This window comes from Roseibium sp. Sym1 (genome assembly GCF_027359675.1).
GTDB lineage: Bacteria > Pseudomonadota > Alphaproteobacteria > Rhizobiales > Stappiaceae > Roseibium.
This window is the reverse complement of the sequence record NZ_CP114786.1, coordinates 1,826,795-1,884,465: the sequence shown is the minus strand read 5'-3', so window position 1 is coordinate 1,884,465 and position 57,671 is coordinate 1,826,795. Positions and strand designations below refer to the sequence as shown.

The window sequence follows — 57,671 nt, the reverse complement described above, 5'->3', positions numbered from 1 at the left end:
CGCTCGGCCTCGACCTGGCACTGCAGATGGTTTCGGATTTCGAGGTCGGTGCGCGGTCCAAGCTCCAGTGTCGCCAGATCCTGGGCGCGGGCGCGCATGCCTTCCTTGATATAGTCGCGGGAAATCACCAGGTCCTGGCCGTCATCAAGCTTTCCGCGCAGGATGATATGGACATGGGGATTGTCCGTATTCCAGTGATCGACGCCGACCCAGTCGAGGTCTATGCCGAGGTCCTTTTCCATCTGTCGCATCAAGTCCCGGCTGAAGGATTTCAGATCGGCGAGGTCTGAGGCGTCTTCCGGCGAGACAATGAAACGGAAATGATGCCGGTCATCCTGGCAACGCTCGGCAAACTCCTTCGGATCGACAGCATCGTCGCCGGGACCGAACACCCGAGCCTTTTCCCCGTCCCGCGTCACCCCTTCCCGGCCGAGATATTTGAGGTGTGCGGCAAGCGGTGCGGATCGTGCCGAATGGCGAACCACCCGGGTTTTGATGACGACGACACGGGATCTTCCGGTCAGCAAGCGATTGGCCAGAACACTTGCCCTCCGGCCACGTCCGAAATGCGAGTGCCTGCCGGTGCTGATCCGGCCCGAGCGCGACACATGTCCACCAGCCTTCTGGGCAGCCGCCAGTGCCTGGGCAATGAACGGGCGGGCCCGCTGCGCGCGCGATGATCGGACGCGCCCGGGCCGGATGCGGAAATCGTGCTCATCGGACATGTGACATCTCCGCAATGTGTAAAGATCCAAGCAAAGTCAGGGAGATAAGCAGTTGGCACACATTGCGGATTTTCACGGCACATTGCGCCACGAAGCAAAAAGACCAGCAAAAACAACCGACCGGCCCAAGCGCACCTTGCGCCCTTTTATCTCGCCATCCACCGGCCGCGTCACACGCCGCCGGCCCTAATCCGCTCTGTCCTGCGCGGGAGCACTCCAGAGTGCGGGCTCCGTCGACTGCGCTCATCGAAGACCCTCTCTGGAAGATCTGGAGACAAACAGCGTTCCAGCCGTCCCGGAGCGCGGGTACCTGCGGCCTGTTTCAGCTGCATTCGGCGCAGCACTGGACCTGCCATCGAGTTGCTGCCGATTTGCAGATGTGTTGGCGATCTTGAGACCCGCAAAGAGCGGTGCGTCACGCCAATCCTGGGAACACACGGATGCTCCGTCAGCGTCCGGGAGGGGTTGGTCGCCGAGTGTCGGGGCGAGCAGCGCGACATAGGTCCGCGTTTCGGATGGCAACGCTCGACAGGCTTTCAGATAGGCGTCGTAGCGCGTTGGGCCGGCATTGTAAGCAGCCAGCATGCCAGTGATATCGCCGTACCTATCGAACATCTCGTGGAGATACGCCGTGCCCGCGAGGATGTTGTCGCGCGGTTCATACGGATCGGCGCCAAGACCGTATCGACCGCGCATCTCCTCCCAGGTTCCGTGCATCAGCTGCATCAGTCCCATGGCGCCGGCGGCGGAGACGGCATTCGGATTGCCGTCGCTTTCCATGTCCAGGACCGCTCGGATCCAATGCGCCGGAACGCCAAAACGCTGCGAAGCTTCTGCGAAGTGAGCGGTATATGGATCGCCTGGTATCGGTTGCCCGGACGTTGCGGTTCCCGCCGACACCACATCTGCCGAAATGCAATCGAAGAACAGGCCGGTAAGGAGAAGGAAGGCAGCGTGACGCATGGCATTACTCCTACCCGCTCGATCGAGAAGTACTGCGACGGTTCTGGAATTGCGTGAGGCGAGCAGACTCCTCAGTCCAGACCGGCGTGAGCTTTGCGGAAATCACGGTGACCGGAAGCGGCCCGAAATATCGGCCGTCAAAACTGTCCGGCGCGTCCGGGTTCATGAGAAAGATTTCGCCCTCACCCAGCCCGCGGCAGCCCTGCCAGCGCGGCAGAGAACGGCCCAACCGGTCACGTTCCCGCGCCTGCCCATACGGCTTGCCCCCGACGAAGATCGTCGCCCCGTTGCGACAGACACCGGTTCCGGGCAGCACGAGCACGTACTTGATCAAAGGGATACCGCGCGGAAGGTATTCCCGCTCAGCGAGGAAGTCGGTGAGTGCCGTGGGCGGCGTAACGGCAACCAGGTCGCCGACCTTCAACTGACCTACGGGTTGCGCAAAATAGAGCCCGACCGGCACACTGGCCGACGCATTCCAGATCAGGCGTGGTTGCCAATCGAAGACCACCGGTGCCAGGGGGAGTGCCGCGGACAGGGCAGTCGCCGCGAAGATGAGCCAGCGTCTGCGCATCACTGTACCCGCCGCCGTTTGAGCCAGGCATGATGCTCGGGCCGCGTATAGGGATGGGCTTCCTCGCCGACGGTCAGGCGGTTGTGAAGATGACGCCAATAGTCCGGTGAGGCATCCGCGGGATCGATGGCGAGCGCCTCGATCGCATCGATCGCCTGCAGCACCCGCTCGACCTTCGGCCAGCCATGGATCTTCAAAAGCAATTCCCCACCGGGGCGCACGAAGGGCAATGTCTGGTAAGGGGCGCCGCGTCCGACTGCACTCAGGATATCGATGCGGGAGACCACCGTGCCGTAGCCGTTCGCCGCCCACCGGACAAAACAGAATATCGACCCGGGCGAGAAACCGACGATGCGGGAGCTGCCGTTGAGAATGTGCTCATAGGACTGGCAGCCGAAACGGATCCAGTGCTCGATCTTGCCTTTTTTCCAGGTGAGTTCGACCAAGGTCATCTCCGCGGTGACCTCGTCGGGGAGCGGATGGCCCATCCAACTACAGCGCGGTTTCTCGCTCATGGCATATCTCCGTCGGTGATTGGAAATTCACGCGAGAGCAACTCGCGCAGCATGTCGGCAACTGTGACCCCGCGCTGGAAGGCCACGATCTTGATCCGCGCGCGCTGATCGGGTGTCACGTCGATGGTGAGGCGCGCGGTAAATACGCTCGCATCGGCGGCGTCTGTTTTCCGTTCAGCAGCCTTTACCCAACGCTCCGGATCGGCTGGCCGTGATGCAAAGCCTTTGCGGGTGGACTGTTTGCTCATGAGCCGGACCTTTCAATCCCGAGCCTGTCAATCTCTGAGACCAAGGCTGCGATTTCCCTGGCACCCGGCGTCTCCTTGTCCAGTTCGCTGACGAGGCGTCCGGACTGCGCAGCGCTCGCAAAGGCAACACGCTGACCGACGGTTTGGAAAAGAACTGGAGGATCGTTGTCCGAAAGAGCTTCAGCCGTATCCCGGGCGATCAGAGTACGGGCAGCGCAACGATTGAGAACGAAGCGCGCCATCAGCTGTGGCCGGTAGATGCGCGCTTCGTTGACGAGGGCAAGCATCTCCGCCGACGCCCAACCGTCGAGCGGCGATGGCTGCACGGGGATCAGAACCAGATCGGCAGCCAGCAGCGCCGAGCGCATCAACCCGGCAACGCGGGGCGGTCCGTCGATGACGATATGGTCGGCGTTCTTGGCGAGATCCGGTGCTTCCCGGTGAAGGGTGTCGCGGGCAAGCCCGACCACTCCGAACAATCTCGGCAGGCCTTCCCGGCTGCGGGCTTCCGACCAGTCCAAAGCCGAACCTTGCGGATCGGCGTCAATGAGCGTCACACGCTTGCCGCACCGCGCCCATTCTCCCGCGAGATTAAGCGCCAACGTCGTCTTGCCGACACCGCCCTTCTGGTTGAGCAGCGCGACGATCATGACGCGACTCCACGGCGGTACAGGAACTTATCCGCAGGGCTTGAAAATCGCGCAGGCGTTAGAAGAATTCCGAAGGAATTCTGGTTAGGAAAGTTACGGGACGCGTAAGCTGTTGGCCTGGCATCGAAATTAAGCGTTTTCGGTCCCCGATAGCACGAGGTTCGGGTCCCCGATGGCACGATAGTTCGGGTCCCTGATAGCACGAGTGAATTCACAGCTTTCCCCCAGAGCGAGTGTTGGCGCGGCGTTGATGGGGCGCGCGGGAGACAGACGCCTCACCGGTCGGAGCGAAAGACAGGCGCGGTGGCGCATCGGGCGATCTGTCCAGTTCCAGGCGATAGCCAGGCAAGGGCTGGCGGTGGACAATGTCGCGCAGGTCGTAGGTGAAATGCTTGAGCGGCGAGAGGCTGCCTGACTTGGCGTGGAGGTGCTTGAGCGAGAAACTCCAGCCATGCTCCTGGCGGCCGCCATGTTTGCGCACGAGCCGGTAAAGCCAGCGCTCAAGACCGCCGGTCAGGCTGAAATAGGCGCGGTCGATGGTCAGCACGAGCGCATCTTCGAGGACCGTGGAGTAGAACCAGTCTGGCAGGATCAGTTCGAGGCCAAGAGGGCGCCCGCGATGGTCGGCCCTCTCCTTCCACTCGTTGATCCACGAAAATCGATGCATGCGCCGTTCGGTCGGCTGACGGATGGAAGTCGCAACGGTGGTGGATTGCAGCCGGTCGAGAGCGGACTTGAGCCGGTCGTAATCCCTCCGGCTGACACCCCGGCCGATGAAGGTCAGGATCTCGTAAGGAGTGGCCGACATCAGACGTGAGGTCCGAAGACCGGCGTCTCGTGCCTCGACGATCTGTGAGGCGGCCCAGATCAGGATATCCGCATCCCAAATTGTCGCCATGCCATGCTCGGCGACGGCCTCGACGCAGATGACGATCGGCCCCGCCTTGAAATCTATCGGTTTCAAGCGCCTGGACTTGGCGAGCGAAAAGAAGGGGTAGGCCATCAGATCCTGCGCGTCGCGCGGAGCAAGATCTCCGGGCAGTGCCCGAAAAAAGTCGAGCTGATCGTGAGGCGAATGCGCCTTGTGGTTCACCAAAGCACTCCTCATCGCACAGCGCGGCCCGAACCGCTTGCCTGCTGCGCATTATGACGCTTTGCCGGAAGCACCTGCCCGCTCGGATCAGACGTGGAGGTAACAGCACCCCGGTTGGCCCAGGCCTGCAGGTCCTCGAGCGAATAGACGACGCGGCCACCAAGCTTGCGGTATGCAGGTCCCGTTCCATAGGTGCGATGCTTTTCGAGCGTGCGCCCGGAAAGGCCGAGAAAACGGGCAGCTTCGGGGGTGCGCAGATAGCGCGGCGGCATTCCGGCGAGCGGATCGGGCATGGTCGAACCTCCAGGAAGTAGTGAGCACCGCTGGTCAGCAGCGGCCGATGGAGGTCACGATGGCGGAGTGGCGCGGCGAAGAGGGAGTGCGAAGATGAGGAGACGAAAATCGCACCCCTTCGAACTTTCGGGCTTTCTAGCGGCGGAGCAGGTCCAGATAGCCGCCGGCAACCATAGCGAGGCCGTCCCGCACAAGCCTTATGGTCGTGTCGCGAAGGGGAGAGGTTTTCCATGGCTCTGACGCCACCCGCCTGGCCCCGAAGAGACTTTCGGCAATCTCCCTGTAGGACGCACCGTTTGTGCGGCCATCGACCGCCCGCAGCATGGATTTGAACCGAAGGCGTTTCTGTGGGGTGAGCCGGCTGTCCGCGCCAATCTCTTTGCCTTCGAGGAAATCCAACAACCTCCCAATTGCCCTGTGACGGGCGCGAGCACCATCGTCCAATCGGGATATAATACAGAGCGGATATTCGGTAAAGCGAGCGTCCTGAAGCAGAAGATGGACGGATTTCAGCCCTTTTCCGAGGATGGCATGCATCCCATCAGGGCCCTGGCGGGTGATCCCGCTGCGGAGGGTTTGAATTGTGAGAAGGCTGGGTTCGTCCGATCCAAAGCCGGATTCCGCTTTTCTCAGGATGACCTTCGACTTATCGGCAGCCGGCTCCCAGTGAATGGGTTCATCCAGAGCCGTCAATTCCGGACTTGTTGCGAAACGAAATCCCCCAGCGAGCGCGGAGCAATGCGTCCATCTCGTCAGGAGACCTCCCTTCGGCTTTCAGGTCTGCGTACTCTCGCTGATAGTTGGGACTTCGTCTTAGGCCTTCCCAGCAAAGATCGGGGACACTCGAATCGTCAAAGTAATCGTACGCAGCGTCTGATCGCCACTGCGAGACATCCGGCACCATCGGCAACCTCCTGAAATGCAGGAAAAATGCAATTGGAGGCCGGAACCATCATAAGTTGTAGTGAGTATGGGAACCCCTTGGGTTGGGAGAACATGATGCGCGGAACGCATCGCCAAACACGGTCATTTCCTCTCGCCTTCCGCCAGCATGAGCCGGTAGCCGTGTTCTGTCATCCATTGCGCGCGCGCCAGATGGCTGTCGTGCATACGCCGTGCCCGCTCGGGGTCCCTATCCGGATCGAGACCGAACAAGACCTGGACGGCTTCTGTCCAATCCGCGCCGTCCGCCTTGGCGTCCAGAAGACGCATATAAAGCTTGAAGTGCTTTCGATCGTAGTCGGTGAGTTGATTTTTGTCCGGCGCCTGATCGAGAAATCCCGGCTCAGTCATCGCGCGTCCCCTCTTAAATTCGTGCCGCCGTGAAAGCAGTGGTGCCCAAGTCTTTTTAACAATTATTGAGATCGGTTGTAAGGTTCGCCCAACGCATCGCGTGATGCATGCAGCGCATTGGAACGGGTGAAAAACAACAAATTCGGCCCGCGATAACCACCGATTACACAGAGTTTTCTGCGCAGGCGTACGAGTGCAACCCGAGGATCAGTCCCGGCACAGCTCGTTTGTAGAGAATACTCCGTGGTGAAATACTCTTCAAGGCGTTGCTCTCGATTTTATGGAAATCCGAGAGGTGTTCGCGCAAAACCTGAGAGCATTGCGGCAGGCTAGAGGCCTGTCACAGGAGGAACTTGCGCATGAAGCAGGAATTGATCGGACCTACATCAGCGCCTTGGAACGCAACGTGTATAACGCCAGCATTGATGTCGTTGACAGATTGGCGCAAGTGCTCGGTGTAGAAGCCGCGCAATTGCTGAAACGACCCTCTGCCGACCTGGAAGAATCGAAACCCGACTTTGATATCTAGAGAAGTACGCAAACTGTGATTGATCGGCGCATTGGTATGCACCAGCTCGTCGGCCGGAACCTTGCCTGCCTGCGTTGGAAATAAAGCCGGACATAGGAGCGGCTTGAAGCGCGTTCGGGACTTTTTCAGCAATTTTTAAGCGGCATCGAACGCGGAAAACCTAATCCGACGGCCATTACGATTTACGAACTAGCTCTGGCGATGGGCGTATGCCACCTGGAATTGATGCGGGCAGTTGACGGGGACCAACCAACCTCAGACAGGGCAGCAAAGCGTCCCCATTTCAGTCGGTCGCGTCGTCGGACGCGCTTCTTAGGACCAGACATTACCAGAACAAGTTTGTATCAAATCGGAGGTTTTACTGGGAGCATGTCAGCTAATACCACGTCGACCAATCGATGCGATAATCTTCTCGTTGATTTTCCGTCTAGTGGCTAACTGCGCAGGGCTTAGGTTTCGTTTCCGCATCGTATTTTGCTGAAAGCCATATTCCCAATCATTAATAATACCGCTTTGATAAAAGAATGCCGTCGCATCACTTCCAACGCTCTTTGTAATATCTTTTCGTATGCGCTTCAAAGAAGCAAAGATAAGATCAGAACGAAAACCGAGGAACCTTTTCACACAAACGTTTCCAACATCCACAGTTCTTTCAGTGGTGTTATTTGAAATTGTGCAAAGCTCAACGATAGGAAAATGGCCGCATAGACATGTTTCGGGTTCACTTGCCTCCGAAATGCCTACCAACTTCCATTCTTTTTTGGCGACTTCCCAATCGGTCGCACGGCTCATAGCTAAGATCGCTTTTTTCAATTGTGCAAAGTTATATCCATCGCCCATTGGTTCACCTTTTGAGTATTTTTTTTAATAATCGCCTTGTCACACCATCATATTTAGCTCGCGGAAAATTAATGAAGCAAAAGTATTGGGAATTAGAAGGTAAAATCCGATGATAAATGATAGACCTAAGGCATTGCAAGATCGTCCTGAATACTTTTTGCTCCCAAAATCTCCTTTCGCTGTCTCTTGGGAATGGGTACCAGAACCGATAAATGTATCGCTAATGCCACTTGGGGGTATTCAGCCAATCACAGGTAAAATGGCTGATTTAACTAATGGCATATTGCATGATGAGCCGTCGGACGCTGAGGTCGAATATTTCTCTACTCTCAATGCTACATTTCAGCCAATTCTACTCGTACTGAGTTTAGCGCTGTTCTCGGATGATGATGGCACTTCAACCGGGGTGCCTTACGCGATCTCAAATCTTCCGATGTCAAAGCGTGGAACAGTCACCACTGTCAACATTCATTCGATCAAAGCGCATCGGGGTGGGGCTGCTTTTCAAGAGACAGATTGGGCCTATGCAGGTTTTGATCCGTTCGTTGGACAATGGGAAGCCTTTTCAGAGATTTCCACCATCCTCGGTCTGAAAGGCGGCAAGGGATACGTTGACGAACTTGGACTGGTAGTCGGAATGTACTACCTCCATACAGACTTTGATCGAAGTGAAGTATCTGAGTTCGACGGATTTCTGCCTGATGAGCGCTCGCGGATTCGGTTTCTTCGAAATAGATTAAAGACAATTTATCAACCATTCAAAAAGGTTGAAACGCGAAGAATTTGGGGCGCTCAAACTCCAATTGAACTATTCCTGTATCAGGAACTCCTCTACCGCGGGCTTCGACCAGAATTGCAGCGGCTTGTATTTCCTGATGGGCGAACATACCCGTCTCTCTACGACGCGTATGCGGATATCGAGCTTCGACATGATCTTCAGTTGGTTACCGAAATAGATATCTTTTTTCCCGATCAGCGTCTCGCTGTATTTTGTGACGGGACGCATCATTCTCGAAGAAGGCAACGCGAGAAAGATAAGAAAATCGACGAGCAGCTTGCAGCTCTCGACATAACTTCTCTACGCATATCTGGGACTCAGATAATTAACGACCTGAAGGCAGCTGCAGACATCGTTTGTTCTAAGCTCTGATGAAGAGCTGGTATATTCATAAATACGCTCTCTCGTCGAGCGCCCAAGCGTCGCTCAGCAAGTCTTTCATCATGACCGCTATTGCTATTCCGAATGTCAGAAGGCGCCAATCAACAGTCGGCCCCTTTCTTGTCGTTCTTTGTGGGAACTGCGAAAGGTGACTCTTTCACTTATTTGCACATTGAGTTGGACGACGACGCGCCACTGTGGATGCACAAAGAAGAGGGAATTAGCGGTCGTTTTCTGACTGAACTCCGGAGTTCAAGAGATGCCCGGCGGATTGCTCCGCCGGGCCGAAGATACCCGCCTCAAAACGGGATCTCGTCCTGGTCATCAGGTGTGCCGTCCTCGGTCTCGGTCTGCTTGGCGCGGCTCAGGAAATCGACCGTCTCGGCGATGATCTCGCAGCCGTAGCGGTCGACACCCGCCTGATCGGTCCACTTGGTGTAGTGGATGCGGCCCCGAACCAGGACCTTCATGCCCTTCTCGCAATACTCCTGAACCGTCTTGCCGAGGCCGTTGAAGCAGGTGATGCGGTGCCATTCGGTGTCCTGGACGCGATGCCCTTCTGCGTCGCGGATCACCTTGCCTTCGGAGTAGCGCGGGCGCGAGGTGGCAAGGGTGAAATGGGTGATGGAGGTGCCGCTCTGGGTGGTGCGGGTTTCCGGGGCCTGACCGATGTTGCCGGCGAGGATGACGATGTTCTGCATGTTTAGTCTCCGTTGCTTCAACCGGAGGGACCGTCCCTCCGATGATGCCCGGCCAAGACCGTCGGGAGCGGCCTGCACGGATGCTTCGGCATCCGCCCGACCCCCAAGGCGGGACGTGGTGCGGGCAGGCGCGGCAGGCGCCAACACGGGTCCGGCCGCGGGGGTTGCCGGCCGAGACCGAACGGGCTTAGGGGATCACAGAAGAGGAGGGACAGGTTTTTCGGGAAAGCGTCTTCGGAGACGCGGTGCGGAAACATCATTCTGGCGGGCAGAAAATCATCGGCAGCCTCGGCCACCCCAGTGCCAATTGCACTGACGGACGACTTCATTATCTGCCACCCGCGCCATGACATCCGCGGTCAGGAGCTATGGCGAGGACGGTTTCGGACTTGGGTACCAGGCTCTGCTCATGTTGCGGAAACGGTCGGAAAACGGGTCGGGGGTATGCGTGAAGGTTCGGTCCGGCGCTGAGGCAGTACCCACCAACCCGTTCCTGTGCGCGACACCCGCGGGTCGCCGCAGCGACTATCGCCTCATCGAATTCCACAGTCGACCAGGACCCGCCAGAACAAGGTGGTGGGACACAGACCGGTTGAAGCCGTATTGGAACGGCAGGTCCAAAGGTTCCGGCTAGGTGTCCGACGTCTCTGCCGTGCGAAGCAGCAGATGCCTGACCAGGCCTCTCCCTGTGCCCGTTCACCGTGACAACACATCCTCGCCGAGCGCGCTGAGATTGGTCATTGCAGCGACCGCCACGATCAACCCGCAAGTGCCGCAGAGAAGGTTGAGCGCAATCTCGGACTCGAGAGCGTTTTTCGCGAGCCCATGAGCAAGCGCATAACCGGCAACCGCCGCCGGTGCCGCGAACACCCCCAGCGCCACGAGACGCAGAAACGGGTTCCTCGCAAACCCCAGGATCGCGATCACCAGACCGACAGAGAATGCCGCGCCACCAAGCGCCGCGAGCGCCGACGGGCCGAAACCAGCGCCAGCGGCGTGGACAAATTGGAACGCCGAGATCCCGGCCATGACCGGCAGCGCATAGATCGCAAAGTTGAAGGCGAGCACGCAGAGCGTAACGGAAAGGGAGATGGCGAGCAGAATGAGCGTCATGACAGCCTCCGGCGTCGGTGATTATTAAGGGATCACGACAGGCTGCCGATGGATACGCTCCGCCTGCGACTATATAGCTTCGCCGGTTCTGCAAGTCTGGATATTTGACCCCGAGACGACTTCCTGGGTCAAGTCTGTCATGCAAGAAAAGGAGGCGCTTACGCGCCACCCTCGTATTTCAGGACCGGGATACCGAGCTTGCGGGCCTTGTCGGCGAGGTTTTCCTGGATGCCCGTGCCGGGGAAGACCAGGACTCCGATCGGAAGCGCGTCCAGCATTGCGTCGTTGCGCTTGAAGGGTGCTGCCTTAGCATGTTTGGCCCAGTCGGGGCGGAAGGCCACCTGCGGCACCTTGCGATGGTCCGCCCAACAGGAGGCAATGAGCTCAGCGCCTTTCGGCGATCCGCCATGCAGCAGCACCATGTCAGGGTGCTTGGCGTGGACCTGATCGAGCCTTGCCCAGATCAGGCGGTGGTCGTTGAAGTCAACACCGCCGGTGATGGCGACCTTCGGCCCCTGCGGCAGGAGCATCTCGGCTTCGGCCCGGCGTTTCGCGGCCAGGAAATCCCGGCTGTCGATCATCGCCGAGGTGAGGTTGCGATGACTGACACGCGAACCATTGCGGGGCTGCCAGGGCTTGCCCTGATGGCGCTCGAAGCCTTCGACGGCGAGGTCCCGGAAGAGCTCCAACGCGTTCCTGCGCTCGATCAGGCTCTGCCCCTCGGCCGTCAGGCGCTCCAGCTCGACGGACTTCACCTCCGAGCCGTCCTGTTCCCGCTGCAGCCGGCGCTGCGCCTGCTCGTTGTCATCGAGTGCCCGTTCGGTGCGCGTCGTGGCGCGGTGGAAGAGATTGACCGTGCCCCAGAGCAATTCGTCGAGTTCGGGTTCAAGACGTGTATCGCCGAGTGTCGCGATCAGGGCGTCGAAGATGTCGGTGACCGCGCTGGAGACCATACTGTCCTCAGGAAGCGGCCTCGGATCGGGTTCGTCTTCGAACGGACGCCAGCCGTAAAGCTGGAGTTCGGTGAGGGCGTGACCGGTCTGAGAGGAGCTGTGGACCGGCTCATTGGCTGCCGTATCGTTTGAAAAGGTCATTTCGGGGTTCCTCGTCGGGTGAGCCGCGCCCATCGCGGCCTTCGTGGCAGCGACCAGCCCACGGACGGGACGGCCGGGCAGCCCGAGAGAAGCGAGGGTCCCGATGGCCAAGTCCGGCTATTTTGCCTCGCGATGCAAAGCGCCTCCCTGGAGGCGCGGCGGAAAATAGCCGGGCGTGGCCATTGCCCGGCCGTCCCGTTTGTGGGCCGCCTGCCCTCTCAAGAAGGCCGTGGGCGGCGACGTGTCCGACGAGGAAGACCGGGAGGACCGGATATGACAGGAGGACGGCAACCGGTGTGCCACAGTCCTCATCTGCCGCTCCCTCACGCCGCCAGAAAGCGTGCCACGTCCTCGGGATGGAGCTGAAGCCGCAACCGTTCCCGGAGGGTGTCAATGCCGTCGCGCCTCAAATCGTCATTGAAGTCGCCTAGCCGCGGCGTCAGCGCCAGTGCCTCGATCCCGGCCTCGGCGGCTCTGGCCAAAAGAACCTTCCGCGCGCCCTCACCTGCCGGATCGCGGTCACGCAGGACATAGAGCCGCCGGAGACTCTTGGGGAACAGGATGGCGGCGAGATGGGCCGCCGAGAGCGCCGCCAGCACCGGCAGTTCGACACCGGCGGAGCGAGCCGACAGCACAGTCTCGATCCCCTCGCCGGCGGCGAGAACATCTTGCGCCACTCCAAACCGCACCCCGTGACCGAGCAAGTCTCCCATCGCCCGCCTCGGTGTCTCGATGTCCGCCTTGCAAGAGCCGTCCGCCGCGAGCCAGGTGCGATGCGCGCCGGTCTGACGCCCGCCGAGATCGGTGACGGTGGCAACCATCGCCGGAAGCTGTCTGGTCGAGCCGCCGCCTTCCAGCCGGTAGTAGCATGTTGGATGGAAGCGCAGGCTTGCGGTTGCGTGCAAAGCCGTAATGCCGCGATTACGGAGATACGTTTCCACGAGTGTTCCGGCGATCGGCTGCGACATGGCAAAGAGCCGCCTTGCGGCCGCGGCAGAACCGGATGGAACCGACGACAGTTGTCTGGACCGTTTCTCGGGCTCAGGACGAGGCAGGCTCAGAAACCGCCGCGCTTCCTCGGCGACATCGCGAAAGTCGGAGAACCCACAGCTTTCGCGGATGACATCGAGCAGATCGCCATGTTCGCCCGTCGCGGCATCTGTCCATTTTCCAGTAGCGCCCTTGCCACGATCCGGTCCCTTGAGCCGGACAAACATCGACCGGCCCGGCGAACCGTGTACATCCCCCACCAGCCAGTAGCGGCCGGATTTTTGGCCGGCTGGCAGGTAGTGGCGGCACACCGCTTCGGCCGCTCTCGCAAGACGCACCGCCAGATCGGAAGCCTCAACACGGGACATCAGGCCGCCCCACGGTCCAGGACGCGCTCGATCGGCCAGGCTTCCATCACTCTGCCGAGCACCTCCGCCCCACGTTCATCGGCGGGCACGAAGAAGCGCAGCTTCCAGGAGATGATCTCCGAAAAGAGCCCGAAGGCCTTGAGCCGATCGCGCATACCTTCCGAGAACCCGGTGAGCTCGATCCGGTTTGCCCCCATGACGCGGCCCCGCCGGAGCAGCAGACCTTCGGCCAGATCCAGGATCGTCTGGCCATCGATCAGTGCAGCATAGGCTTCATCGGGAGACAGCGTCACCGATCCCGTCGCGGTTGCATTGGCCGCCCAGGCGGGCGAGACGCGGCGGCCGATGATGCGCTCACCCTCGTCGGTCTGCAGCCGATAGACCCGTGTTGACTCGTTCGGCAGACGCTTCCAGACCGGCAGGAGCAGACCGCAGACCATTTGCAACGTGCTCTCGGTGAATTCCGGAATCTCGGACCGTTCGTGGTCCCAGGCCGAAGCGAACGCATCTCGATCCGCCACTTGCCAATGGCTGTCGGCCAGCACCTTGAGCGAGAGGTGGCTGTGCTCCATCGGCCGGATCAGCCGGACACGGCGCTCAATCTCGCCATCGTCGATCATCATCGACGGCGCCTGCACCTGAACGGCCGCCCGCCCCGACTTGCCGTTGACCAGCAGCCTGGCACCGGGCTCCGTTTCAGCACGGGCAATTGCATCCTCAAGCGGCATGGGCCTGTTGCGACGCTTCTCGGAGATGGTGAGCAGCCGGGTCCCCGCACCGGTCGCCGGATGGGTGTGGATCGTCCGGCGATCGGTGACCACAAAGCTCTCGGCCGTCAGTGTCTCCAACCCGAGATCATAAGTGCCGCTGGCGATCGCCCCCTCGATCCTGGCGTCCAGCAGTCGCTCGAAGGCGGCAAAGAGGATGGCTTGAAGCTCGATCGTCAGCGCCAGAAGCCGGTTGAGGAAGGTGGTAATCGGCGGCAGATCGTCCCTGATGCCGTTCGCATCTGTCAGCTTCAGGCCGGTGGCGGTCTCGAACCGTTCGAGCGGGCAGCCCTCGACCTTGCCGCGCACGATCATAAGATAGAGCTGGCGCAGCGCATCGCGGGCATAAAAACTTTCCAGATTGTCCTCGGGGCGAAAGAGCCCCTGCCCGCCGGTCTGGCGCTGGCCGCGAGTGATAGCGCCGAGCGTGTCGAGGCGGCGGGCGATGGTCGACAGGAACCGCTTTTCCGCCTTCACATCCGTGGAGATGGGCCGGAAGAGCGGCGGCTGCGCCTGATTGGTGCGATTCGTCCGCCCGAGGCCCTGGATCGCGGCATCCGCCTTCCAGCCGGGCTCGAGCAGGTAGTGGACCCGCAAGCGTTGGTTCTTTGCCGAGAGATCCGCATGATAGCTGCGCCCGGTGCCGCCGGCATCGGAGAAGATGAGGATGCGTTTGAGGTCATCCATGAAGGCGGACGTCTCGGAGAGATTGGCAGAGGCCGCGCGGCTCTCGACAGAGAGACGATCACCCTTTCTCACGATGCGCCGCGAACGGCCCGTCACCTCGGCAACCGTGTCTGTGCCGAAGCGTTGGACGATCTGATCGAGCGCACCGGGAACCGGCGGCAGCGCAGCGAGCCGCTCGATCAACTCGTCCCGCCGGGCGACCGCCTCGCGGCATTCCACCGGTTGACCGTCCCGGGTTACCGGGCGCGAGGAAAGATTGCCCTCGCTGTCGGTGAAGGGCTCATAGAGCTGCACCGGGAAGGAATGGGCGAGATAGTCGAGAACATATTCGCGTGGGGTGATGTCCACCCGGACGTCATTCCACTCCTCTGTGGGGATCTCGGCGAGCCGGCGCTCCATCAGCGCCTCGCCCGTCGAGACGATCTGAATGACAGCAGCATGCCCCGCCTCCAGATCGCGCTCGATCGACCGGATCAGCGTCGGTGTCTTCATCGATGTCAGCAGATGACCGAAGAAGCGTTGCTTGGCGCTCTCGAAAGCGGATCGCGCAGCGGATTTGGCCTGCCGGTTGAGCGTACCCTCACTTCCGGTGATGTTTGCAGCCTCCATCGCCGCGTCGAGATGGTTGTGAATGACAGTGAAGGCCCCGGCATACGCGTCGTAGATGCGGCGCTGCTCGGCCGTCAGCTGATGTTCGACAAGTTCGTATTCGACGCCGTCATAGGAGAGCGAACGGGCGGTGTAGAGCCCGAGTGACCTGAGGTCGCGGGCCAGCACCTCCATCGCCGCGACGCCGCCCTCCTCGATCGCCTCGACAAACTCGGCCCTTGTCACAAACGGAAAATCGTCGCTTCCCCAGAGACCGAGCCGCTGCGCATAGGCAAGATTGTGCACACTGGTGGCACCGGTCGCCGAGACATAGACGACGCGGGCATCGGGCAGCGCGTGCTGAAGGCGCAGTCCCGCGCGACCCTGCTGCGACGGCGCAACATCCCCGCGCTCGCCCTTGCCGCCACCGGCGTTCTGCATGGCATGGCTTTCGTCGAAAATGATCACTCCATTGAAATCCTTCTCGGCCTCGGCGCCGGGACCGGACTTCAACCATTCGACGATCTGCTTCACCCTGGAAACCTTGTCGCCACGGTCGTCGGAGCGCAGCGTGGCGTAGGTGGTAAAAAGGATGCCTTCGATGAGCGTGATCGGCTTGCCTTGAGGAAAGCGCGACAGAGGCGTGACCAGCAGCCGCTCCATACCGAGGGCAGACCAGTCGCGCTGCGCGTCCTCGATCAGCTTGCCGGATTTGGAGATCCAGACCGCTTTGCGGCGGCCGCGCAGCCAATTTTCAAGGATGATCGCGGCCGACTGGCGGCCCTTGCCCGCACCGGTGCCGTCGCCGAGCATGAAGCCCCGGCGGAAGCGGAAAGCGCCGGCAACCCCTTCGGGCGCTGCCTGGACGAGATCGAAGGTCTCGTCGACTGTCCAACTGCCGGCAAGATGACCAGAATGAGCCTCGCCCGCGTAGATCACCGTCTCGAGCTGCGCGTCCGACAGCACTCCCTCGGTGACGACGTTCGCCGGCAGAAACGGTCGGTAGCCTGGCTTGGGCGGGGCGACCGACGCCATCGCCGCCGACTGCACCAGTTTTGTGGGATGATCCTGACATCCGGGAATACGGATCGACTGCAATCCGTAAGCCTCATAGATTGCGTCGGTAAACCCGGCGCCCTCAGGCGGTGTCCAATCGACGGTTTCGTAGGATAGCTCAACGGCCTCGGGATCGGCAACGGCGGGCCTGGCCGGACGAGATTTTGCCGGGCACGCCGGACCGCCTCGCGCCGCTCGGCCAGCAGAGGGGACCGGTGATCGCGGACCCTCGGGAAGCGAAACCGGCAGCCGAGGTGGAACCGCGTTTTCGATCCAACCGAGAAGCGTGGCGACGTCCGGTGCCATACCAGGCGAGGACGGGAACAGGGTCGGTTCCACTGCGGGTACCTTGTCGATCACGGTGAGCCGCGTCGGGAAGGTCGTTCCGTGTTTCGCGTAAGCCGATCCGGTGATCGCTGCGGAGAACACGACGGTGCCGCGCTCCTGCAGGCGGACAAAGGCTTCGCGCCAGCCCGGTAGTTCCGGACCGACATTTGCCCCGGTGATCGTCACCAGCCGCCCGCCCGGGGCGAGGCGGTTCAGCGCCGAGGCGATGTGCCGGAAACCGGCATCGGCAATGCGCCCAGAAACATTCGCGAGCGCCGTGAAGGGCGGGTTCATGATGACGACGGAAGGCACCAGCCCCGGATCGAGGTGATCGTCGATCTGCGCGGCGTCGAACCGGGTAACGTCTTTTGCCGGAAAGAGAGAAGCGAGCAGGTCGGCGCGAGTTTCCGCAAGCTCGTTTAGGATCAGCGATCCACGGGCGATCTCGGCCAGAACCGCCATCAGGCCGGTACCGGCCGAGGGTTCCAGCACACGATCGTTTTCGGCAACATGAGCCGCCGTCAGCGCGGCAAGGCCAAGGGGAACAGGCGTGCTGAACTGCTGGAGCGTCTGGCTCTCTTCGGACCGGCGCGTCTGCGTTGGTAGCAGCGCCACGATCTTCTCCAGCACGGAAAGCCGTGCAGCTGGAATGGCGGCTTTACGGAAAACCGCCTTGCCGTATTTGCGCAGGAACAGAACTGTTGCCACCTCGCAAGCGTCATAGGCGTCCTTCCAGTTCCAGGCGCCGGATGTATCAGACGCGCCGAACGCAATTTCCATTGCGGCGCGCAACATGGCAGCGTCCACGCGCCGGCCTTGTTCAAGATGCTCAAGAAGATCATGGGCGACGGCCAGGATGGCGGGCGCAGGAGCGATCGGCGTGGCCGGGGCGGTCACGGGTGCGGTCATGTTCATGAGAGGAGATCCTCGAGAGCAGCAACGGGAAAGCCCGGCCAGCGCTCTCTCGACCGCCCGGGCTCACCACGTCCCGGCAGCCCTCTCCCTCTCAGGGCAAAAGAAATCGCGCCACGCAGGAAGGCGGGCGCGATCAAGCTGGAAGAAGGTCAAAGGTCGGTGGGAAGCAGGAAGCGAGCTTGGCTCCTCGAGCGCCCTTGAGCCCGCCACGGTCAAATGCGGCAAGTGATTTCGGGAACCGGGGCTCAACGACCTCGGCCGACCGTGAGGCGATCGCCTCACGAGAAAGGATCGATCTCAAACATCACAGCCACCTCGTCGCCGTCGATTTCGTCGGCGGTTACAGCACCGAAGGATCCGTCGCCAGCCCGGAAAACGACGATGGAAACCATCAGTGTGGCGGCGAGGCTGGAAGCGAAGGCGGTGGCGTCTTGAAGGGTCATTGTTCCGGCTCCTGTCGTTGGAGGCAGGGGACCATCCCCCGCGCGACAGGCGCCCGTAGTGTCTGATCGAGAACGGCAATCACCGCGCGCGTTCGGGCTCGTCCCGAATCCGCGAGGCGGCACGCGCGCGTAAGCCGACCCCATGCGGGTTGAATGACAAAGCCTCGTTCAGACCAAGGTCAGCGAATGGAAGCGGGGGATGGTTTCCGTGTCCGTCAGAAGCCGGAAACCCGGAAATGCGTTTGCACGACCACCTCTGTCCTCTGCCAGCCGATCGAGAGGGAATGCAACGATGGGCAGAAGCGAAGCCATAGGTCAGGCAACCGGCGGATCTCCATCGGAGCACAATTGACTTGATGGTGTTGGGTCCTTTGAACAGCCCTGTAATTGCTGCCCGACCAAGGCCACCATGAAAAAAGCCCGGAGCCTTGCAGCTCCGGGGCGGGATCGCGTTACTCGGCAGCTACAAGGGCGGCGTCATCCTCGTTAGCTTCCGCGTTCTCATCGTCGCCGTCATCATCGGTGAGGAACGCCGGAAGAGTCTCATCTGCTCCGCCCTCCTCGTTTTCCGCCTCGACCGGCGAGGCATCGCCAGCGTCCGTCATGCGCAGCGGCTCCGGCAGCCAGCTTGTGTCAGCCAGCAGCCGTTCGGCCTCCTTGGCCATATCGCCCTTCTTGAGATGGTTGATCAACTCGGCGGCGCGCTCGCCCGCCCCTTCGCGTACGGCTTCGAGGATGCGAGGCTTGGTGACGCGGCCGAGGTAGTTTTCGGCCGTTGGCCGCCAGCCTGCTTCCACCATGTCGAGACCGACAGCGCGGGCGAGACGATCGGCCTCGGCGAGACGCTGCTGGATGCCGTGCACGGTGACGGTGCCGCCGCCGTAGCGATCGGCCTTCTCGTAGAGAGCGTTGACGCCGAACGCCGCGCAATGAGCGAAGAGCTCCGCCTGCTCGGTGCCTTCGAGCGAGGCGAGCCAATCCCAGAGGGCGGCCTCGTCGTCCGGCATACGCGCCTCCCAGGCCTTGTGGCGTTCCTCGATGGCCTGTGCCGCCGGAATTTCCTTCAGGCCGGGCGCTTGCAGGGAGAAGCCGGTGTTGCGCACCGAGACTTCCATGGCCGGGCTATAGGTCATGTAGCGAGAGAAGACGTCCCGGCAGAACTTGTGCAACACAGCCAGGAACGCGACGGACGGATTGTTCGCCAGCCTGTCGCGCAGCGCCAACGTCCGTTCGGCCGTCAGCTCTGTAACAAGGCGTTCCGGAAGCGGCTTGATGACGTCGCCTTCGTCGTCATCTGCATCCATCGGCTGGCTGCCGATGGTGATGACAGCGCGCCGCGCCGAAGAACCGACACCAGCATCATCGTGATCGATGCTGGCGTCACCTCCGTTTCCAGAGCCACTGCCCTCGACGGCGGCGTCAAGCTCATCCTCGGGACGGACATAGCCATGATCGACGACGAATTCGCCATCCCGGCCGATGCTGAGGAAGACACCGGCGCGGGCAATCTCTTCCGGATCGAAGCTGACGGGACGGTTTTCGAAGGCCTCAAGCGCGGCCTCGATCTCCGCCAGACGCAGATCGACCTCGTCGGGCAGATCGCTGGCCTCCGTGTATTCCGCCTCGAGGTCGTCATGCTCCTTGCGGAGTGCTTCTCGGACCGCCCGTTCCTCTTCGGTAAGGTCCTGCATCGCACCGGTCAGTTTGCGCAGACCGTTGGCGTGGCCGTAGGGGAGTTCGACCGAAGCGTCGATCCATTTCCAGCCCTGGTCGGCAATCTCGTCCGCCATACCTTTTAGCTTCTGGTCAACCAGGCTATCGAGCAGGGAGACGTCCTGCAGCCAGCCGTCATTGTCGTGGGAGAAGAGATCGCGCAGGATTGCGCCGCCCGCCGCCTCATAAGCTTCAAGGCCGATGAAACGGGCGCGCTTATCGGATGCCGGCACCGTGGTTTCGGTGAGCATGCGCCGGATCTGCCACGGCTCCTTCTGCCAGGAGTTGCGAATGCTTTCCAAAACCTGTTCCTGACGGGCATGGTCCGGATTGACGGTGAAGGCCATCAACATCTCCAGCGTCATGCCGTCTGCGGCATAGACTTCGAGCAGCACGGGAGACACAGTGGCAAGGCGCAACCGCTGCCTGACGACCTGGACCGTGGTGAAGAAGGCCGCCGCGATCTCCTCCTCGCTCATGCCCTTGTTCCGCAATGCCAAGAAGGCACGGAACTGGTCGAGGGGATGCAGCGCGACGCGCTGGGTGTTTTCGGCGAGACTGTCATCCTCGGCGAGGATGCTGGTCGCCGGATCGCGGACAACGCAGGGCACGGGTGCGGTCTTGGCGAGACGCTTCTGTTTTACGAGGATTGCCAGGGCCTGATAGCGGCGTCCGCCGGCCGGCACCTCGAACATGCCGGTCTCGTTGCCGCCCTCATCGAGCACGGGGCGGACATTGAGGCTCTGGAGGAGTGTGCCGCGGCGGGCGATGTCCTCGGCCAGTTCCTCGACCGAGATGCCGGCCTTGATACGCCGGACGTTCGACTGGCTGAGGACGAGCTTGTTGAAGGGGATGTCACGCGAGGGCGACAGGGTGAGTTTCTGATTGGCAGGTGCCATTGGGATATTCTCCGCGACGGGCGCCGAGAGCCTCTCTCTCTGCACTCAACCCGTCGCGAAAGCCCCAGCCCTCCTCTCCCTCTCGATGGAGCGTGGCCTGCCCCCTGCGATCGGAAGCCACCGCTTCGGGACCGAAGGTCGAATGCAGCCGGGTTCCGTCAGCGCATTCTGCAATCCATCAGATCTCGCCGCGGGCGCGCAGACTGACCTCCCGGCCGATGCCGACGATGATATGGTCATGCAGCGTCAAGCCCAGAACCTGGCAGCCCTTTCTGATTTCCTTCGTCATCGTGATGTCGGCGCGCGAGGGCTCGGGATCGCCGGACGGATGATTGTGGACCAGGATCAGCGCGGTGGCGTTGAGTTCGAGACCGCGCTTCAGGACCTCCCTTGGATAGACCGGCACGTGATCGACGGTTCCGGTCGCCAGACACTCATCCGAAATGAGCCTGTTCTTCTTGTCCAGATAAAGCACATGAAACCGCTCGACCTCGCCGCGGATGGTAAGGGCGCAATAGTCGAGCACCGCCTGCCAGGACGACAGGACCGGGTTCTGGTTGAGGTGGCGCAGCAGAATCTGGCGCGCTTCGTAAATAACCACCCGCTCCTCAGCCGAGATTGGTGCGTGCTGCGTTTCCATGGCAAATGTCTTCTGATGCCGGGTCATGGTCTGGTCTCCCGACGGGCAGCAGGCCCCTTGCCAATGCTCACAACCCGTCACGAGGAACCGCGCCGCCCTCTTCCTCTGAGAGCGGCGCAGACCCGTAAAGCACTGCAGCCAGAATTCAGGCGTTCCGGTTTTCCGCATCCACGGAATTCCTGTTGCGCACATCATCGCTTCGATGCCGGGCATAAAGCATGCGCTCGGCCGCGCGGATGCTGCCGGCTTGACGGGCCGCTTCCGCCCAGACCGAGACCGGCACGTCGGTCTGAAACAGGATGTCGCGCTCGATCCCCATGCCGAAGGGCAGCCGGATGGATTCCAGGTCCCCCAGCGAGAAATGCCCAAGTTCCGGATAGCCGAGATCAGCAAGGCCGAACAGAATGTCGCCGTCAGGATCGAGCTCGGTTGCTAGCCAGACGCCTTGGCCGAAAGGATTGAAGAATTTGACGACCGGCACGTGGTCGGCGTCGCGCTCACGGCCGTTGGCAAGCAGGCGTTCACGGAGATCGGGAGTCAGGAGGATCATGCCGCCCTCTTGTCGCCAGTGCCGGCGTCGGCGGAACCAGTCTCATCCGAAAGGAAGGACTCGATCCAGTCGGCTGCCCGGCTGGCCTCCGGCTCGGCGATGATTTTGTCGGTGATTTCGGAGTAAAGGTTGGTCCGGTTGCTCCGGGCGCCGGATTTACGGTTCTGTTTGGACATCGCGGGTCTCCGCGACGGGCGCTGGAGGTTTCTCCTCCGGTCCTCATCCCGTCACGGCAAACCCGTCCGCACTCTCACTCTCAAAGGGGGCGTTGCGGGGGATTCCCCCGCTCGAAGGGGTCGGCCAAGACTACAGGCTCGGTCGCAGGGGAAGGCTTTCCCCTCCATCTTCTTCGAGCGGTCAGCTACTTGCGATTACCTTCAGCCGCATGGCACGCGTCTCAAGGAGATAGGTTTCCACGCTGGCTAGTAGATGCAGCCCTTCCTCTGTGACGGCCGCTCGCGACAGTCCAGGCTGAACAATGCGCACATCGAATTCGTAGCGATAGTCCTGCCAGCTCGCTTTCAGCTTCTTGAGGAAGGCGGCCGTTCCATGTTCGAAGCGGGAAGTCTGGCCCTTCTCGAGGCGCAACTTCTCCCGCTTCAGCATATGAATGAACATTCGATTGGGACGATCACGCCAGCGGGCGGATTTTTGGGCCTGCCCGCACACTTCATAGAGATCTTTCACCCGTGCACCAGGCGTGTCGGAACTGGAATATTTGCAATGGTGAAGCGTCACCTGCACCAGACCTTCAGTTATTCGAAGAGTGACCACATCCGCGATCTCGCCGGCGCCGTCATCGTCGAAAATGAGGTCATATGCGTCACGCTCTGCGAGCAATGTCTCGATGACGCGTCGCTGCACCGAGTCGGCACGCTTCTCAGGTCCCTGCGCCTCGGCGCGGATATTGGTTTTCGACCAATCCCAGGCCTCGATCCGGTCGTTGGGATAGGGTTCGACCACGACGCCTTCAGGCAGGGCATAGAGGTGGCTGTAGATCAGCAGTGAGCCATCTCCAAAGTCGATCTGCGGGGAATCCTCGCCGAAGGATTCCGACAGCGGTTTCACCTTGCCGCTGACCTTTATGGTTGTTTTCGGACCAGAGCGCTGCGGATAGCGGGCGACACCTTCGGCAAACACGATTTCGAATTCGGCGATATGGGTGTCGCTGCGCACAGCGAAGCGCAACGGACCCGTGCGTTCATGATCCAGCAGCTCGATGTCGCATTCGGCGAAGGCTACGGGCTCGGCGCCGAAACTGATTTCTATCCGGTCCTCGATTTGCGTCAGCAGCGATTCAGGCCAGTGGATCGCGACCGGCGGCACATTTGGGCGTTCGCTGATCTGGCGAGGTCGCATCGCGCTCTTGAAGACGCCATCGGTGGTGATCCCTGGATCGTTGACGGCCTTGCCGATATCCGCGCACCATTCGACCCAGTCAGTCAGATCACGAACCCGCGAAATCGACCAGAACTTGCCTTTGGCTGAACAGCCACGAGAGGCGGGAACGCCGTCGAGGAACCCGGTTGCGAACACGTTGTTCTTGATGCGCGACTGGGACTTCGCCGTGTCGAGTCCGTCGGCGACATCGACACCCATATACATGGAGTAGCGGACACCGCGTCCCTGATGGTGCGTCAGGCCAAGATTGCGCAGGATCAGGCGATTGAACCCGTGCAGGCTGCGGAACACCTCCTCGCCCTCGACCCGGCGTGTGGCCTCACCGCAGACCGCCTTGGCCAATCGGTCATACGGTCCCTTGATTGAGCTGCTGATATAGAGGAGCTGACTATCGGGATCCCAATGCATCATGTGCAGGTCCCAGGTGACATTGGTCGCGTGCTGGGCCGTGGTCCAGCCGGCCTGCTCTTCGGAGCGGGTGACGAAGATGGCGACACGCTGGTGTGGGTTAACCTTCATGCCGAGATAGACGCCGGGACTATACAAGTCCTCGGCCCGCAAAGGCTCCCAACCATTGCAATTGGTGCGATAGACGACGGCGTTCATCTTCGGTTCAAGCGTCTGCAGCGGAATGTCGCTCAAGTCGCCTACAAAGCCCTTGAACATCTCGGAACGGCGGACCTGCCGGTCGATCTTCGCGGTGCTGAGTGCCTCAACCAGTGCGTTCCAGTCGGCATCCTCCGCATAGAGCTTGGCCAGTGAACGATCAATGTCGTCAATGCCGGTGTTGGCGATGACGGTGGCGTCGCCGAGGCGCGGATCCTGGCGGGTGAAGCGGCCGACAAACTGGATGGTGACGGCTATGCTCTTGTGCGGATCGTGCAGGGCGGCGATCTTCAGTTCCGGCAGATCGAAACCTTCGCCAAGCATGTCCACGCAAACGATGATCCGGCTCTCGAAGCGCCGCAGAGCGGCAAGGTTTGCACGACGTTCACGGATCGACTGCTGGCTATGAACGATGACCGGACGAAGTTCCGGGTACATCTCGCTGTAAAGCTGGTGGAGGGTTCTGGCACGGTCGATGGTCTGACAGCGCGCCATGGCGAGATGGTTGAGGCCGGCGGCCAGATCACCCTGGAGGACTTCACCGAGCTTCTCCGCGACCGCGAGATCGGCGTCCGCCTGATCGAGCCCGAAAACAGCCTCGAAGCGGATCGGTTTGAAATAGCCTTCGGCCTGCGCCTTCTTGAGCGGATAGGTGTAGATGAACTCGCCGTCGACGCGCCGGCCGTCCTCACGGAACGGTGTGGCGGTGAACTGGACGATCGGAAGCGGCGGCTCGCGATCGGCGAAGAGACCCCGAAAGCGGGCCCAGGTCGGGGCACCGATGTGATGAGCCTCGTCGATAAACAGCGCAGAGGCACGTGCTGCCATCCGCTCCTGGACCGCTGCTTCGGCCCGGCCGGCGATCTGCATCGTCGTGACGATGACATTGGCGCTGTCGAAGATCTCATCCACCTCGGCTACCGTCGTCGGAATGTGCGAAAGGCGCATCACCACGGGAAATACTGCCTTGTCTTCCAGGCATTGCTGTTGCCTCAGCACGCCGAAGGTCTCGAATTTGCCCGCGATCTGCTCTCGCAGGGCGTCCGTCGGCACCACGACCAGTAGTCTCTCGAAGCGCTGGTGGGCGTTGAGCGCGAGCATGGTTTCCGTCTTGCCGGTGCCCGTCGGCATGACGATGGTGGCCGGATCGCTCGATCGCGTCGCATGGGCCAAAGCCGCGTGCAACGCGCCGATTTGAGGACGTCGCAGACCGGGCTGGGCTGGCTGCTCACTTTCGGCTGCTCGTCCCTCCCGGAGATGAAAGGCGCCTGACCAGGATGCCGAAACCGCTGCCAGCCGTTCGACCCGCGCTTGGCGCTTCAACGTGTCGATGCGGATGGGCAACGCAGTCATCCACCGGCCTTTGCCGGCATCGAGTGCTTTGGCGATCTGCGCAGGTTCACTTGCACCGGGGACCAGAAGAATGAGATCCGCCTCCAGCGAGGTGGCAGTCTTCGCATTGAGAATCTTCAGTGCCTCGCCGGTCGGCAGCGTGGTTTCATGACCCGTCGCACGGCGGATCGAAAAGGGTCGCAGCCGGCAGCGCACGCGCAGCGGCGGAACCGCCAACTGGCGTATCGGACTTCCCAGGACCTTGCCCTCGATCGCAAGCCGAGCCGGCAGCAGCAGTTCGACCTCGGGATTGAAGAGATCGTCCTGGGCGGGTTCGGGGCGTTTGCGGGAGGCCATGGTCGCGTCCCAGACTAAGCCGCAATCGTCTGGGGCGAAGGCGGGACGGTGATCACCGTTCCGCTCGTCATCAGAACGATCAGGCCCCGTTCAGCACCGGTCATGTCGAGATAGGCAAGCACTTGGGCCCGATAGTGATCGAGTGTCTCCTGGGCGGGATTCACGTCGCTCTTCCAGTCGATCACGACGGTTGGCCGACCTTCCGGATCAATTGTAAGCGCGTCCGCGATGCCGGCAGTCGCAACCAGCTCGGCATCCTCTTGCTGAAGGGCATAGACCGGAAATTCAGCGAGCAATGAGGGACGCAAGGCCGCCACCTCCGACAAGGCCAGCGTTCGCGTAACGCAACCGACCAGTTCCTCAGGCGAAAGCCCGTTCGCCGGCTCGGAGGCGGGCTCCTCGCCGAGCGCACGGATGAGGTCAGCGGCACGCGCGATGAGAGCCGCGCCGGCCTCGTCGCATTCCCCTGTCAGAATTTCTTCCATGAGCTTGTGAAGGATAAGTCCACGCGCGCGCCCGCCCTGGAGGGAGGCGGCCGCTTCTGCGTCTGGTGCCGAAGTATCAGCGGAGCCGATCCATATATCCGGCTCTTCTTCCTGAAGCACCGAACCGGTCGCCGTCTCGTCGCGGCTCGGCGCAAGCCAGGTCAGGTGCATCTGCCTTTCAGCAATCAAATCAGCCTCAGTGTCAAAGCTCTCCCGTGTCTGGTCGTTTGCGGCATCGCCTGTCACCACGATCGGATCGATCGGCAGATGCGACACGTCAAGGGGAGGGAGTTCTGTCAGGGACAGGTCCACCAGGCCGATCCAGGCCGACGCTGAAGGCGTGGCGTCGAGCCGCGGCAAGACCAAGAGCTCCCGGGCGCGGGTTGCCGCGACATACCAGAGCCGAACCCGCTCGCGGTCCAGTTCATCCTTCTCAGCCTGCCGCGCCGCGTCGTAACCGGACGGAGGGACACCCAGAACCGGGCAGTAGAAGGTATCAGTCTGGCGATCGGTCACGGCGCTATCAGGCGCCATCACACCTGTCATGGTGTTAATGGGGATGACGACCGGCCATTCGAGACCTTTCGCGGCATGCATCGTGTAGAGGGCGACGGCTTCTTCCTGCGCATCAGGCCGGCCTTCCACGGCACGGGCCTCATCCATCCATGCCGCCGTTATTGTCTCGGAAAAGGCCCGCAGGCCGCGTACTGCATAGCTGACGGCGAGGCTGAGATAGAGATCGACATTGGCAAGCGCTCGTTCTGCCTGACCGCGATGCCGTTCCAGAAGAACAGGGCGTACCCGAAGGACATCAACGGCCTGCGAAAGAAGATCGTGCGGTGTCGTGCTGTTGGCGCGTTTCTGGAGCGCCTGCAGCCGCTCGATCACATCGCGCGCCAGCGGATGCATTATTGTCGCCGGGTCGACACCGAGGTCGAGCCACGGGATCCGGTCGGGTTCTTGTTCCGAACGCGGAAGCGCCCAGACGATGTCCAGGAGTTCCTCTTCGCTGAGCCCGACAATCGGGCCGCGCAGCAGTGCGCCGAGCGCCAGCGTATCACGACGATCGGCGAGAACCCGCGTGATCGCGATGAGGTCCTGAACTTCCTGCCGACGAAACAGACCTTTACCGGCCTGGGTTGCGACCGGGATGCCACGGCGTTCAAGGGCTTCTTCATAACGCCAGAGTTCCGCGCCGGTCGGGGCGAGCAGGGCGATGTCGCCTGGCTGGCAGGGGCGTTGTGCACCGGCTTTGCGATCCCGGACCGGATGACTGCCGATCAACCGCGCGCAAAGTTCAGCCACCGATTCGGCTTCGGCGTCGCGTCGCTGCTCGGCGCTGGCCTTGCCGTTCTCGTCAGCAACCGCGATATCGATCGCCGCGACGCAGACGCCATCATCCGGATCGCTGTGGAAGGGATCGAGCGCTGTGAAGCCGGGCTGGCCATCAGCCGATAGAACAGCCTCGAACCGTTCGTTGACGAAAGTGAGGATCGAGGCACAGGAACGGAAATTGGTCGAGATCGAAACGAGTCCGTCCACGTCCTGATTCGAGAAGGCCGTGCGGGCCTGGACATAAGCACCGACATCCGCGCTGCGGAAGCGGTAGATTGCCTGCTTGGGGTCACCGACCAAGAAGAGTGCGCCCGGCCTAATCCGGAAGTTCGTCCAGTCCTTCGGGTCATCGCCGGGATCACCGCATAGACGCCAAAAGATTTCGGCCTGGAGCGGGTCGGTGTCCTGAAACTCGTCGACCAAGACCTTTGAATACCGCTGACCGAGCGCCTGTCGCACAATTTCATGGTCACGCAACAGATCGCGCGCGGCGTAGATAAGATCGTCGAAATCAAGCTGGGCGCTGGCGCGCTTGTGCTCGCGATAGCGTGCCAGGATTGTGCGTGCTTCATCTATCAATGTCGTCAGGACCTGGCCGGAAACCGCCTGGAGCAGTGCGGTCCACGCGCCACAGCACGCCTCGTACAAACCGCTGGCCGTATCGTTCAGCCTGTCACCGTCTGCCTTGGAAAGCCCGGCCTGCTTGGCCGCCGCCGCCCATTTGCCCTTCTTGCGGTAGGCGTAAAAACTGCCTGCCCCGGTCGTAAGGTCGGGATGCGGACGTGCAACCAGCAGCCCGACGAGTGCGGCGGGCGTGGAACCATCTGCAACGGATGGAAGGGCAGCCACCATTTCAGAAAAGCGCGCGGCGAAGACCTCCGTTTCCGGCTCATCGACGCCGGCACCTTGCACAAAGGCCGATAGTTCGTCGGCCGCCTGCTGGAAGGCTTGCAGGTGGCTTGCAAAGAGCATCGCGTCCGGTGCGACCAGATTCCTCGAACGCCGGAGGGCTTCGGCGATCTTATGCATCAGAGCGACGGTCTCTCCCGGGCTATGCAGCACCATCTCGGCCAGGACACCGCCCTGATCGCCAGACAATCGCTCGCGCAGCCAGCCATCGACGATTTCGAGGAAGTTGAGATCGGCCTGGTTGCGATCGATGACCGCTGCGCCCGGATCGATATCAGCTTCCGCCGGGTAGGGCTTGATCAATCGCTGACAGAAGCCGTGGATGGTCGAGCAGGTGATTTCGTCGATCGCCGTGCTGGCCGAAATCAGATTGTCGCGCTGCGCCGCAGACAGTCCCTCCGGCAGGCCGGCGCGGAGCTCCGGTGCGACATGGCCGGCGGCGAGATCTTCGACGAAATCGCGGACGCGCAAGAGGAGCTCGCTGGCCGCCAGTTCTGTAAACGTAACCGCGGCGATGGAACTTGGCGCGACACCCTGCGCCAGCATGACAGCGATCCTGCCGGCCATGACGGCGGTCTTGCCCGACCCCGCGCCGGCCTCCACCAGGATGGACCGGTCGTGGCGGCTGATAGCGTCACGCCGGGCACCATCATCCTTGAGGACTTCCACGCTGCTCATCATTCCGCCTCCCAGATCGGCGCGACTTCGCTCAACCGCTCGATTGCAGCGGCTTGCTTGCGTTTGCAGTAGGTGGCGCCTGCGTTTGCCGGCAGGGCAAAAGCGAGATCGTCATAGTCGCCTCCGGTATCCGGCCCGGGCAGTGCAGCGCCGCTGGCCAATGCGGTTCTCGCCGCCTGCAGATATGCCTTGATCTCCGCCAGGACGATGTCCGGCTCGTCAAGCCGGAGGTCAAGCGGTTCACGCGGATAGAGCAGCGAGGCACTGATCGCGATGTGGTCGCCCAGGAGCGCCTTGACGGCGAAGGCATAGAGGCAACGCTGAAGCTCGCGGCCGCCGTTCATGCGGATGTTGCCTTTGGGCGACTTACCGGTCTTGTAGTCGCGTACGAGCGCCCAACTGCCGTCATCAGCGATGTCGAGCCGATCGATATAGCCGGCAATCTGAAATCCGGTGTCGGGGATGATCACCGGCACACTGGCGTCCCAGGGCAATGCCGCCTCCGACTTGGGCTCGGACCCGCCGAACGGGACTTCGCCAAAGGATCGGCTGCCCGGCAAATGATCATTGCCATAGGCAAGCGCCTGTCCGGCAAGAGCGCGCGCGTCCCCAAGCGTGCGGCCCCAGATAACAGCGGGCGGAACGGGCCGTTCGCTTTCCCATTCGGCCGCCACCGCACCAGCAGCTTCGTCCACCGCAGCCCGAACGGCAGCCACGTCGGCGGACGCGATACCGCCTGTCGCCTCGAGGTTTCGCAGGGCGCCGTCGAGCACCAGATGGATGAGGTCGCCGGTTTGCAGGGCGTCAAGCACGAGCGGCTCGGCACTGCCTTGCGGGGATTTCCAACCGAGAGCATAGCGCCAGAGGAAGTTGATGGGGCTGCGCAGCAGTGTCTTGAGCGAGCTCGCCGACTGGGTCCGCGCGAGGATCGCGAGAACCAAAGGATGATCAGACCTGACCATTCCATCATGAGCTGTCACATCGGCCATGCGCCAATCGCGCCAGCAGGAACGCGCACTCAATGCCTGGGGATCGGCGGCGAATTCCTGTGGCCGCGCCATCAGCCGGTCGGTTTCACTGAAGGCATGGGCGGGAACGGCGTTGCGCCGCAGATAGGCTTCCTCGTCATAGGTGGCGAGGAGAGGGCTGCGACCCAGCAGCCGGCCGTCGCTGTCGCGTCGGGCGCGGGTGAGGACGACGTCGCTGCCCGTAGTGGCGAGGATCGTATCAAAGTCACGGCGATCTGCCAGATTGACGGGAAGCGGGTCGAGCTCGCCCGTTGGAATGATGTGGTCCGGGATCAGCCGATCTTCGGCGATCCCGCGTGGCCAGCGGGAGGAATTGAGACCGATCAGCCGAGCGAAGCGTCGCGGCGACGCGGCGAGGGCGCTGGCCGGCATCCAGGCCACGGAGACGGAGGCCTCGAGCCCGTCATCCTGTTTCAATGATTCCAGCGTGCTGTCGATCGCGCCGGCGGGCCCTGCCAGAAGGGCTTTGCGCCAGATGGACAATGCCCGGCCCTTGAGGAAGGCTTCGCCGATCTCCTGTACCGCGTCCGGTCCCTTTGCCAGCAGATCGACCGCAGCACGCAACACCGGGGCGTGATCCATGCCGTCAGGCCAGTCGTCTGGCGCGAGGCGCGCCAGCAGTTGGTTCCAGGCGGACGGCGTTGACAAGGGTGCATCGCTTGGAAGGACGCGCATCCAGCCATCGGGAAGGGAAGCCAGAGGTGCAGAATCGCGGCACAGGGCGGCGAGACGGCGCAAGCGCGACTGCGAAAGTCCGCGCACGACGATGTCGGCGAGTGCCGCTGCCGCTTGTCCGTCACGTGTCGTGACGGCAGGGACGCCATGAACGAAATGCAGATCAATATTGGCATCGGCTCGCAGCGCGAGAAAATGATCGTCGTAGTCGGCCGGCGACGCGGTGGCGATGGCAATGTCGGCGGGCGATACGCCCGACGCGAGCAGTGACCGAACCCAACGCAGTGTCTCGACTGCCTCATGGTAAGCGGTCGCGGCACTGACGGATCGAATGGTCGGCGCCTCAGCATCGCCTCGAGAGACAGCAACTCCGCTTTCCTTGAGCCAGGCTGGGACAGGGCGAGGACCTGACGTCCATTGCATGGGGATGTGCTCGGCGAGCGCCTTCAGCAGAGGCCGCCAGCAGGGAGACAGTTCGGTCAGTCCGACGATTTCCATCGAGCCGAATATGGCGGGCGCATGGGTGATCCGGCTGATGGCTGTGGCGACAATATCGACCGAACACATCATTCCGCCCGGAAGTTCGGTGAGAACAGCGGCCTCCAGGCGAGCGATGGCTTCAAGCCTTGGATGATCAGCTGACCGGGAGGCAAGATCGATACCTGCCCGCCACGCCTTGTGCAGTGTGTCGGCGGCCGCGCCGATCATGCCCGGCAGCATCTTGATATCTTCCAGTTCGCCCATCGGTGTTTCAGGGAGGACCGTCTGGATCGCCGCGCGCAGGCTTTCTTCGTCGATCGCGCGGGTGAAGCCGCCCGCGAGCCGCACCGCGGCTTGTTCGAATGACATGATCTGGAGGCCATGTTGACCGCCACGAGCCGCCGCGAGGCGGGCCTCCCGCATTGCCAGGCGACCATACACGACAAGGGTGGATCGCTTCGCGGCCGTCATCGCTGCCCCCTTTCCGGGTTACTTCTTGTTCGGACGCTGGGTCAGCGCCGACGCAGCCGCGCTCTTGGCTGCCTTGCTGCTATTCGGGTTCCGTAAGACCTTCGCGGCTGCGCTCGCCGCCTTCTTGCTGGTTACCTCACGGTTTGCACTGCGCTTCGGCATCACCCTCTCCTTCGGCAATTAGCGATGTTCTGCCGTTGACGAACGGCTATAATGGGAATAATAATTACACGGACTTTCCGTCTTGTCCATATAGTTTATAGTCTGACCAAGGTGGCCAATCGTATAGTTTCTCGCAGTCAGGGAGCCGTGAGTGCGCTGGGGTGTTGAGCAAAGGCTTGAATTTATTGAGTTTCGCCTGTTCTGGGAGGGCTCGATCAACCGCGCCGACATCGTTGAGTTTTTTGGCGTGTCGGTTCCGCAGGCTTCGAAAGATCTGGCGCTTTATCAGGAGAGGGCGCCCGGAAACATGGAGTATGACAAGCGCGGCAAGCGCTATGTTGCTGCCAAGAAGTTTGTCCTGCGCTTCCTGGATCCCGACCCTTATGTCTATCTCGCCCAGCTTCGTTCAGTTGCCGAAGGCTCCGTCCCATCAAGTGATTCCTGGATTGCGGAACTCCCCAAGACCGATGTTGCGCTAACGCCCAAGCGGGATGTCGACATCGAGGTTCTGCGCAAGATTCTCGATGCCGTGCGCGAAGGCGTCTCGGTGGATGTCTTCTATCAGTCTATGAACAAAGTTCGCCCGGATCCGATTTGGAGAAGGATCACGCCGCATGCGTTTGGCTATGACGGGTTCCGTTGGCATGTTCGCGCCTATTGTCACCTTGAGCACAAGTTCAAGGACTTCCTGTTGCCACGGACGCTTGAAGTCGGCGGCAAAGGCGACCCCGGGGCAACTGGCGAGCAGGACTGGCTCTGGAACAACTTTTTCGACGTGGTCATCGGTCCGCATCCCGATCTCACGGAGAGCCAGAAAAAGGTTGTCGCCAAAGACTACGGGTTCGACCACGGGAGCGGCGTTCTTTCGGTTCGCTATGCAATGCTGTTCTATGTTCTCAAGCGACTTGGCTTGCTTGTGGATGCGGCAAAGCAAAGCCCTCGTACGCAGCATATCGTTGCATTAAACCGCAAGGAGACTGAGGCGGCGCTGGAAAAGGCGGAGCTTCAGCTATGAAGATTTCGGGGGGAAGCGTCGACTGATGGGTGCAAAACTCGAGGATGTAAAGAACGGCGCGTCGATCTGCGGTATTGCCTCGGCGAGGCCGGCGCATGTCGTTTCGGTCGACTGGATTGGCGACCAGGCGATTAACGTCGTCTACCGCGACCATAACGGAACGGTGGCGGAGTCGGTCCTCTATCGCGACGATGAGCATCGCCTTGAGGTGGAGCAGAGCGGTCGAGCCTGGTCGTTCGATGCCGATGGCGCGCTTTTGCGTCTCGTGACCGAGGCCAACCGCATCAAGCTGGCACACTATTTCGACCCCTACCTCGCCATTCACACGAGCCTGGTCGATCCGTTGCCGCACCAGATCTCAGCAGTATACGGCGAGATGCTGCCGCGCCAGCCGTTGCGTTTCCTCCTCGCAGACGACCCTGGTGCCGGTAAGACGATCATGGCCGGCCTGCTCCTCAAGGAGTTGATCGCACGAAGTGATCTCGAACGATGCCTGATCGTCGCGCCTGGCAGTCTTGTTGAGCAGTGGCAAGACGAACTCGGGCAAAAATTTGATCTGGAATTCGACATCCTCACACGTGACATGATCGAAACCTCGCGGTCGGGCAACCCGTTCAGCGATCGAGACCGGTTAATTGTCAGGCTCGATGTGTTGGCGCGCAACGAGGAGCTTCAGGAGAAGCTCATGAGCGCCCGCGAATGGGACCTGATCGTCTGTGACGAAGCACATCGTATGTCAGCGACGTATTTTGGCGGCGAGGTGAAATATACACGCCGCTATCAAGTCGGGCAGAAGCTTGGGCAAGTCTGTCGCCATCTCCTGCTCATGTCGGCGACCCCACACAATGGTAAGGAGGAGGACTTCCAACTCTTCATGGCACTGCTCGACGGCGATCGTTTCGAAGGCCGATTCCGGGACGGCGTACATTACGCTGACACCGAAGACATGATGCGGAGGCTGACGAAGGAGGAATTGCTCAAGTTCGACGGCCGGCCGCTTTTCCCGCCGCGCCGTGCCCGCACAGTCAAGTACGAGCTCTCCGAAGGCGAGGCCGCCCTTTATACTGCCGTCACCGAATATGTGCGTACCGAAATGAACCGTGTGCAGCGGTTCGCCGAAGGGGATAACAAGAAGCGCAACAATGTTGGTTTCGCATTACAGATCCTGCAACGGCGCCTCGCTTCATCTCCGGCAGCAATCTACCAGTCGCTGAAACGCCGTCGCGAGCGTTTGGAGACAGAGTTGGGCGAAGCGCGGCTGGCGGCCAAAGGGCGCCGTGCCGGAGTCGCTGAGCCGGCGCTCAACGCTGATATGCTGGGCAACATCGAGGAATACGGCCAGGAGGAGATCGACGAACTTGAGGATCTGATTTCAACTGGCGCGACGACGGCTGAGACGATCGAACAGCTTGCGTTGGAAGTCGAGACGCTGAAAGACCTCGAGTCCAAAGCCATGGGCGTCCTGCGTTCCGGCGTGGACACGAAGTGGACCGAACTCAATCGTATTCTCGACGATGATCTCATGACTGACGCGGCGGGGAATCGCCGTAAGTTGATCATCTTCACAGAGCCCAAAGACACGCTTCACTATCTTCTCGACAAGGTACGTGCGCGCCTTGGCAATCCCGAGGCAGTCGACGTGATTCATGGCGGGGTATCGCGCGAGGAACGTCGAAAAGTTATCGAGCGATTCATGCAGGACAAGGACTTGCTTGTCCTTATCGCAAACGACGCAGCCGGCGAGGGTGTGAACCTTCAGCGCGGGCATCTGATGGTCAACTACGACCTTCCATGGAATCCCAACAAGATCGAGCAGAGGTTCGGTCGCATCCATAGAATCGGGCAGTCCGAGGTATGTCACTTGTGGAATCTCGTGGCGGCTGACACGCGCGAAGGTGAAGTCTATGCGCGGCTCCTAGAAAAGCTGGAGACGGCACGGGAGGCATTGGGCGGTCGCGTCTACGATGTGCTGGGTGAGCTTTTTGAAGGTACGTCGCTCAAGGAGCTGCTCCTCCAGGCAGTGCAGTACAGCGAGCAGGAGGATGTGAAAGCATATCTCTTCCGCCAGGTAGATGGAGCAGTCGATCAATCCCATCTGCTGGAGTTACTTCGGCGGCGGGCGCTGACCAACGACACTATGCCCGCGGCCAAGGTCGATGAGCTGCGACTCGAAATGGAGCGTGCCGAAGCACAGCGGCTCCAGCCTCATCACATCCAGAGTTTCTTCATTGAGGCATTCCAGCATCTCGGTGGCCGTCTCAAGCGTCGCGAAGATGGGCGCTGGGAGATCACGCACGTTCCGGTACGCATCCGCGAGCGCGATCGGCAGATTGGCACCGGAGCGCCTGTTCAGAAACAATATGAGCGGATTTGTTTCGACAAGGCCCACATCAACCAGCAGCCAGTCGCTTCCTTTATCTGCCCCGGTCACCCGCTTCTGGAGGCCGTAATCAGCCTGATCCGCGAGCAATATGAGCAGATCATGCGCCAAGGTGCAATCATGGTCGATGAGACCGATCCGGGCGACGCGATTTCGGCAATCTTCCTTCTGGAGCACACAGTACAGGACGGCCGAACCACAAGCGCAGGGAAGCCGCATGTAATCTCGCAGCGCCTCCAGTTCGCCGCAATCGACCGAGCCGGCACGACTGTCAACGCCGGAATCGCGCCTCATCTCAACCTGCGACCGGCAAAGACAGAAGAGATCGACGCTGTGCGTGACCTGCTCGACGAGCAATGGCTGACCAGCGAACTGGAGAAGTCTGCGATCAGGTTTGCCACGGTGGAACTGGCCCAGGAACATGTCTCAGAGGTCAAGGCCCGCCGGTTGCCTGAAGTCGAGAAGGTCGAGCAGGAAGTCCGGGCCCGACTGAAAAAAGAGATCAATTACTGGGACTCGCGTGCCTTCGAACTGAAAGAAGAAGAAAAGGCCGGTAAGCGAACCCGGCTAAACTGGCAGAACGCGCAGCGTCGTGCCGAGGACCTCGCGGAGCGGCAGAAGCGCCGAATGGACCAGCTTGAGCAGGAGCGGTTTATTTCATCCCAACCGCCACGTGTGCGCGGTGGCATGGTGGTCATTCCGCATGGCCTTCTGGCTGCGCGGGATGCCCCCCGAGTTCCAGACCATTTCGCGGAAGATCCCGCCGCCCGCAAGAAAATCGAGATTGCCGCGATGCAAGCGGTGATGGCGGCGGAACGCGCTCTGGGACACGCTCCTGTCGATGTCTCCGGCCAGAAGGTTGGCTACGACATTGCTTCACATGATCCGAAATCGGGGCATCTTCGGTTCATAGAAGTCAAAGGTCGCATCGATGGTGCAAATTCCGTGATGATCACGCGCCAGGAAGTCATCACGTCCTTGCACGAGCCGGAGAAATTCATTCTGGCGATCGTAGCGGTCGCCGACGGCTTCGCCCATGAACCGCGCTACGTGCGTGGCCCGCTCGTCGAGCGGGAGCCCTCGTTCCTTGAAACAGCAATTCAATTCGACCTTCGTCGCCTGCTGGAGCGGGCGCAAGAGCCAGCTTAGGGGGTTGTCGTGATTGATATCCAGGACTTCTCCATCCTCGCCCCTGTTCCGCTGGAGCACCTTCAATCGGGAGCCGAAATCTCCGGCAATACCGGCTTCGTTGCATTTGGCTCGCGCAAGTGGGAGCTGTTCCGCAAAGTCGACGAACTGCGCGCCGATCAGCGTGTTCCTGTCCTCATATATCCGTCGCATGAGGACGTACCGGCGAAGGACAGTTTTATCGTGTCCTGGGTGGGATGGTATGTCGGTTGTGAGGAAAGCGGAAACGGCAAGCATTCGAATGGCATGTTGCATCGCCCCCCGACTACGGGGCAATATTCGTCGGATAATCAAGGGCACTGGGCGGTATTTTGGCACGTGTCCGAACTGTGCGAGCTGGCTGCCGCGCAACGCTTGGCGATTTCCGCGATCCAAACGGTCAAGGGTGGCTGGCGCAAAAGCTCCCCACCGCGCGGACCAGAACTGGTAGCCACTCCCTCTACACTTGAGTGGCCGCTATGAGCGCGGGGCGTCAAATAGCGGCCAGCGCCGCCGCTCCCCCCGGCTATTTCCATCGGATACGGGAAAGCGCGTCGAGACGTTGGGACCAGCTCGAAGCGGACCCGGAGCTCGCAGGTCCTTGGCACCAGCTCTTCAAACAGGTGCAAAGCCCGCGACACATTCTCTCGGAGCTGCTTCAGAACGCCGACGATGCTGGCGCCAAGGAAGCGCGGGTATCGATCGAGAATGATCGCTTCGTGTTCGAGCATGATGGCGAGGATTTCATCGAAGCTCATTTCGCGTCGATCTGCCGCTTCGGCTACTCGAACAAGCGCGCCCTCCATACGATCGGTTTTCGGGGAATCGGCTTCAAGAGCACATTCAGCCTGGGTGATCGGGTCGAGCTTTTCACGCCGACTCTCGCTATCGCCTTCGAACGCACCCGGTTCACCGAACCGCGCTGGATCGACGGCGCGAGCACCACGTCGGGAACGACGCGTGTCGAGGTGGCGATCTCCAACCCCTTGCTGCGCCGTGAGGTCGAAAAGAACCTCGACGAATGGCTGAAAAGCCCGGTGTCGCTGCTCTTCTTCAAGACAATTCGCCGCCTTCAAATCGGCGATGAGGCAGTGCATTGGCAAAGCCTCGGCCCGGGTCCCATCGCCAACAGCGAATGGATGGCCCTTGACGATAAAGCGGATGATCCCTTCCTGCTGGTGCGCTCGGCCGAAGAGGAGTTTCCGGTCGATGCGCTCGACGAGATCCGTAAGGAGCGTATGATTGGCGCCGAGGACGGCGGCGACTTTCCACCCTGCCGGGTGGAGATCGTCCTGGGAGCGAAAGGACGACTCTATGTTGTCCTGCCGACCGGTGTTGAGACCCCGCTTCCCTTCGCCTGCAACGCTCCCTTCATCCAGGATCCTGCGCGACTTAAGATCAAAGATCCAGAGACGTCGCCGACCAATCGCTGGCTGCTGAAGCGCACCGGCGAGCTCGCCGCCAATGCGATGGCAGATTGGCTCGAACAAGCCAAAGCCAGTCCGCGAGAGAGGGCGGATGCCTACGGGTTTCTCCCAGACGTCGACCGAGAGGCGAGCACGCTAGAAGGGACTTGTGCTGCCATTGTCGAGCTGGCGTTTGATGAAGCGATCGGAGATCGGCCGGTCCTGCTCACCGAAGAAGGCCATGTCGCCGCAGCCAACGGGGCGATCGCTGTCCCACAGCCGATATTTGATATCTGGCCCGCCGACCAGGCGATGGCCTTGCTCGATAAACAGTCGCGACCGGCGCTCTGCCAGCATGTGTCGTCGAGAGACCGAACCAAGCTGGTTCATTGGAACCTAGTCGAGGAATTTTCGAAAGCCGATCTGCTTGAGCAACTGCGTAACAAGCATCTCCCCCGACCGTCCACGTGGCGACACCTGCTGAATTTGTGGTCGTATATCGCGCCCGAGGTGACTGGCTGGCAATGCCGCAACGCCGATCAACTACGCGTCGTTCCGGTCCAAGGCAAGGAAGTGCTCTACTCAGCCTCGGAGGTCGTACGACTCGGCGAGAAGAAGTTGCTACAGTCGGACGAGGACTGGGAGTTCCTGGCCGACCATCTGATAGTACTCAACCAGAACTGGACGCGCTTCCTCGCTGAACAGCGTCGCGGCAGGAGTGCCAAGGACACTGGGCGAGGCGACGCTGTCGAGGCAGCCTTCGCGGTGCTAGAGGAGATCGGCCTTGACGGGACCAGCGACGTCAATGCCGTGATCGAACGCGTCGCCGTCGATTACTTCAGTTCTGATCAGCCAAAGCTGGTCGAGTGCGTCCAGCTTGCCCAAATCGCAGCTAAGCTGGGGGTCACCATCGGCGGATCCTTTCGGTATGCCTGTGCTGACCTGAAGCTTCGCGCTATCGAAAAGGCCGTGCTGTTCGATGAGCACGGCACGCTGGAACAGCTGTTGCCAGAGGCAATCCAGAAAACTCGGCTTCTACATCCCGATTATGTTGCGAGCTTCAAGTCCTGTACCCGCGACGAGTGGCTCCAATGGATCTCGTCGGGCAGATCGGGGCTGCGGACATTCCCACCCCTTGCAGAGACGCGGACGTTCTCGGGACGCGAGTCTTCGCTGAATGTCGAGCTCAAGAAGCGAGCATTCTCGGGACGGGTTGAGTATCGGTACAAGGACCCGTGGTTCTATATTAACGATTGGGACTTTCCAGCTGAGCTTTGGACGCATTGGCAGCGCGCAGCAAAGACGGACGACGGCATATGGGCTGCCGTCGCGGAGAGACTGATTGCGGAGAAGAGCGATTTCTGGTCACAGAAGGCATCTGCGACAATCGTTGAGGAAGCTTCCAACGGCCATCGACGAACCGTATTGCGCCGCGGGCTACTTCCGACGTGGGCATCGCGGCTTCGGGAGCTGCCGTGCCTTCGCGATGTGCGCGGTTTCCTGCATAAACCCGGCGATCTTCTGCGGCGCACCCCGGAGACGGAAGCACTGATCGATGTCGAGCCTTTTGTGCAGGGGCTGCTCGACCGGGAAACGACCCGCCCGCTGCTGGACTTGCTCGGCGTCCGGAATACACCGAGCGGCCCGGAGCGCTTGCTCGACCGGCTGCGCGCATTGGCAAAGTCGGACAGGGCTCCTAGCCACGAAGTCGAGAAATGGTATCGCCGTCTCGATCAGATGTTTGACGGAAGCTCGACCACGGACGCGCAGAGCATCAGGGATGCCTTCAGGACCGAGAAACTCATACTTGCCCACGACGGCACGTGGGTCACGTCGGGAGGAGTGTTCCTAGCCGGGGATGAAGAGGATGTTCCTGGCGCTGCGACAGTCCGGGTCTCGGTGGTCGATCTCAGCTTATGGCGGCGCATCGGTGTCGCTGATCGTCCGTCAGCGGACCTGGCGCTACAATGGCTGGGCACTCTGGAATCAGAAAAGGTGCTGTCGCCCGACGATGCGCGTCGCGTTCGCACCCTGCTGGGACGCTACCCGACGCGAATCTGGGAAGAGTGCGGCCATTGGGTGAACCTGCTGGGCGAATGGGTTCCGGTGGACACGCTCGCGTATATGCTCAGCATGCAAAGCCTGTTCACTTACGGGCACCTTCACAATTGGGTAAAACGCAGGACTGCGGATCTCCGTCAGCTCTCGGCCGACACGGTTCAGGCTGTCCCGTTTGCGTCAATGGCTGCGCTATCGGACCTCGTCGAAGAGCGCTTCAACCAGCCTTCGTCGCTTACGGGTCTTGAAGACCGGCGCGCCTGGTTGACAGCGTTCGGAGTTCAGCTCGGGCGGATCGAGTTTGCCGATTCCGCCGACACCGAGCGTGTGAGAGCACTAGCGGAAGCGATTGCGGAGACAAGCTGGGTCCAGGCGCCCAAACTGGAGGTCATTCCCTACCTCGATGGTATGCCCGCTGGCACCGCGCGGCTTACCGACGTCCTTTGGCTGGACCGTCAACTGTTCGTTGGCCCTCTACCGAAGGCGAAGCTCGCCAAGCGCGTGCCCGAGGAGATCGGAAGGAACCTGACTACCGATATTCGCGCAGCCCTAGCCTATGCGTTCGATCGATCGCCTGAGGACATAAAGGACTACCTCGAGGAGAACTTCACGCTTGGCCCTGAGCAAGAAACCGTTGCGTCGGCTGTCGAGCTCCCGCCCGAAGCCGCACCGATTGAGGACGGTGTAGTAGGGGAGCCTTCCGCGGGCGCTGATGAGGATGCTGCGTCGATCGCGAAGGACGATGTCCATCTGTCGGAGGACGATGAATCCACCGCACCGCCCGAACCCGAGCCGCAGCCCAAAGAGCTGGATCATGACTTGATTGACGCTGAAATCGCCACCAAGCCCCGTGTTGCCCCCAAGCCTCCACGTCCCAGCGTCATGGCGCGTTTCGCGCTCGCCCACGGTTACAAGGCCGACGGCAACGACCGCTTTTTCAATTCGGATGGAAGCTGGATCGGCCGCGCCAATGGTGCGAGATTTCCGTGGGAGCGCCGCTCGGCAAGCGGCGAGGTGTTGTGCCACTACTATCCGAAGGAACACTGTCTGGAGCGCGACGCGCTTCAGATCGAAGCTGACATCTGGGGCCTGCTCGATCTGAAGCCCGACGTGTACTCATTCATTCTCGTCAACCCGGAGGGCGAGCCCGTCGAGATGACGGGGACTCACCTACGCGCGCTGCGCGACAACGGCGAGATCACCATTCATCCCGCAACATACAGGCTCGTTTATGACCTCAACGACTAGCGCTATGGCGTTGCCGCTCGACCACATGGCTCGTTGGGGTGGCGTTTCCAAACGGGTCCTTCAGGCGTTTAACGGGCACAGCAACCTCCCCGTCCATGAATTGGCGAAGGCCAAGGTGGAGAAGCCCCACGGTCGTACACGACCGCTACCGAAAGCATCGGGCACCGTGAATTTCAGTGCTTGGCGTCTCGCCCACGCGGTCAAGAAGGCTGATTGCTTGCGGTGGCCGTCCGCGCCAATTCGGTGGGTAGGGGCTACCGGGTTTCTTCTCGAAAACGGTCACCTGTTCGATTGGGACGCGAGCGAATGGTGCCTGAACGAGGGCATGTCAAATTTCTATGCTGACTTCGCCGGCACTGGCTTAGCCGGTCGGATTGCACAAGGTATGGCTCTACTGTTCCTGGAGGACACCGGCTACGCCTATGTCGGTCGCTTTGAAACCGAATGGAGGAAACGCGCCACCACGCAAAATAGGCAATGGCCAGCAGACAAGACGAAGGCACCAGACTTCATCGCCGAAAACGCACGACAGGAATGGGTGCTCGCCGAGTGCAAGGGTGGGTTCTCGACTCCTGGACGGAAACCGCCAATCAAAGGCGCCCTGAGGGAGGGACTGACCCAGCTCGACGGTTGGGACAAATATATCACCCCCCAGCCAATCAAGAGCTTTGCGATCGGCACCTTCCTACGTGAAACCGGAGATACTTCCGGCGAGACATCGCTTATCGCTTTCGTCGACCCTGAACCGGAGATCTCTGAAAATCCTGTCGAATTCCCCCGCGACGCGGTTCGCCGGGCTAATTATTCCTCGTGGCTATCGCTGATGGGATTGGACGACGCGGCTACTCGGCTTCGGGAAGACGAAGAGGAGCCGCGGCGATACGAGTTTCCTCTTCTATCCGTGGGTGGACGCCAATATGCTGTCAGCATCGCGTCTGTGGCGCCGAGGTATCCCGACCTGTCTAGCCGCAAATTCTGGCGTGAATTCCGAGACTGGCCGTTTTGGCCTTTCCCCTGGTTCCGGGATGGCATCGACATCGAACTTGTCGGCCTTGATCTGAAAGTCCTGCGCGCTCTGAGTTCGGCGGTACAGCCGGCTGGTGCTTCAGAGTTGATGGCGCTGGAACCATCGGAGCGGCGAGACACGCCCGCCGATCTGGATGGCGGGACATTTTACGGCAGTGTTTTTTCGGACGGTTCCTTGATGGGCGAGCTAAGGCTTCGGCATCCGGGCGAGCCGTTTCCTGATTTCGATTGGATCGAGGTGGAACTGTGACAGCTTACAAAAAGAAACTCATCGAAGTCGCCATTCCGCTCGAAGCGATCAATGCGGCCTCTGCGCGCGAGAAGTCGATCAGGCATGGCCATCCGTCAACGCTGCATCTGTGGTGGGCGCGGCGGCCGTTAGCTGCGTGTCGAGCTGTTCTTTTTGCCCAGCTGGTTGATGACCCTTCGTCTCACGCCGAAGAACTGCTCGCCAACTCCTCACTCCGTGCTCAGGCGGAAGCGGAACTACCGGAGCGCCTTGCTGCTTGGGAGAAGAGCAAGGCTTCGGCGCAGGGGACGGCGGCGGTTTCACCAGAGCCGACGCTGGAGGACGTAGCGGTCGAGATTGAGCGCAAGCGGCTCTTCGCCATCATCGAGGACCTGGTGAAGTGGGAGAACTCGACTAACGAGAAGGTGCTGAAACGGGCCCGTGTCGAAATCCGCAAGAGCTGCGGCGGCGAGTTGCCGCCAGTCTATGACCCGTTTTCGGGCGGCGGGTCAATCCCGCTGGAGGCGCAGCGTCTCGGTCTGCCCGCCTATGGGTCTGATCTGAACCCGGTCGCGGTGATGATCGGCAAGGCGATGATCGAGATCCCGCCGAAGTTCAAGGACAAGGAGCCGGTCCATCGGGGCGCGAAGGACCGGCAGTTCTATCGTAACGCCGAGGGTCTAGCGGAGGACGTCAAATATTACGGCGAGTGGATGCGCAAGAAGGCATGGGAACGCATCGGGCATCTCTATCCGCAGATTGAACTGACGAAGGGATATGGGGGGGCCAGGGCGACAGTGATTGGTTGGATCTGGGCGCGCACGGTGCCAAGTCCCGATCCAGCGTTCTCGAATGTTGCGGTACCAATCGCATCGAGCTTCCTGCTCAGCACTAAGACCGGCAAGGAGGCGTGGGTCGAGCCCATCGTCGATAAGCAGGCGAAGTCCATTTCCTATCGGGTCAGGCATGGCGGAACCAAAGCCGAGATCGCGGCGGCCAAGGAGGGGACCAAGGCAGGTCGCGGCGCGAATTTCCGCTGCCTTATGTCAGATGCTGCAATCACTCCTGACTATGTGAAGAGTAATGGGCGTGCCGGCAAAATGGGCCAAACGCTGATCGCCATTGTTGCGGAAGGTAATCGCAGCAGAGCCTATGTCGCGCCTACGGAGATGCACGAAACAATCGCCCTGTCGGCAAAGCCTGTATGGGAACCGGTAACCAAACTCCCGAACGATCCTCGCAATTTCTGGACGGTGGACTACGGCCTAGCGACTTTCGGCGACTTGTTCACTGATCGCCAGTTGGTGGCTCTGAACACTTTCAGCGATCTGGTACAGGAAGCACGGGAACAAATTGAGGTCGATGGTTTGGCCGTCGGACTCCAGAACGATGGCGTACCTTTGCGCGATGGCGGTAGCGGAGCCCAAGCCTATGCTGAGGCAGTAAGCGTCTATCTTGGATTGGCGGGTAGCAGACTTGCCGACAGCTGCAACACGATCTGCCGGTGGGCAGCGGACAAGACGCAGCTAAAGAATATGTTCAGTCGGCAGGCTATTCCCATGTCGTGGGATTTTTTCGAGGCCAATCCATTTGCAAGTGCTGCTGGCGATTTTCTCGTGAGCGCGACAACGGTTTCCAAGGTTTTGGACCGGTTTCTACCATTTTCACCGGGTATCGAGTGTAATCAGGACGCGCAGACCGCCGAATACCCAGCGGGGACCGTTATTTCGTGCGATCCGCCCTATTATGACAATATTGGCTATGCGGATTTGTCGGACTTTTTCTACTGCTGGATGAAGCCAAATATCCAGAAGGTATATCCAGAGGTCTTTTCCGTTCTCGCCACGCCCAAGGCCGAGGAGCTGGTAGCAACGCCGTATCGGCATGGGGGGCGCGAGTCTGCCGAACGCTTTTTCCTTGATGGGATGAGCCGTGCAATCGCGAATATGGCGGCCCAATCATCGGATGCGTTTCCGGCGACGATTTATTACGCATTCAAGCAGAGCGAGATTGATCAAGAGGGCATCAGCTCGACAGGTTGGGCCACCTTTCTGCAAGCAGTAGTCGAAGCCGGCTACGCTGTCGTTGGTACTTGGCCGATGCGTACCGAAATGGCGAACCGCATGATCGCCTCGGGGACCAATGCTCTTGCCAACTCCGTCGTCCTCGTTTGTCGAAAGAAGGAAACCACGGCAGAAAGCATTACACGCGCTGAGTTCATCCGTGCATTGAAGCGCGAGCTGCCGCCATCGATCTCCGAGCTTCAGGCCGCCAACATCGCGCCGGCGGATATGCCACAATCAGCCATCGGCCCCGGCATGGGCGTGTTCTCGCGCTACAAGACTGTGCTGGAGTCAGACGACAATCCGATGAGCGTGAAAACCGCGCTTCAGCTCATCAACAAAGAACTCGACGAGTACCTAGGGGGCATCCAGGGTGAGTTCGACGCGGACACCCGGTTCGCCATCACCTGGTTCGAGCAGCACGGGAAAGGCAAGGGGGACTATGGTGTGGCTGACAACCTTGCCCGTGCGCGCGGTATCGCGGTCGAAAGCGTCAAGCACGCCGGGATCATAGATAGCGCCGCCGGCAAGGTCCGCATCCTCGCCCGTGACGAACTCGACAAGGATTGGGATCCGGAAGAGGACAGACACCTGACGGTGTGGGAGTGTCTCCAGCATTTGATCCGCCTGCACGAGAAGGACGGTATCTCCCACGATACCGCCGTCCTTTTGAAGAAGATCAGCACCCAGGCCGTGGCGGTGAAGGATCTCGCCTACTGCCTCTACGACATCAGCGCAAACAAGCGGAAGGATGCGAAGGAGGCCACGGCCTACAACGCCCTGATCGCCGATTGGACTGAGCTGACAAAGGCCGCGGCGTCCATCCACGACGCACGCGGCGATCGTCAGATCCGGTTGGATATTTGAGGGGGAACGGAACGTGGCAAAAAGCACGCGCCAATATGTATTTGAAGGAATGGAACTGCTGCCGGTGGCGCTGATTCCTTTCGTCGAAAAGCGGCTCGAAACCTCGCTAAAGGGGCACTGGCAAGTCCAGGTGCTGGAAAAGCTGCCGAACTTGCGTCCTAACAGCAGCGGCGCGGTCGGTTGGGACCAGGCCGCGCTGTTCAACGTCATGGATCGCTTCTGGAGCGAGGCGTTCAAAGCGGTGCTCGGCCGTGCCGAACGCTCGCTGGTCAATGAGCTGGGCGACGTTCGGAACAAGCTATCGCACAACGCGACCTTCACCTACGACGACGCCGAGCGCGCGCTCGATTCCATGCGTCGGTTGATGGAGGCGATCAGCGCCGGCGAGACGGCCGAGCAGCTCGGCAAGATGCGCGACACTATTCTGCGCACGAAGTTCACCGAGCTTCGGCGCAACGAGGAGCGACGGAAAACCCAGCGTCTCGAAATCTCGGTCGAGACCGTGGCCGGCCTATTGCCGTGGCGCGAGGTGGTCGAGCCGCACCAGGATGTTGCCACCGGCGAGTTCCAGCAGGCCGAATTCGCAGCCGATCTCGCCAAGGTGCATTCGGGCAGCGCTCCGCCGGAATATCGCGACCCGCGCCAGTTCTTCAGCCGCACCTATCTGACGGAAGGTTTGAGCGCGCTGCTGATCGGGGCAGCGAAGCGGCTGTCCGGCAGCGGCGGCGATCCCGTCGTTGAACTGCAAACTAACTTCGGCGGCGGCAAGACACACTCGATGCTGGCCCTCTATCACATGGGCGGCCCGACTCCGGTCCAGGATCTCTCCGGCCTGGACCAGTTGCTCGAAAAGCAGGGCCTTAGCGTGCCGAAGGGCGTCAATCGCGCTGTGCTCGTCGGCACATCGCGAGGACCGCAGGACGTGCTCCACGCCGAGGGTGATCGGAAAATCCGAACGACCTGGGGTGAACTCGCCTGGCAGCTTGGCGGCGCTGACGCCTATGCCATGGTGGCGGGAAACGACGCCAGCGGCATCGCACCGGGCTCGAACCTCTTGGAGGCGCTCTTCAAGAAATATGCGCCGAGCCTAATCCTGATCGATGAATGGGTCGCCTACCTCCGGCAGATCTACAAGGTCGAGGGGCTGCCGTCGGGGTCGTTCGATGCGAATTTGTCCTTCGTTCAGTCGCTGACGGAGGCGGTGAAGGCTAGCCCCGGCACACTGCTCGTCGCCTCCTTACCCGCCTCGCAGATCGAGGTGGGTGGCGAAGGGGGCCAGGAAGCGCTAGCGCGCCTCAAGCAGACCTTCAGCCGTGTGGAATCCTCGTGGCGGCCGGCGAGCCAGGAAGAGAGCTATGAAATCGTCCGGCGGCGGCTGTTCAAGGACATCCCCGGCGACAAATTCCATCACCGTGACAACACGCTGAAGCAGTTCGCCAAGCTCTATCGAGAGAACGCCAACGATTTCCCGCAGGGCTGCGCGGACGAAGACTACCGCCGCAAGCTGGAGAAGGCTTATCCGATCCATCCCGAGTTGTTCGATCAACTCTACACGAGTTGGGGTTCACTCGAAAAATTCCAACGTACGCGAGGCGTACTCCGTCTGATGGCGCAGGCCGTCCACGAGCTTTGGATGAGCGGCGACCCGTCGGTGATGATCATGCCAGGAAGCGTCGCGGTTAGCTCGCCGCGCATTGAGCCGGAGTTGCTGCACTATCTCGACGTAAGCTGGCAGTCGATCATCGCCGGTGATGTCGATGGCACAACGTCCACGCCCTATAAGATCGATCAATCGGCGCCGAACCTGAACCGCTACTCGGCGACCAGGCGGGTCGCCCGAACGATCTTCATGGGAACCGCGCCGACGCACCAGCAGCAGAATACCGGTTTGGACGACAAGCAGATCAATCTTGGAGTCGTGCAGCCGGGAGAGCGCCCGGCAATTTTTGGAGACGCACTTCGGCGGCTGACCAACCAGGCCAAGTTCATGCACGCCGATCTTGGCCGCTACTGGTACTCCATGTCGGCCAGCCTCAACCGAATTGCCGCGGATAAGGCAGCGCAGATCGAAGCGGCGTTGGTTGACGTGACGATCGACGCGGAACTCGGCAAATATGTGAATGGCCTCGCGGATCGTGGGCATTTCGACGCCCGGCAGGTCGCGCCAGCCTCCTCGGCCGAGGTGCCCGATGAAGCCGGCGGCGTGCGGGCCGTGGTATTGGGGGTCGCGCATTCGCACAACGGACGCGACACCTCGGAAGCGTTGATCGAAGCGAAGGACATCCTGATGCAGCGTGGCAGCGCACCGCGCGTGTATCGCAACACCCTGGTGTTTATCGCTGCGGACGCCCGCCAGCTCGACAACCTGAAAGACGCCGTGCGCACCTCCCTAGCGTGGGGCGAGATCGTCCGCGACACTGATCGGCTCAACCTCACCCAGAGTGACAGTGCGCTCGCTAAGGCCAAGCTGGCCGAAGCAACCGAGACGATAAAGACGCGTCTCAAGGAGGCGTGGTGCTATCTGCATTATCCGACGCAGGAGAGTGCCCAGGCCGATGTCGAGTGGATGTCGGGCAAGATTCCGGCACAGGACGGGCTATTGGCGCGGGTGAGCAAAAAGCTCGTGGCCGAGGAAGGGCTGCTCACCGAACTGGGACCATCGCGCCTCGATCGCGATCTCCAGAAATACATCTGGAACGGCAAACCACACCTGTCATTGAAGGATTTGCTGGAGTATCTTAACCGCCACATCTATCTACCGCGACTGAAGAACCGGGACGTCTTGATTAAGGCCGTACAGGCAGCCGTCAGCGGCATGCTGCCCGGACCCTTCGCCTACGCCGAGCGATGGGATGAGAATGCAGGTGCCTATCTGGGGCTTGCAATCGAACGAACCGACAATGCGGTTGTGGTCATCGACAGCGATAGCATCATCGTGAAGTCTGACGTTGCTGAGGCACACAGGCCGGCCCCCGCAGAGCCTGGCCTGACCGGCGGTTCGGAGGCGCCTGGTGAGAAGTCGCAAAAATTCGAAGAGCAAGCAACGGACGGGGCTCCCGGTTCGCCTCATTCAGAGCGGAAGCCAACGCGGTTTACCGGCACCGTAATGATCTCGCCGGAACGGCCGGCAAGGGATATCCACCAAATTGTCGAGGCGATCGTCGAACAGCTCACGACGCTACCAGGTAACGAAGTGAGGCTAAGGCTCGAGATCGAAGCAGAAGTGCCCGGCGGACTCGATCGCGCAAAGGTGCGGACGCTGGTCGAAAATGCCAATACGCTCGGCTTTGTCGAGAAGTCGATCGAATGATAGTGAGGTAGTTCTGCCCGCCTATCCTGCGGCGCTCGTCCTATCATATAGCCGCCTTAAGCGAATGTTGTGAATCGGCAAGAGGCCCCGTTGCCGATCGGCGTCGTAAGTTATTGAAATTGTACGTACCACCGGGGTCAATCCGTGACGCCGATTCACGCACGCGGCCAGCTTCCATCTCAGTGATGATCTCGCTAGAGATTTGGTCGTAAGTTTTCGTCCGGCTTGTGCGGGCGTTCTGTGTACGCCTATTTCGGGGTATCGCGATTCTCTGCGACGGTCACTAAGAGCCATTCGCTCGCCTTAGTACCTATTGGCACGCCCCGTGTGCACCTTCACTCCCCTTGGTGACTAAGCTCTTGCAGCCTCGAGTGACGCCGCAATGGCGGCAGTGGAGCGGAAGAGAACAAACGGATCGCCGCGGGAAGGTACAAAACCGCGGCGCTGCCAGAACTGCGCCGCCTCGTTATCGACAGCGTTCACCACCAATGCCCGCCCACCGATGAGAGCAGCCGCCTGAACGCTGCGCTCCAATGCATGCTTGACGAGGCCGGTGCCGATCCCCTGCCCTGCCCAGGCCAAATCGGTTGCGAGTTGTCCGAGGAGAAGGCAGGGAACGGGATCAGGCGGTTGACCGGTGCGGATCGATCTCGGCATGACGGTGGGCACGATCGATGTCGGCGCGAGCCCATAGTACCCCACCACTCGGCCATCATCATGCACAACCATGACAGCCGTAAAACCCTTCTGCTGGTTGGAGAGCGCCCGGGTCTTCAGCCAATGATCGAGAGCGGGCTTGCCACAGGAGAAATCGGTAAGAACATGCGCCGCATTCAACGGCTCCGGTGCGGAGAGCACAGTGGATTACGGCTTCGAAGTGCCGCTGGTCTCCCAAGGCGCGGCTCGCCGGACCAGATCCACCATCTCAGGAATAGGCGCCGTATCGGCGGAAACGACATCCATGAAAGCGGCGAAACCCTCCGCGCTCATTCGAATGAGACCTGACTCCATAACCACCTCTTCGGCAGCGCGCACGGCAGCCTCGCGCACGAAGTCTGTGCGCGAGCGGCCGCGCAGGCTGGCGGCCCGGTCGATCATTGCGACATCCGATTCAGGCAGACGCATCGATATCGGATGCTCCTTGCGGTCGGCAACGGTAGCCATGGCAGGTCTCCTTTGTTGCATATATAGAGAATTGTATCGCAAAATGCAATACAGTTAGACTTATTTGGCTAAGCGGCCCAAACGCGCATTCGCACGATTTCATTCTGTTCAGAGTGTCTAGAATATTCTTTTGCACGAAGGAGCTGACGACGTGCCGCACCGATCCCAAGCCAATCTTGAATTTCACGGTTCTCATTTAACGTGTTGCGAAACACTGAAAACATCGTATCGCTGATTGACTGCTGCTGCGCTCGTAGATGATCCTCAAGCAGCTTATGCCGTGTAATGTACCCGGAGTTCACGCCAGGAACCGAATGATTCATCAACATCCTTGCGTCCAGTTCCGAGACACCCGCCGGCGTCGCCACGGTGCGATAGGTCTGGCGCAGTTCATTGCCCCATTTCGACAATGTCGCGCGATCTTCCTTGTGCTCAACCAGATGACCAGTGGCACTGTCTGCGGGAAACAGCCAGTCATTGGCCTCATACGGGTGCATCTGCCGACCAAATCGAATGCATCGCAGGAGGCAACAGACCATCTCCCTCGACAGCGGGATATCAAAGGCACGATCCGCACCTCCTTTCGGACGGGGGATGTGAAGCACCCTGCGGCGAAAATCCAGATGGGCTGGTTTCGCTTCTCTTAACGCGGCCGGCCGGCACGCGGACAGCAGTGTAAACAGGTGAAACTCGCGTCGGACGGGATTTTCAAGCTGGGCAGCCTCGATAAACCATTCCTTCAGGTCAATGAGACCCATGCCGCTATCGCGGCGTTTCTCATGGTTCCAGTCCACGCTGTCGACCGGGTTGTCTGCAGGCAGTTCCCGATTGGTCTTTCGAGCGTGATTGTAGATCGCCCTGAAAGTGCGCATGCTGCCATTGGCTATGTAGGGACCGTGCTTCTCACCAATCTCGTCATGTTTGGCGGCAACCCGGCCAGGATCATCGCCAAACTGCTTCAGGGGCATCTCCTGCCAATCCTTAAAGATCCGCTCGACGTGATCCCTATAACTCTCGATCGTGCGCTCGCTCCGGTTCTTACGCTGCATGGCAATCTTGTAGCGAGCCCAGGCTTGCTTGAGCGTGATGCCGGATGCCTCGTTATTTTCGCCGTTCGTTATCTCAGAAGCGTTTGAAGCCTTGGCAGCTTTCTCACCGTTCCTGGGATGAATACCCCGGCTGAGCTGGGACAGATACTCCTTCGCAACAGACCTCGCCGCACGCGTGGAGAGCTCCCTCGTGTCGCCAATGGCGAGACGAACCGTGGAGGCGCGCTTGCCTAGTTTTCGGAGATCCGCCTGTACCATGAAGGTCTTTTTTCGGGCTCCGACCATAAGGAAGAACCCTTTTAGCTCGGTATCCCGGACAATGTAGCGTCCCTTATCGGGCGGCATAAGACGTTCAATTGCTTTATCGTTCAATAGGATACGCATATCGGCCATGTCATGATACCTGAGATTTTTGAAACGGTTTTTGAAACGGTTTTGGCGCAACGAAGTGTTTAACGGTTGCAATTGGCAACAACCGCACGCTATACGATAATTAATTGAATATCAAGAGGAAATTGATGACTTCTGAGGTTAATAGAGCTAACGGATAAGGCGGCGTACGGCTCGCTTTAAATTCCTAATCTGAGGGTCGCGCGTTCGAATCGCGCCGGGGTCACCAGCCTTTACCTCATCGTTTCATTTGCCGCCTTCTGTCCCCGGGTCTTTCATGGGCCCGGCACAAGCAGGGTTGGTATGCCTACGATAACTTCCCCGCCCCGGCCTGCACGCCGGTTCATGCGGATCCCGCGTCCTGTCGCTCATGCAACCGGTAAAAACAGCTAGGCAATCAACACAATTTATGCGATAATTACGCTGCGTTAATACAACCATTTTTAGTTAGTGAGTTGGAGATTATTATGTCCGATGAAACCAAAGAACTTTCCCTTCGCATAGAACGTATCGAAACCCTGCTTGACAACATGGTCGCGGAAAGAGCGCCGGTGGCGACCGAGCTGACCGTCGACGAAATCAAGGCATTCCAGAAAGTCCGTGACGTCATTGCCGCGGACTGGGGCAACATGTGCGGGATCAATGATTGCTTCCGCTGCATCGTCGTGCGCTGCTCCACGGTGTGCCAGGTCTTGTGCGACGTGGTCTGCCAGCCGTGTGACGTCGAATGCTCCTGCGGTCCCTGCTCGGTCGGCGGTCTGCGCGGCAGGGTAAGCCGCTTCAGCCGCATGGGCGGTTGATCCAGCCGGTTTCAACACCATCCCGCACACTGGCCGGACGAGACAAGACGTGATCAAGAACAACGGTGACGACCTCGCCTTCCGGCTGGTACCGGAAGGCGCTGTCCTGAGGCGCGACACGGACCGCCTGACAATCAAGGCACCTCACGCTGCCGTGGACCTGAGCGGGTCCTCGGCGGACCTTTTCGAGCAGAAAATCCTCCCTCTGCTCGATGGCACCCACAGCGTATCGGAGATCGCGGTGGCGGCGGGTCTGTCCGGCACGGACATGCTGGCCGGCCTTCTTTCGGAGCTGAACAAGGTCGGCCTGCTGTATTCCGACGCGCCCGGCTCCGGCGCGGACCCGTTTCTCGACTACCTGGAAACCGTCGGGCTGGACCGCGCCGAATCCAGATCCCTCCTGTCCGCTTTCCGTGTCGCCGTGTTCGGCAACGGCAGGCTGGCACGGGAAATCGTCCGCGCCCTGGGGGAATTGCACGTCGGCGTTGCCGAAATAATCGACGGCAGCGAAGACTCGCCGGTCGGGCTGGAGGAAGATGCGCTTCTGCAGCATCTTGCTTCCTACGATTTCGTCGTCTCGGCCTTCGGCGCGGCGCACCCGGCAATCGATCACCGGGTCAACAGGGTGATCCACGAACTCGGCGTGCCGGCCTTGTTCTGCCGCGTCGGGACCGCTTCGAGCCTGCTCGGGCCGCTCGTTTTCCCCTTTGAAACCGCCTGCTTCACCTGCGCCCGGATGCGGGTGGCGGCGTGTGCGTCGGATTTCACCGCCCACCTGGCATATGAAGAGGCTGTCGCCGCACGGCCCGACCCTGTTTACGATGCCGGCGGGTCTGTCGGATATCTGACGCAGATTCTCGCCGGAGAGGCGGTCAACCAGATCATCAAGACAAAGCTTGCTTTTGGCCGCGCGAACGCAGTCGACCACCTGCTGGAATACGTTCCCTTTCAGACAGGCTGGACCTTTCACAAGGTGTTGCGCCGGCCCGATTGCCCGGTCTGCTCAAAAAAAAACTTCCAGCCCCCTGAGCACCCCCTCCTGCAGGACTTGAGCTGCGGAAAACCCGGCGATCTGGCCGCCCATATCGACGAGCTGGTCAGCCCCCTGACCGGGATCGTTCGCAAGCTCCACCGCATTCACAAGGACCTGTCGGAGCCGCAAAGGCCCTATGTCTGGCGTGCCGAGCTTGCAAATCACCGCTTTCTCGAGACCGATGACAGTCCGGTCGTCGCCTCCGGCAAGGGCTTCACCCATGCGGCGGCACGGCTCAGCGCCATGGGCGAGGCCATCGAACGGTACGCCGCCAGCAGCTGGGGAGAGGAGCGCATTCAGCGCGGCCGCGCCGACCGGTTGGACATGCCGTCTCTGGACCCGGCGCGGCTCGTGCTGTTTCAACCCGAACAATACCCGGGTCTCAAATATGACCCCTATGAGCCCGATTGCAGCCTTGGATGGGTGGCGATGCGCTCTCTGGTGGACGGCCGCGAGCGGGCGGTTCCCGCGCTTGCCGTGCTGATGGCATATGAAACACAGGGCGACGAGCCGTTCCTGTTCCCGATCACCTCAAACGGCCTGGCCGCGGGACCGACCCTGGCGGACGCAATTCTGTCCGGCGCCTATGAAGTGATCGAACGCGACGCCTTCCTGTCCACGTGGTTGAACCGGTTGCCTTGCCGTGCCGTCGATCCGTCGGACCATCCGGACCCGGACATCCGCGATCTCGTGACCGCCCATGCGCGCCGGGACATCAGCCTGGAGCTGTTCCAGGCACCGACCGACAACGGCGTTCACGTCTTTATCGGGATTGCCTTCGCCCCGGCGCCGGGCACCGGCCTGTGGTCGGACGGACCGGCGGCGGTGGTCGGGCTCGGCGCCGGCCACGATCCGGCCCGCGCCGCGGCCGGGGCTCTGGTCGAGGCCTGCCAGGTCCGGCCCGCCTTGCGCATGCGCCTGCGGCAGCCGGAGGTGCGCTCCCGCATGGAGGACCTGGTGCGCGACCCGTCCGGCGTGACCGAACTGGAAGATCACGACCTGCTCTACGCATCGACCGAAACCCTGGCGCAGTTCGACTTTCTCAGAAAGGCTCCGCCGGGCCGCATCGACTGGAGCCTTTCGCAGACCGGGCCGCGGACCACCATCGACTGTCTGGAGGACCTGTCCGCGAAACTGGCCGCCCAGGGGACTGACCTCCTCTATGCCAATCTGACGTCCGATGATGCCCGGACGGTGGGAGCAAGCGTCGCGCGCGTCGTGATCCCGGACTACCAGCCGATGCATTTCGGCTTCCGCGAGCGACGGCTGGCCGCCTCCCGTCTTTACCGGTTCCCGGAACATCTCGGCCTCGCGCCCACGACACCCCACACCCTGAACCCCTATCCTCATCCACTCGCCTGAACGACAGATGAAACATCCACCGGCCTTCTCCGATTTTGAACTCGCCTGGACCTACCATCGCAATTCGTCGCGATGGGCACACAACGCTGAAGAGACCAGCGGCGCCGATGACGTTCCCGAACCCGGGGCGGAAGCCCCCTCGAGACCGTTTCAGCCGCTTCCGGCGCCGCCACGGGTCACGACAGGGCTGAGCGATGTTCTCGCCAATCGCTGTTCGTGCCGGGAATTCGCACAGGATCCGATTTCGCTCGAAACGGTGTCGGGCATCCTGTTCCATGGCTATGGCGTCTGGGGACAGGACCACTGGAACACCGCCGAGTTTCTGGAACGCCCGGTTCCCTCAGGCGGCGGAATGTATCCGCTCGAGCTGTATCTTGTGTCCAGAAACACGTCCGGGCTCAGCAACGGGATCTACCATTACCAGCCTCTTCTCAAAGGTCTGGAACGCAACCGCGACCTCACGCTCCCCGCCCCGCTCATGCGCTACCTGTTCATGGGTCAATATCCGCCGATGCTCGCACCGGCTCTGATCGTCATAACCAGCAGGATGTCCCGTTCGCTCAAGAAATACGGAGACAGGGGCTATCGGTATGTCCTGCTGGAAGCCGGCCACGTGGCGCAGAACATCAACCTTGCCTGTACCGGCCTGGGAGCCCAGTCCCTGAACATCGGAGGGTTCTTCGATGATGAGGTCGGCGCATTGTGCCATTGTCCGGAAAACGAGGAAGTCGTTCTTTATGCCGTCGCCATCGGCCACGGCACCTCGGAAGACAGACACAAGCTCAGATTTTCAGAAGACACCTGATACCATCTGGACTGCTGCGCATCGGCACTGATCTTCCCTGCCACGGGAAGATGCATGCGGCGGATCAGGCGGGTGTTGTTGACCCGCTCGTCTTACGCGTCACGGCTTTCCAGAGGCCTGCCCGGTCTTCAGCCCAGACACTTCCTTCGGGGAACCTCAGGCATCCGGATGGGCAAAAACCTTGCACACGGAACGGATCAGAAATTTCCTATGACTGAAATCCGCATCTGCGTCATCTTGAGAACTTTTACTGAAAGATGCCTGTTGCCACACACCATATTGAAAGTATTCTCGGCAATGATGGCTGCAACAAGCAGATCACACTGAATAATATTTGCTGATTGGACAATGACAGATACCGGACAAGTCGACGATGAGTGCGCGAGACTGAAGGAAATCGACAGCTTCAAGTATCTTGAAACCGAAGCGGACCCCATCTTCAGGGACACGGCGCAGACACTGGTGGCGCTCTTCGGAGTCGACATTGCCTACGTCTGTTTTATCGGCCGGGATACACAGTATTTCCTGTCGGAAATCGGTTTGAACACGGCGTCGCTCCCCAGGGCGGGCTCTTTCTGCGATCACGCGATCCTTCAGGACACACCATTGTGTGTGCCTGACGCCCTGGAAGACAGCCGTTTCAGGGACGACCCGCTGGTAACCGGCACTCCGCACGTAAGGTTCTATGCGGGCGCACCCCTGATAACGCGCAAAGGGTATCGGATTGGAACCGTATCGGTTGCCGGTCCCGAACGGAGGCTGTTCGGCGAACACGAGCAGAAGGGTCTCGCCGCACTTGCCCGGCTTGTCATCCACCAGATCGAGAACCTGCGCGACAAACATGAAAGAAACAGCGATGCCCACCGATTGACGGCGTTGTTTGATGATGTCGCCAACGTCATGTCAGAAGGCCTTGCCGTCTTCGACGCGGAGGACCGGCTCGTCTATTGCAACAGGCGCTACCGGGAATATTACGACAAGGACGGCTCGACGGTTCGACTCGCACGCCCGTTCAAGGAGATCCTGGAGGAAGGCCTTCGCAACCGCCACTATCTGGATGCGATCGGGCGCGAGGACGACTGGTTGCAGGAGCGGCTCGCGTCCCATGCGCATCCTGCCGAACAGCCCTACGAACAACGCCTGACTTCCAGCGAGTGGCTGCTGGTGTCGGAAAAACGTCTGCCCGACGGCGGGATCATGGAAATCCGGACGGACATCACCGCCCGCAGGGAAAGAGAGCGGGAAATCCGCGAAAGCGAGAAAAAATTCAGGGACTACACGCAAACGGCATCGGACTGGATCTGGGAAACCGATTCCAGCAACCGCATGTCTCAGTTTGCGGGCAATCACCGCCATCTTTCCGGCATCGACAGGCGGGACGTTCTCGGCAAGACCCGCAACGAAGTTGCGTCTGAGGACACCACCACGGAAAAATGGCAGACGCTCGACGCCCTGATCAGGGACCAGCAACCGTTTCGAGAGTTTACCTATCGCCTTCGGGCCAATGACGGCAGCGAGCAGGTTATCTCGATATCCGGGGTGCCTTTTTTCGACGATCAGGGTGTTTTCCAGGGCTATCGGGGAACGGGACGCAGAATTACGGAAGCGGTTCGCGCCAGGGAGCAGCTTCAGTCCGCCGAGGCGCGCGTCCGCGCGGCACTTGAGAACACGCTTGTCGGCATGGTTCTCATCGACAAGGTCGGCACCGTCCTTGAATTCAACCGTGAAGCAGAACGCATGTTTCAGTACCGGGCCGACGAGGTTGTCGGCCGGAACGTCGCCATGCTGATGCCTTTTGAGCATTCTTCCCGGCATGACGACTATCTGTCGGCCTACAAGAAAACAGGCGAAGAACGCATCATCGGGCACGGCCAACGCCTGATGGGTCAAAAGAAGGACGGGACACAGTTCCCTCTCACGCTTGGTGTTGGCAGGATTGATCTGGCCGAAGGCATTCAGTTCATCGGCTCCCTGACCGACCTCACCGAACACGAACGGCTCGAGAACCAGTTGCACAGAGCACAGAAGCTGGAAGCGATCGGCCTGTTGACTGGCGGCATCGCTCATGATTTCAATAATTTGCTTGGCATTATCATGGGCAATCTCGAACTCGGGCTGCGCAAGGCGGAACCTGGGACGAACCTTGAAAGCTATTTTGCCAAGGCCCACGCCGCGTCGCGGCGGGCAAGCAAGATCACCCAGCAGCTTCTGACGTTTTCGCGGCAGAAAGACTATTACGCGGAAACCGTCTCCTGCGATCTCAACGAGGCTATCGAGAATGTGGAAGCGTTGCTGCGCGGCTCGATTCCGAAGAGCATCGACCTGACCATAAACCCTGCATCGGGCCCGCTCATCGCAAATGTCGACATGGGCGACTTGCAGGACGTCGTCATAAACCTTGCAGTCAACGCCCGCGATGCGATGCAGAACTCGGGCCGCTTGACGATCTCGCTCGATGAGACCGTTGTCGAGGAAAGCCCCGCCCCGGAATTGCAGGATCTCGCCAGGGGGCATTACGGCCGCCTCACGATTTCCGACACAGGCCCCGGCATTCCCGAGGAAATCAGGTCTCGTATCTTCGAACCGTTCTTCACGACAAAGCCCAAGGACAAGGGCACAGGCCTCGGCCTGGCCATGGTCTACGGG

The 57,671-nt window shown here is 60.7% G+C and carries 42 protein-coding genes (2 of these 42 running past the window's edge); 13 read left to right on the top strand and 29 right to left on the bottom strand.

All coding sequences use genetic code 11. The features are described 5' to 3' along the window. The 11 genes from O6760_RS08590 to O6760_RS08545 all read right to left on the bottom strand — a co-directional run. Nucleotides 1-725: the 5' end (the start) of a relaxase/mobilization nuclease domain-containing protein gene (locus O6760_RS08590; RefSeq protein WP_152509088.1), read on the bottom strand. The gene continues 1,015 nt to the left of window position 1, outside the view; the window shows 725 of its 1,740 coding nt (coding positions 1-725); it begins with the start codon at nt 723-725; its stop codon lies beyond the left edge, outside the window. A 243-nt stretch (nt 726-968) separates the two neighbouring features. Beyond that, nucleotides 969-1,688 carry a lytic transglycosylase domain-containing protein gene (locus O6760_RS08585; protein ID WP_152505159.1) on the bottom strand — a complete coding sequence of 240 codons (720 nt, stop codon included), beginning with the start codon at nt 1,686-1,688 and terminating at the stop codon, nt 969-971. Between the two features lie 10 nt (nt 1,689-1,698). Further along, a complete protein-coding gene (locus tag O6760_RS08580; RefSeq protein WP_152505158.1) occupies nt 1,699-2,262 on the bottom strand; it encodes a S26 family signal peptidase in 564 nt (187 codons plus the stop codon). Next, nucleotides 2,262-2,777 (bottom strand): DUF2840 domain-containing protein, encoded by a 516-nt coding sequence (locus O6760_RS08575; RefSeq protein WP_152505157.1) that lies wholly within the window; start codon nt 2,775-2,777, stop codon nt 2,262-2,264. The genes O6760_RS08580 and O6760_RS08575 overlap by 1 nt, the downstream gene beginning before the upstream one ends. Further along, complete coding sequence (locus O6760_RS08570) at nt 2,774-3,025, bottom strand: ribbon-helix-helix protein (RefSeq protein WP_152505156.1); 252 nt, start codon at nt 3,023-3,025, stop codon at nt 2,774-2,776. Before O6760_RS08570 ends, O6760_RS08575 begins: the two co-directional genes overlap by 4 nt. Next, nucleotides 3,022-3,675: a ParA family partition ATPase gene (gene parA, locus O6760_RS08565; protein WP_152505155.1), complete on the bottom strand. Its 654-nt coding sequence runs from the start codon at nt 3,673-3,675 to the stop codon at nt 3,022-3,024. The genes O6760_RS08570 and parA overlap by 4 nt, the downstream gene beginning before the upstream one ends. Before the next feature lie 211 nt (nt 3,676-3,886). After that, on the bottom strand, nt 3,887-4,783 hold the full coding sequence (locus O6760_RS08560; RefSeq protein WP_152505154.1) for a replication initiator protein A: 897 nt from the start codon (nt 4,781-4,783) through the stop codon (nt 3,887-3,889). After that, nucleotides 4,780-5,061, bottom strand: coding sequence for a helix-turn-helix transcriptional regulator (locus O6760_RS08555; RefSeq protein WP_152505153.1), 282 nt, complete (start codon nt 5,059-5,061; stop codon nt 4,780-4,782). Before O6760_RS08555 ends, O6760_RS08560 begins: the two co-directional genes overlap by 4 nt. Before the next feature lie 136 nt (nt 5,062-5,197). Continuing rightward, complete coding sequence (locus tag O6760_RS08550) at nt 5,198-5,755, bottom strand: DUF2285 domain-containing protein (protein ID WP_269585036.1); 558 nt, start codon at nt 5,753-5,755, stop codon at nt 5,198-5,200. Beyond that, nucleotides 5,739-5,966 carry a transcriptional regulator domain-containing protein gene (locus O6760_RS33450; RefSeq protein WP_353621135.1) on the bottom strand — a complete coding sequence of 76 codons (228 nt, stop codon included), beginning with the start codon at nt 5,964-5,966 and terminating at the stop codon, nt 5,739-5,741. Before O6760_RS33450 ends, O6760_RS08550 begins: the two co-directional genes overlap by 17 nt. A gap of 122 nt (nt 5,967-6,088) precedes the next feature. Beyond that, on the bottom strand, nt 6,089-6,355 hold the full coding sequence (locus O6760_RS08545; RefSeq protein WP_152505151.1) for a DNA -binding domain-containing protein: 267 nt from the start codon (nt 6,353-6,355) through the stop codon (nt 6,089-6,091). A 280-nt stretch (nt 6,356-6,635) separates the two neighbouring features. Between O6760_RS08545 and O6760_RS08540 the strand changes: the two genes are divergently transcribed. Beyond that, nucleotides 6,636-6,884, top strand: a complete 249-nt coding sequence (locus O6760_RS08540; RefSeq protein ID WP_152505150.1) for a helix-turn-helix domain-containing protein — start codon at nt 6,636-6,638, stop codon at nt 6,882-6,884. A gap of 372 nt (nt 6,885-7,256) precedes the next feature. On the opposite strand, the gene O6760_RS08530 is transcribed toward O6760_RS08540, so the two are convergent. Next, entirely contained in the window at nt 7,257-7,724 is a 468-nt protein-coding gene (locus tag O6760_RS08530) for a hypothetical protein (protein ID WP_152505149.1), read from the bottom strand. Between the two features lie 109 nt (nt 7,725-7,833). Between O6760_RS08530 and O6760_RS08525 the strand changes: the two genes are divergently transcribed. After that, the gene (locus tag O6760_RS08525; RefSeq protein WP_152505148.1) at nt 7,834-8,874 is read left to right on the top strand and encodes a hypothetical protein; all 1,041 of its coding nucleotides are present in this window, start codon (nt 7,834-7,836) and stop codon (nt 8,872-8,874) included. A gap of 308 nt (nt 8,875-9,182) precedes the next feature. Here the strand turns inward: O6760_RS08525 and O6760_RS08520 are convergent, their stop codons facing one another. The 14 genes from O6760_RS08520 to O6760_RS08455 form a co-directional block, all read right to left on the bottom strand. Then, nucleotides 9,183-9,584: a single-stranded DNA-binding protein gene (locus O6760_RS08520; protein WP_152505147.1), complete on the bottom strand. Its 402-nt coding sequence runs from the start codon at nt 9,582-9,584 to the stop codon at nt 9,183-9,185. A gap of 696 nt (nt 9,585-10,280) precedes the next feature. Next, a complete protein-coding gene (locus O6760_RS08515) occupies nt 10,281-10,697 on the bottom strand; it encodes a hypothetical protein (protein ID WP_152505146.1) in 417 nt (138 codons plus the stop codon). Between the two features lie 158 nt (nt 10,698-10,855). Continuing rightward, nucleotides 10,856-11,791, bottom strand: coding sequence for a DUF2493 domain-containing protein (locus tag O6760_RS08510; RefSeq protein ID WP_152505145.1), 936 nt, complete (start codon nt 11,789-11,791; stop codon nt 10,856-10,858). 323 nt (nt 11,792-12,114) lie between these two features. Continuing rightward, a complete protein-coding gene (locus tag O6760_RS08505; protein ID WP_152505144.1) occupies nt 12,115-13,149 on the bottom strand; it encodes a DUF7146 domain-containing protein in 1,035 nt (344 codons plus the stop codon). Beyond that, on the bottom strand, nt 13,149-17,489 hold the full coding sequence (locus O6760_RS08500; RefSeq protein ID WP_152505143.1) for a strawberry notch family protein: 4,341 nt from the start codon (nt 17,487-17,489) through the stop codon (nt 13,149-13,151). Before O6760_RS08500 ends, O6760_RS08505 begins: the two co-directional genes overlap by 1 nt. Before the next feature lie 278 nt (nt 17,490-17,767). Continuing rightward, nucleotides 17,768-17,932, bottom strand: coding sequence for a hypothetical protein (locus O6760_RS08495; RefSeq protein WP_173013792.1), 165 nt, complete (start codon nt 17,930-17,932; stop codon nt 17,768-17,770). Between the two features lie 452 nt (nt 17,933-18,384). Next, on the bottom strand, nt 18,385-20,544 hold the full coding sequence (locus tag O6760_RS08490; protein WP_152505142.1) for a ParB/RepB/Spo0J family partition protein: 2,160 nt from the start codon (nt 20,542-20,544) through the stop codon (nt 18,385-18,387). A gap of 178 nt (nt 20,545-20,722) precedes the next feature. Beyond that, nucleotides 20,723-21,211, bottom strand: a complete 489-nt coding sequence (locus tag O6760_RS08485) for a JAB domain-containing protein (protein WP_269585035.1) — start codon at nt 21,209-21,211, stop codon at nt 20,723-20,725. 118 nt (nt 21,212-21,329) lie between these two features. Beyond that, nucleotides 21,330-21,734, bottom strand: a complete 405-nt coding sequence (locus O6760_RS08480) for a DUF2958 domain-containing protein (RefSeq protein WP_152505141.1) — start codon at nt 21,732-21,734, stop codon at nt 21,330-21,332. Beyond that, nucleotides 21,731-21,910: a hypothetical protein gene (locus O6760_RS08475; RefSeq protein WP_152505140.1), complete on the bottom strand. Its 180-nt coding sequence runs from the start codon at nt 21,908-21,910 to the stop codon at nt 21,731-21,733. The genes O6760_RS08480 and O6760_RS08475 overlap by 4 nt, the downstream gene beginning before the upstream one ends. A 181-nt stretch (nt 21,911-22,091) precedes the next feature. Then, on the bottom strand, nt 22,092-25,430 hold the full coding sequence (locus O6760_RS08470) for a DEAD/DEAH box helicase (protein ID WP_152505139.1): 3,339 nt from the start codon (nt 25,428-25,430) through the stop codon (nt 22,092-22,094). A gap of 14 nt (nt 25,431-25,444) precedes the next feature. Further along, the gene (locus tag O6760_RS08465; protein WP_152505138.1) at nt 25,445-28,840 is read right to left on the bottom strand and encodes a UvrD-helicase domain-containing protein; all 3,396 of its coding nucleotides are present in this window, start codon (nt 28,838-28,840) and stop codon (nt 25,445-25,447) included. Beyond that, nucleotides 28,837-31,491 carry a PD-(D/E)XK nuclease family protein gene (locus O6760_RS08460; RefSeq protein WP_152505137.1) on the bottom strand — a complete coding sequence of 885 codons (2,655 nt, stop codon included), beginning with the start codon at nt 31,489-31,491 and terminating at the stop codon, nt 28,837-28,839. Before O6760_RS08460 ends, O6760_RS08465 begins: the two co-directional genes overlap by 4 nt. A gap of 18 nt (nt 31,492-31,509) precedes the next feature. Further along, a complete protein-coding gene (locus O6760_RS08455; RefSeq protein ID WP_173017284.1) occupies nt 31,510-31,653 on the bottom strand; it encodes a hypothetical protein in 144 nt (47 codons plus the stop codon). A gap of 151 nt (nt 31,654-31,804) precedes the next feature. Here O6760_RS08455 and O6760_RS08450 point away from each other — a divergent pair, with 151 nt between their 5' ends. From O6760_RS08450 to O6760_RS08420, 7 genes are read left to right on the top strand one after another with little or no spacing between them, the layout of a single operon-like run. Further along, entirely contained in the window at nt 31,805-32,668 is an 864-nt protein-coding gene (locus O6760_RS08450; RefSeq protein WP_152505136.1) for a WYL domain-containing protein, read from the top strand. Nucleotides 32,669-32,693: 25 nt separating this feature from the next. After that, the gene (locus O6760_RS08445; protein ID WP_152505135.1) at nt 32,694-36,197 is read left to right on the top strand and encodes a helicase-related protein; all 3,504 of its coding nucleotides are present in this window, start codon (nt 32,694-32,696) and stop codon (nt 36,195-36,197) included. Nucleotides 36,198-36,206: 9 nt separating this feature from the next. Further along, complete coding sequence (locus tag O6760_RS08440; RefSeq protein WP_152505134.1) at nt 36,207-36,698, top strand: hypothetical protein; 492 nt, start codon at nt 36,207-36,209, stop codon at nt 36,696-36,698. Then, nucleotides 36,695-40,927, top strand: a complete 4,233-nt coding sequence (locus tag O6760_RS08435) for a sacsin N-terminal ATP-binding-like domain-containing protein (protein ID WP_152505133.1) — start codon at nt 36,695-36,697, stop codon at nt 40,925-40,927. The genes O6760_RS08440 and O6760_RS08435 overlap by 4 nt, the downstream gene beginning before the upstream one ends. Nucleotides 40,928-40,931: 4 nt before the next feature. Then, on the top strand, nt 40,932-42,203 hold the full coding sequence (locus O6760_RS08430; protein WP_152505132.1) for a hypothetical protein: 1,272 nt from the start codon (nt 40,932-40,934) through the stop codon (nt 42,201-42,203). After that, a complete protein-coding gene (locus tag O6760_RS08425) occupies nt 42,200-45,112 on the top strand; it encodes a DUF1156 domain-containing protein (RefSeq protein ID WP_152505131.1) in 2,913 nt (970 codons plus the stop codon). The genes O6760_RS08430 and O6760_RS08425 overlap by 4 nt, the downstream gene beginning before the upstream one ends. Nucleotides 45,113-45,125: 13 nt before the next feature. Continuing rightward, nucleotides 45,126-48,422: a DUF499 domain-containing protein gene (locus O6760_RS08420; RefSeq protein ID WP_152505130.1), complete on the top strand. Its 3,297-nt coding sequence runs from the start codon at nt 45,126-45,128 to the stop codon at nt 48,420-48,422. 351 nt (nt 48,423-48,773) lie between these two features. Here O6760_RS08420 and O6760_RS08415 read toward each other — a convergent pair whose 3' ends face one another. The 3 genes from O6760_RS08415 to O6760_RS08405 form a co-directional block, all read right to left on the bottom strand. Continuing rightward, complete coding sequence (locus tag O6760_RS08415) at nt 48,774-49,259, bottom strand: GNAT family N-acetyltransferase (protein WP_269585034.1); 486 nt, start codon at nt 49,257-49,259, stop codon at nt 48,774-48,776. A 27-nt stretch (nt 49,260-49,286) separates the two neighbouring features. Beyond that, on the bottom strand, nt 49,287-49,586 hold the full coding sequence (locus O6760_RS08410) for a type II toxin-antitoxin system TacA family antitoxin (RefSeq protein WP_152505128.1): 300 nt from the start codon (nt 49,584-49,586) through the stop codon (nt 49,287-49,289). A 68-nt stretch (nt 49,587-49,654) separates the two neighbouring features. Continuing rightward, the gene (locus tag O6760_RS08405) at nt 49,655-51,028 is read right to left on the bottom strand and encodes a tyrosine-type recombinase/integrase (protein WP_152505127.1); all 1,374 of its coding nucleotides are present in this window, start codon (nt 51,026-51,028) and stop codon (nt 49,655-49,657) included. Between the two features lie 464 nt (nt 51,029-51,492). Here O6760_RS08405 and O6760_RS08400 point away from each other — a divergent pair, with 464 nt between their 5' ends. From O6760_RS08400 to O6760_RS08385, 4 genes are all read left to right on the top strand, one after another. Next, entirely contained in the window at nt 51,493-51,825 is a 333-nt protein-coding gene (locus tag O6760_RS08400; protein ID WP_269585033.1) for a hypothetical protein, read from the top strand. A 49-nt stretch (nt 51,826-51,874) separates the two neighbouring features. Then, complete coding sequence (locus tag O6760_RS08395) at nt 51,875-54,220, top strand: TOMM precursor leader peptide-binding protein (RefSeq protein WP_269585032.1); 2,346 nt, start codon at nt 51,875-51,877, stop codon at nt 54,218-54,220. 7 nt (nt 54,221-54,227) lie between these two features. After that, on the top strand, nt 54,228-55,025 hold the full coding sequence (locus O6760_RS08390) for a SagB/ThcOx family dehydrogenase (protein WP_269585031.1): 798 nt from the start codon (nt 54,228-54,230) through the stop codon (nt 55,023-55,025). Between the two features lie 348 nt (nt 55,026-55,373). Beyond that, on the top strand, nt 55,374-57,671 hold the 5' portion of the coding sequence (locus tag O6760_RS08385; RefSeq protein WP_269585030.1) for a PAS domain S-box protein. It continues 516 nt past the right edge of the window; the window shows 2,298 of its 2,814 coding nt (coding positions 1-2,298); its start codon is at nt 55,374-55,376; its stop codon lies off the right edge, out of view.

Excerpts from the sequence above, each read along its gene's own strand:
- O6760_RS08585 (WP_152505159.1), bottom strand. The coding sequence starts at position 1,688 with ATGCGTCACGCTGCCTTCCTTCTCCTTACCGGCCTGTTCTTCGATTGC.
- O6760_RS08580 (WP_152505158.1), bottom strand. The coding sequence starts at position 2,262 with ATGCGCAGACGCTGGCTCATCTTCGCGGCGACTGCCCTGTCCGCGGCA.
- O6760_RS08575 (WP_152505157.1), bottom strand. The coding sequence starts at position 2,777 with ATGAGCGAGAAACCGCGCTGTAGTTGGATGGGCCATCCGCTCCCCGAC.
- O6760_RS08570 (WP_152505156.1), bottom strand. The coding sequence starts at position 3,025 with ATGAGCAAACAGTCCACCCGCAAAGGCTTTGCATCACGGCCAGCCGAT.
- parA (WP_152505155.1), bottom strand. The coding sequence starts at position 3,675 with ATGATCGTCGCGCTGCTCAACCAGAAGGGCGGTGTCGGCAAGACGACG.
- O6760_RS08560 (WP_152505154.1), bottom strand. The coding sequence starts at position 4,783 with ATGAGGAGTGCTTTGGTGAACCACAAGGCGCATTCGCCTCACGATCAG.
- O6760_RS08555 (WP_152505153.1), bottom strand. The coding sequence starts at position 5,061 with ATGCCCGATCCGCTCGCCGGAATGCCGCCGCGCTATCTGCGCACCCCC.
- O6760_RS33450 (WP_353621135.1), bottom strand. The coding sequence starts at position 5,966 with ATGGTGCCGGATGTCTCGCAGTGGCGATCAGACGCTGCGTACGATTAC.
- O6760_RS08545 (WP_152505151.1), bottom strand. The coding sequence starts at position 6,355 with ATGACTGAGCCGGGATTTCTCGATCAGGCGCCGGACAAAAATCAACTC.
- O6760_RS08540 (WP_152505150.1), top strand. The coding sequence starts at position 6,636 with ATGGAAATCCGAGAGGTGTTCGCGCAAAACCTGAGAGCATTGCGGCAG.
- O6760_RS08530 (WP_152505149.1), bottom strand. The coding sequence starts at position 7,724 with ATGGGCGATGGATATAACTTTGCACAATTGAAAAAAGCGATCTTAGCT.
- O6760_RS08525 (WP_152505148.1), top strand. The coding sequence starts at position 7,834 with ATGATAAATGATAGACCTAAGGCATTGCAAGATCGTCCTGAATACTTT.
- O6760_RS08520 (WP_152505147.1), bottom strand. The coding sequence starts at position 9,584 with ATGCAGAACATCGTCATCCTCGCCGGCAACATCGGTCAGGCCCCGGAA.
- O6760_RS08515 (WP_152505146.1), bottom strand. The coding sequence starts at position 10,697 with ATGACGCTCATTCTGCTCGCCATCTCCCTTTCCGTTACGCTCTGCGTG.
- O6760_RS08510 (WP_152505145.1), bottom strand. The coding sequence starts at position 11,791 with ATGACCTTTTCAAACGATACGGCAGCCAATGAGCCGGTCCACAGCTCC.
- O6760_RS08505 (WP_152505144.1), bottom strand. The coding sequence starts at position 13,149 with ATGTCCCGTGTTGAGGCTTCCGATCTGGCGGTGCGTCTTGCGAGAGCG.
- O6760_RS08500 (WP_152505143.1), bottom strand. The coding sequence starts at position 17,489 with ATGAACATGACCGCACCCGTGACCGCCCCGGCCACGCCGATCGCTCCT.
- O6760_RS08495 (WP_173013792.1), bottom strand. The coding sequence starts at position 17,932 with ATGACCCTTCAAGACGCCACCGCCTTCGCTTCCAGCCTCGCCGCCACA.
- O6760_RS08490 (WP_152505142.1), bottom strand. The coding sequence starts at position 20,544 with ATGGCACCTGCCAATCAGAAACTCACCCTGTCGCCCTCGCGTGACATC.
- O6760_RS08485 (WP_269585035.1), bottom strand. The coding sequence starts at position 21,211 with ATGACCCGGCATCAGAAGACATTTGCCATGGAAACGCAGCACGCACCA.
- O6760_RS08480 (WP_152505141.1), bottom strand. The coding sequence starts at position 21,734 with ATGATCCTCCTGACTCCCGATCTCCGTGAACGCCTGCTTGCCAACGGC.
- O6760_RS08475 (WP_152505140.1), bottom strand. The coding sequence starts at position 21,910 with ATGTCCAAACAGAACCGTAAATCCGGCGCCCGGAGCAACCGGACCAAC.
- O6760_RS08470 (WP_152505139.1), bottom strand. The coding sequence starts at position 25,430 with ATGGCCTCCCGCAAACGCCCCGAACCCGCCCAGGACGATCTCTTCAAT.
- O6760_RS08465 (WP_152505138.1), bottom strand. The coding sequence starts at position 28,840 with ATGATGAGCAGCGTGGAAGTCCTCAAGGATGATGGTGCCCGGCGTGAC.
- O6760_RS08460 (WP_152505137.1), bottom strand. The coding sequence starts at position 31,491 with ATGACGGCCGCGAAGCGATCCACCCTTGTCGTGTATGGTCGCCTGGCA.
- O6760_RS08455 (WP_173017284.1), bottom strand. The coding sequence starts at position 31,653 with ATGCCGAAGCGCAGTGCAAACCGTGAGGTAACCAGCAAGAAGGCGGCG.
- O6760_RS08445 (WP_152505135.1), top strand. The coding sequence starts at position 32,694 with ATGGGTGCAAAACTCGAGGATGTAAAGAACGGCGCGTCGATCTGCGGT.
- O6760_RS08435 (WP_152505133.1), top strand. The coding sequence starts at position 36,695 with ATGAGCGCGGGGCGTCAAATAGCGGCCAGCGCCGCCGCTCCCCCCGGC.
- O6760_RS08430 (WP_152505132.1), top strand. The coding sequence starts at position 40,932 with ATGGCGTTGCCGCTCGACCACATGGCTCGTTGGGGTGGCGTTTCCAAA.
- O6760_RS08410 (WP_152505128.1), bottom strand. The coding sequence starts at position 49,586 with ATGGCTACCGTTGCCGACCGCAAGGAGCATCCGATATCGATGCGTCTG.
- O6760_RS08405 (WP_152505127.1), bottom strand. The coding sequence starts at position 51,028 with ATGGCCGATATGCGTATCCTATTGAACGATAAAGCAATTGAACGTCTT.
- O6760_RS08400 (WP_269585033.1), top strand. The coding sequence starts at position 51,493 with ATGTCCGATGAAACCAAAGAACTTTCCCTTCGCATAGAACGTATCGAA.
- O6760_RS08390 (WP_269585031.1), top strand. The coding sequence starts at position 54,228 with ATGAAACATCCACCGGCCTTCTCCGATTTTGAACTCGCCTGGACCTAC.